The organism is Actinomadura nitritigenes, from assembly GCF_017573545.1.
GTDB classification, from domain to species: domain Bacteria; phylum Actinomycetota; class Actinomycetes; order Streptosporangiales; family Streptosporangiaceae; genus Spirillospora; species Spirillospora nitritigenes.
The window spans coordinates 1-41587 of record NZ_JAGEOK010000056.1 but is presented as its reverse complement, the minus strand read 5'-3'; the positions used below and the strand labels follow the sequence as shown (position 1 = coordinate 41587).

Sequence of the window (41587 nt, the reverse complement as noted above, 5' to 3'; positions counted from 1 at the left end):
CCAGCCGGGTGCGGACGAGCCCGCGGGCGCGGCGGACGGCGGCGGGGTCGGCCGGCAGCGTCCAGGAGACGAACCGGTCCTCGGGGATGCGGCGCAGCCGGGCGATGAGGACGGCGATGTCGTCGCGACGCTGGTGATGTGCAGGCCGTCCGCGAACGCCGCCGGCGCCTGCCGCATGACCTGCGGGCCCGGCGCGGTTCACCTGGCGCCACGCCATCCCGGCGCGCAAGAGCGACCCCGGCCCTGCCGGACGGGTGCCCCGCGGCCGACGAGTGACCCTGCACACCGTCCGCCAGAGGGATCGCCGTCCTGCCGGACAAATGCCGGTTCCGGTCAATGGGCCGGGTTCTCACTGGGCACGTGCAACGGGTCGAGGGCTCCGCCGGTGTTGAATCTTCGCCGGCAGGGGCGGTACGAGCTCACGCGGCCGGTCGTGCGCGGCGCGGGAACGGTGCTGCTCGGGCTCAGCTTGGTCGGGCTCGCGGCGGCGTACGCGGTCGCGTTGTGGCGGATGCCCGAATGGATGCACCAGCACGACCCCGAGGACCGCCACAATGCCCGGCTGCTGGTGGTCTCGGCCGGCGGCGCCGTCGTGGTGGCGGTGTCGCTGCTGTACACCGCCCGCTCCTACCGGCTCAGCCACCACGGGCAGGTCACCGACCGGTTCACCAAAGCTCTGGAACGGCTCAGCTCCTCCGACATCGACCCCCGGCTTGGCGCCATCCACGCCCTGGCCCACGTCGCCAATGACTCCCGCCCGCATCATGACGACGTCGTGGAAGTCTTCCTGCGTCGCCGCTCCTCTCGAGCCCGCCATGACGCGGGGCCAACTCTGGCCGCACGTCCTTCTCTGCCTGAGCGACCTGACTCCGACATTCAGGCCGCGCTTACCGCGCTCGGGAGGCGGCCCAACCGTCCAGAGCGCCGCTCATGGGCAGGTCAACACCTTGCGCGCCGACTCGCCGGGCTCGAAGGCATCGCGGCCCGACCCCTTCACCGGAAGCGGGCCGCCGGTATTCCTGCCAGGTGTGTACGCCGGACTGGTGGGGCGGTTTGGAGCTGGTGGTCACCCGCAGGCCAAACACCGACCCCGACCGCACCGGCGAACTCGCCCGCCGCTGGCCGGCCGAGGTCACCGCTGAGCGGCCCGGCCTGGAACGCCGCGCCGTCACCGCCACCCGCCTCGCCGGTGTCCGAATCGATCACGGCGAGAAAACCTCAATAGACTGACCTGCTGAACCGCCCTCCAGCGGATTGAGTGGTGGAACGACTGATACGAGCTGAGTCCAACACCCCTCATCGAGAAAGGAAGACGCAGATGCGACTACGCAAAGCAGCCGTGAGTGCCGGGCTCACCATCCTGGCGGTCAGCGGACTGAGCACAACCGCCCAGGCGGCCGCCCCGCAGATCGGCGGCTCATCGAAATTTGGGCCGGGTCCAGGGTGGACGCTGGTCGATAACTATGCGAGCCGTTTCGAGTGCGTGGATGCGGGCCAGCAGTACGAACGTGAGGGCTGGAAATACATCTGCTGGGACCAGGCCTTTACTACACAACTCTGGATCAAATAGCTCAGGCACCGAGCGCTGTGAACGGATCACACACGTAATGAATGTCCCGGTCCGACGGATTAGCCTTCGGCTACAAACCCGTCTCGGCCGCACGAGCGAAGGGCGAGGCCCCGCGGCCTCGCCCTTCACTCGTGCGGACCCGGGTGCTCACCCGCGAGGTCCTGCCGCAGAGCGTTGTTGGGGATGAGGGTCTCGCAGCGTGTTCCTCACCTTGGTGAACATTTTGCGCCGGTCAGTGAGCCATTCGACGTCTCAGCCCGTCCCCTGCGGACGTCCTGGCGGCCGCGCTCGCCTCCTCGCTGACGACACGCGCCGTTTACCGCCCGCCTGAGCGGCGCCGGCGGCGGGTGGTGCGCCGCGGCCATCCAGGTGAGAGGCGGCCTTATCCGGCAGTCCACTCCATCGACACGAACCAAGGGCGACTGACGCTGCAGCGTCCCCGCCGACGAATATGATCTTATTCGTTTCGTTGAGCACCTCCATCCTTACGAGGAGCCGCAGGGGAGCCAATTGGGGAGCCACCGTTGGTGGACACCCCCGGACCCGCCGCGACTCCCCCAGGGTGTTTCTGCAGGTGAGGGGCTCCCCGATCGACTTCCTTCGACCTTGATCGATTGGTCTGCTGTGCCTGTGTTCCCCGATCCCGCCGGTCGGTCTTACTAGATGCCCATCCTGACCGCCGGCGGTGTGGTCGGGACGAGGCGGGTGGGTGGGTGGGTGGCGACGCCTGCCTTCCCCGAGAGCGAGGCCAACCAGTTCAACAGGGCCCGAAGCGTGCGGGTGCGAACCGTCCCCGCGCAGGGGTGGCCCCGCCATGATCGTCAAGACCTGGCCGCGCTCGGTGTGACGAGGTCGTATTGGTCGCGGCGGCGAAGCGGCTCAATCCCGGCAGCCGTGTATGGATCCACGACCGGCTACCGCGCCGGAACCGGTCACAGAAGCCCCGACGCTGACAGAGCCTGGAACACCCTAACTTGTCAGCGGAACTCCCCATCTGGCCGACACCGCCCGTCGGCGACATGCGGCTCTCGCGGTTCGGTGCCGCCGTGAACGTGCGACCCCGAGCTCGGTGTGCCCGAGCGGTGGGCACGGCGGACGCCGACATTTTCGCCCGCCTCACTGACAATAGCTGCCAGCAGGTATTATCGTGTTCCATGCGATAATGAGGATCGAAAGCGCCCTCGCCGCCGATCAAGAGACTAGGAACGCGATGCCCCGCCCTCCAGGCCATGGCCCGGGATATGAGATCAAACGCCAGGAGATCATTGACCGGGCGGCCGAACTGTTCGCCCGCCAGGGATATGCGGCCACCGGAATCAACGAGATCGGCGGTGCGGTCGAACTGACTAAGGGCGCTCTCTACTACTACATCGGCTCCAAGGAGAACCTGCTGGTCGAGATCCAGTCCCGGGTCATGCGGCCGCTGCTGCGCACCGCACGGCGGATCGCCCGCCTAGAGGCGGACGCGGTGCTGCGGCTCAGGCTGCTGTCGGAGGCGCTGCTGTCCATCATCCTGCGTCGCCTCGACCATATCTGGGTCTACGAGCACGATTATCGAATGCTGGGTGGGGACAACCGGACGCGGTTGTTGCGGCAGCGTGGCGAATTCGAGGGAATCATTTCCAACCTACTGGCGGAAGCCATGGACTCCGGAGAATTCCGGGAGATGGATCCGCGGTTGGCGATGCTTCAGTTCCTCAATATGCACAACCACACCTACCAGTGGGTCAAGGCCGGCGGCGACTGGGATGCGGGGTATCTGTCGCGCGAGTATTGCGCCACCTTGTTCACCGGTTTCCGGGCGGTGCCGGGACCGGCGGACGATCTGGAGGAGCGGGTGCTGAAGTTCCGTGAGCGGCACCCCGAGATCGTCCTGGACCCGGTCGAGGCCGAGGAGGCCGGGTCGTGACGGTTCAGACCGCCGCGACCCGGCGGACGGTGTCGGCGATGGCGCCGGCGTCCGGCAGCCAGAGCCGTTCGAGGGACGGCGCGTAGGGCGCGGGCATCGGCGGCGGCGCCACCCGCACGATCGGCGCGTCCAGGTGCCAGAAGCCGTCGTCGGCCGCCATCGCCACCAGTTCCGCGCCGACGCCGAAGTCCCGGACGGCCTCGTGCGCGATCACCAGGCGGTTGGTCTTGGCGAGCGAGGCCAGCACCGTCTCGCGGTCGAGGGGCGCAATGGTGCGCAGGTCGATGACCTCGACGTCGATGCCCTCGGCGGCGACGGTGTCGGCGGCGGCGAGGCAGTCGTGCACCATCCGCGAGTAGGAGACCAGGGTGAGGTCGCGTCCCTCCCGTACCACCTTCGCCTTCCCGATCGGGACCAGGTGGTCGGCGGGCGGGCGCGGCCCCTTGCTCCCGTACTGCAGCCGGTTCTCCACGAAGACGACGGGATTGGGGTCGCGGATCGCGGCGCGGAGCAGGCCGTAGGTGTCGGCGGGCGTCGACGGCATGACGACGGTGAGGCCCGGCACATGTGCGAGGAGGGCCTCCAGGCTCTGCGAGTGCTGGCTGCCGGAGGAGCGTCCGGCGCCGAACTGGGTGCGGACGACGAGCGGCAGGCTCGCCCTGCCGCCGGTCATGAACCGCAGCTTGGCGGCCTGGTTGAGCAACTGGTCGAAGCAGACGCCGATGAAGTCCATGTACATGATCTCGACGATCGGCCGCATGCCGGCCATCGCGGCGCCGACCGCCGTCCCGACGATGGCGGTCTCGGAGATCGGCATGTCGCGCACGCGGCCGGGGAAGCGGTCGGCGAGCCCGCGCGTCAGCCCGAAGACGTTGCCGCCCGCGCCGACGTCGATGCCGGCCACGAAGACGTCGGGGTCGGCGGCCAGCTCGTGTTCGAGCGCCGTCCTGACCGCGTCCATCGTGCGGAATTTCTCGCCGGTCGCCGGCGCCGGTTCGGGCAGGCTCGGGCGGGGCGCCGAGACGTGGTCGAACAGGCTGGACGGGGCGGGGGCGGACGCCTGCCGGGCGGCCTCGACGGCGGATTCGATCTCCGCCTCGATCTCGACCTCGACCGCGTCGACCGCCTCGTCCCGCACCCCAGCGGCGGTGAGGCGGCGGCGGGACACCAGCAGCGGGTCGCGCTTCTTCCAGTCCGCCAGCTCGCCCGGCGAACGATAGCGCTCTGGATCGCCCTCGTAGTGGCCGTGCCACCGGTAGGTCTCGGCCTCCACCAGGACGGGCCCGGAGCCCGCGCGCAGCCGTTCCACGACCGACGCCACGAGGTCGGTCACGGCGACGACGTCGTTGCCGTCCACGTGCTCGTAGCCGATGCCGTACCCGGCGGCGCGGGCGGACAGGGGCGCACGGTGCTGGTCGGCGGCGCTGGAGAACTCGGCGTAGTGGTTGTTCTCGCACATGAACAGGACCGGCAGGTCCTGGACGGCGGCGAGGTTCACCGCCTCGTGGAACATCCCCTGCGCGACGGCGCCGTCGCCGAAGAAGGCGACGACGACACCTCCAGTGCGGCGCAGCGTCGCGGCGGTGGCGGCGCCGACCGCGATCGGCAGTCCTGCACCGACGATGCCGTTGGCGCCGAAGACGCCGCGCCCGGGGTCGGCGATGTGCATCGAGCCGCCGCGGCCGTGGCAGGTGCCGGTGTCGCGGCCCATCAGCTCGGCGAACATCGATCCGGTGTCCAGGCCCCGCGCCAGGCAGTGGCCGTGCCCGCGGTGCGTGGAGGTGATGACGTCGCGCTCGTCGAGCGGCGCGCAGGCGCCCACGGCGCTCGCCTCCTGCCCGATCGACAGGTGGACGAAGCCGGGCACCTCGGACTGCCTGTACAGCTCGGCGGCGCGCTCCTCGAAACGCCTGATCCGCCGCATCCTGCGGTGCAGTTCGAGAAGGTCGGGGCGGGAGCCGGTCATGGCGTCCTTCCGTTGGTCGGTGGTCACCGGGCGGTCCAGCCGCCGTCGACGGTCACGGTCGTGCCGGTCATGTAGCGGGCGGCGTCGCCGACGAGGAACACGGCCGCCCCGGCGAGCTCGCTCGCCTCACCGACGCGGCCCATCGGGACGGCGCCGGTGATGCGCTCGCCCCAGCGGCTGTCGAGCAGGCCGGCGCTCAGTTCGGTGCGGAAGTAGCCGGGGGCGAGCGCGTTCACGCGGACGCCCCGGTCGGCCCACTCGACGGCGAGCGTGCGGGTGAGCGCCTCGATGCCGCCCTTGCTGGCGGCGTAGGCGGCGATGCGCTCGAAGCCGGTGGTGGCGTGGACGGAGCTGACGTTGACGATGGAGCCGGCGCCGCGGTCGAGCATGATCCGGCCCGCCGCGCGGCAGCAGTGGAAGGTGCCGGTCAGGTTGACGTCGAGGACGTGCCGCCACGTCCCGTTCTGGACGCGTTCGCTCCGGGTGAAGTCGGGGCTGATGCCGGCGCAGTTGACCAGCGCGTCGAGCCGGCCCGTCCGCCGGACGATCTCGGCGGCGACCGCGTCGACCGCGGCGGAGTCGTCCACGGCGGCGGGCAGGACCTCGGCCGGCCCGGCGACCTGCGCGGCCAGCTCTTCCAGGTCCGCCGAGGTCCGCGAGGTGACGGCCAGGTGCGCGCCGGCGTCGGCGAGCACGGCCGCGATCGCCCGGCCGAGGCCGCGCCCCGCGCCGGTCACCCAGACGACCCGCCCGGCCAGCGGCCGCGGCGCGGTCATCGGGCGCCCGCCCCGGGACGCTCGCGGAGCAGCCGCTTGAGCACCTTGCCGGACGGCGTGCGCGGCAGTTCGTCGATGACCTCGACGCGGGCGGGGACCTTGAAACGGGCCAGCCGGGCGCGGCAGAACTCCTGGACGTCCTCTTCGGTCACGGTCTCGCCGGGGCGGGGGACGACGAACGCGCGGGGCACCTCGCCCCAGCGCTCGTGGGGCAGGCCGACGACCGCGGCCTCCAGCACGGCGGGGTGCTCGTAGAGGACGCGCTCGACCTCGGGGGTGGCGATGTTCTCCCCACCCGAGACGATCATGTCCTTCTTGCGGTCCTCGACGTAGAGGAAGCCGTCCTCGTCGAGCCGGCCGATGTCGCCGGTGTGGAACCAGCCGTCTCGGAAGGCGCGGTCGGTGGCGGCGTCGTCCCGCCAGTACCCGGCGAACACCTTGGGGCCGCGCAGGACGATCTCACCGAGGGTCCCGGCGGGCGCGTCGCGGCCGTCCTCCCCAACCACACGCACACGAACGTGCGGGATGGGGCGGCCGACGGAGCCGAGTTTGGTGAGGGCGTGCTCGCGGTCCAGGAACGTGTCGCCGGACACGGTCTCGGTGAGGCCGTAGGCGTCGGCGAACCAGGCGTTGGGGAACGCCTGGTGGATGCGCCGCACCAGGGCTTCGGGCATCTTCTCCCCGCCGCCCACGATGAACCGCACGGACGAGGTGTCGCGCCGGTCGAGCTCCGGCGACTCCAGCACCGCGTTCATCATGGCGGGGGCGAGCCAGACGTTGGTGGTCCGCTCGCGCTCGATCGCGCGCAGCACCTCGCCGGCGTCGAACCTGCGCTGCACGATGAGGCTCCCGCCGGCGTGCCACGTGGCGAGCGCGGGCAGGTCGAGCGCACCGACGTGGTACATCGGGCCGCAGACGAGCGTGATGTCGGCGTGGGTGAGGCCGAGCTGGACGATCTGCCCGAGGTTCTTGTAGTTCACGTTGCCGTTCGTGATCTTGACGCCCTTGGGCCGCGAGGTCGTGCCCGAGGTGTACATGAGCCGCTGCAGGTCGTCCTCGGCCAGGTCGGCCAGCGGGACGCGTCGGCCGAGATTCGCCTCGACGAGTTCGGGAAGGCGGGTCCAGGACGTGCCGGTCCCCTCGTCGAGGGTGATGCGGTGGCGCAGTTCGGGCAGCGCGAGGCCCTCGACGACGGGGGCGAACTCGCTCTCGGTGATGATCGCTCGGGCGCCCGCGTGGCCGAGGATGTACTCCCATTCGGCTGGGGCGAGCCGGTAGTTGAGCGGGAGGAAGACCGCGCCGATCCGGCCGGCAGCCAGGAGGGCCTCCAGGAACTCGGCGTGGTTGTAGAGCAGCAGCCCGATCACGTCGCCCCGGCCGAGCCCTAGGTCGAGCAGGCCGTGCGCCAGCGCCTCGACGCGGGACAGCAGGTCCCGGTTGGTGAGCCGGCGGTCGCCGTCCACGATGACGGTCTTGCCGGGCCGCCGCTCGGCGTGCTGGTCGAGAACGCTCGCGAGGCTGTACATCGGCGGGCCGCACCTCCGTAGTCGTCCACACGGCCGGCCCGTTATTCGTCCGACCGGTATATAAAACAGCGTGAGGTGCACCCTAGACGCTCCGAGCGGCCCCTGACAACCCGCTGGAGCGACATCTCGCACCCCCGTCGACTGGCCGCGTTCTCCGCCCTGGCCTTGACAGATGATCGCGCCCGAGAGTTTCATTAACCGACTGGTATATGAAACTAGGCCGGGAGGTGCGATGAAGGCTCTGCGCTGGCACGGACCGCGCGACCTGAGGCTGGAGGACGTGCCGGAGCCCGGACCGCCCGGCCCCGGCGAGGCGCTGATCGAGGTCGCCTACTGCGGCGTCTGCGGCACCGACGTGCACGAGTACGCCTCTGGCCCGCACATGATCCGACCCGGCCCGCACCCGCTGACCGGCCATCGGCCGCCGCTCGCGCTCGGCCACGAGATGAGCGGGACGGTGCTGGCCCTCGACGCGCCCGTCCCCGGCATCGCGGTCGGCGACCGGGTCGCCGTAGACCCATGCTGGCGGTGCGGCGAGTGCCGCTGGTGCCGGCGCGGCGAGTACCACATCTGCCCCAAGGGCGGATCGGTCGGACTGGCGTCCCCGGGCGGCTTCGCCGAGCGCGCCCTCGTCCCCGCCGCGGGGCTCGTCCGGCTGCCGGACGGCGTCCCCGACGACCTGGCCGCGCTCGCCGAGCCCCTCGCCGTGGGCCTGCACGCGGTGCGGCGCGGCGGCGTCGGCCCCGGCGACCACGTGCTGGTGCTGGGCGCCGGTCCGATCGGCATGGCCGCCGTGCTGGCCGCGAAGACCGCCGGCGCAGCCGGAATCTACGTCAGCGAACCGGTCGCCGCCCGCCGGGAGGCGATCACCGACCTCGTGACCGAGGCGTACGACCCGGGCGCCGCCGACGTGCGCCGCGAGGTCTACCTGCGTACCGGCAGGGTCGGCCCCGACGTGGTCCTGGAAGCCACCGGGATCCCAGAACTGGCGGTGGCGGCGGTGAACTCGGCCCGCCGCGGCGGGCGGATCGTCCTCGCCGGCATCGGCGACCGCCCCGCGCAGCTGAACCTGACCGCCCTGACCTTCTATGAGCGCACCCTCGCCGGAAGCCTCGGTTACGCCTTCGACGTCGGCCGGATCGTCGACCTGATGTCCGGCGGCGCCCTCGACCCGTCCCGCATGATCACCGGCCGTTTCCCGCTGTCCGAGGGCCCCGGACTGTTCGCCGATCTGGCCGACGGCCGCGGCGGCCACCTCAAGGCGCTCCTGACCACGAAGGCATCGTGACCCCCATGAACTTCGACCTGCCTCCCGAGATCGTCGACCTGCAGCGCACGGTCCGCGACTTCGCCGCCAAGGAGATCGCGCCGAACGCGGCGCGCTGGTCCGAGGACGAGCACTTCCCGTCCCCGGTGTTCGGCCGGCTCGCCGACCTCGGGCTGATGGGAATGCTGGTGCCCGAGGAGTACGGCGGCACGGACGCCGGGATGGTGGCCTACGTCGCCGTCATGGAGGAGCTGGGCGCCGCCGACCAGTCGGTCGCCGCCGCGTGGAACGCGCACTCCACCATCGCGAGCCTGCCGCTCGCCGCGTTCGGCGCGCCGGAGCAGAAGGAGCGCTGGCTGCGTCCGCTGGCGTCCGGCGAGCGGCTCGGCGCGTTCGGGCTGACCGAGCCGTCCGCCGGGTCGGACGCCGCGGGCATCACCACCCGCGCCGAGCGCCGCGACGGCGGCTGGGTCATCAACGGCACGAAGATGTTCATCAGCAACGCCGGCACCGACATCAGCCTCGGCGTCACCGTGCTCGCCGTGACCGGGACGGGCGGGAACGGCCGCAAGCGCTACGCGACGTTCTTCGTCCCGGAGGGCACCGCCGGCTACACCAAGGGGAACCGGCTGAAGAAGCTCGGCTGGCACGCCCTGGACACCCGCGAGCTGGTCTTCACCGACTGCTTCGTGCCCGACGACCATCTCGTCGGCGAGGAGGGCAACGGGCTCCGGCAGTTCCTGTCCGTCCTGGAGAAGGGCCGGATCAGCGTCGCCGCGCTCGGCCTGTCGCTCACGGCGGCGGCACTGCGGCTCGGCGTCCGGCACGCCAGGACCCGCCACCAGTTCGGCCGCCCGCTGTCCGACTTCCAGGCCGTCGCACACAAGCTCGCCGACATCGCCACCGAGTACGAGGCGGCGCGCGGCTTGGTCTACAAGGCGGCCTGGCTCGCCGACCAGGGCCGCCCGCACTCCACCGAGGCGGCGATGGCCAAACTGTACGCGTCGGAGGTGGCCAACCGGGCGGCCTCGCAGAGCGTGCAGGTCCACGGCGGGTACGGCTACATCCGCGAGTCCGACATCTCCCGCTTCTACGCCGACGCCAAGATCCTCGAGATCGGCGAAGGAACCAGCGAGGTGCAACGGAATGTCATCGCCCGCGCCCTCACCCGATAGGAGTCCGATGAACGACGACCGCAGCGGGCTCGCCCGCGTCCTCGCGCCGCGCAGCGTCGCGGTGGTGGGCGCGTCCCCCACGCGGAAGGGGCCGGCCACGACCGTGCTCGCGAACCTGCGCGCCGCCGCCGCCCCGCCGGCCACGTACGCCGTCAACCACCGGTACGCCGATCACGACGGGTTCCATGCGAGCGTCGCGAGCCTGCCTGAGGTCCCGGACGTGGTGGTCGTCGCCGTCCCGGCCGTCGCGGTGGCGGAGGTGGTGCGCGAGGCCGCCGACCGCGGGACGCGCAGCTTCCTCGTCCTCAGCTCGGGCTTCGCCGAGGCGGGCGAGGAGGGGCGCGCCAGGGAGGCGGAGCTGAAGGCGCTGGCCGTCGAACGGGACCTGACCGTCCTCGGCCCGAACTCGCTGGGCGTGTTCAACTTCGCGACGGGCGTGCACCTGACATTCGGCACCGTCATCGGCGGCCACGACCCGGCCGGGGCGGAGGTCGGCCGGGCGGCGCTCATCGTGCAGAGCGGCGCCATCGGCTCCTACCTGACCGGTATGGCCAAGCCGCGCACGCCGTTCCGCTACATGTTCAGCACGGGCAACGAGCTGGTCCTGACGGCCGGCGACCTCGTCGCGCAGCTGGCGCACGACCCGGAGATCGACGTCATCGCCCTCTACATCGAGGGCACCGCCGACGGCCGCGCGCTGCTGGAGGCGGTCTCGCTCGCGGACTCGCTGGGCAAGCGGGTCGTCCTGCTGCCCGCCGGGGAGAGCGCCGCCAGCTCGCGCGCCGCGGCCTCGCACACCGCGGCGATGGCGTCGTCGAACGTGCTGACCCGGATGCTCGCGGCGAACGCCGGCGCGTTCACCGTCGACACGCCGGAGGAGCTGCTCGGCACGGTCGCCGTGCTACTCGACCACGGGGAGCCGCGGGTCCCGGGCGTCGGGATCGTCAGCGTCTCCGGCGGCGCGGGCGTGATCGCGGCCGACCGGCTGGCGGAGGCCGGACTGGAGATCCCCGAGCCGACGGCCGAGACGGTCGAACGGCTGCGTGCCGCGCTGCCCGGCTTCGTCGTCCCCGGCAACCCGACCGACACCACCGCCAGCGCCATCTACGACCCGTCGATCATGGTCGGCGCGTTGGACGCCCTCGCCACCGATCCGGGCGTGGGCCAGCTGATCACGCTTATGGGAGCGGGCGGCGAGCACGCCCCCGCCATCGCCGAGGCGCTCATCGAGGCGGCGCCGAAGTCGGCGAAGCCGAACCAGCTCGTCTGGCAGGCATGCCCCGAGGCGGTGCGCCCCGTCCTGGCGGCGGGCCCCCTGCCGGTGAGCCCGACGCTGGCGAACGCGGTCGGGGTGGCGAAGGCGCTGCTGCGGTCCGGACCCGTTCCGGTGCGGGACGTCCCCGGGGATGGGACGCTGCCTGACCTCGCCGGCCTCGCTCCCGACGACACCGGCTTCCTCAGCGAGTCGCAGTCCCGCGAGCTGCTGCGGTCGGCGGGCCTGCCGATCGCCTCCGCCGCCTTCCTCGGCCTGGACGCCGAGGACGGCTTCGCCCTGGATCCCGCGGTGGTATTCCCCGTCGCGGTGAAGCTCCAGGCCGCCGGGGTCCGGCACAAGACCGAGATCGGCGGCGTCGTCCTCGACGTCCGGGACGAGGGCGAGCTGCGCAACGCCGTCCGCGCGACGGCGGCGACCGCCCGCGAACGCGTCCCGGGGATCGTCATCGAAGGCTGGACGGTCGAGCAGATGGCGCCGCGCGGCGTCGAGGTCCTGCTGTCCGCCCGGCACGACCCCGCGTACGGGCCGGTCGTGGTGGCCGGCTCCGGCGGGGTGCAGGCGGAGCTGATCGGCGACGTGTGGGCGATGGCCGGGCCGGTCGGCCGCGCCGCCGCCCGCGAACTGCTCGCCCGGACGAAGGTCGGGCGCGTCCTGTCGGGGTACCGGGGACGCGACACCGACCTCGGGCCGCTGTGCGAGGTGATCGCGCGGCTGAGCGGGCTTGTGGCCCGCCTGCCGCGCATCCGCGAGATCGAGTGCAACCCGGTCATCGTGGCGGGCGACGGCACGGCGACGATCGCCGACAGCCTGGTCAAGCTCGCCGAATCCGCATCTTGAGAGAGGTGGTCTCCGGCATGGTGATGCCGTATCTGACGGACGAGGAACTGGCGCTGCGCTCGGCCGTGCGCGACTTCGTCCGCCGCGAGTGCCCGCCCGGCGCCTGGGACGAGCTGGACCAGGCCCACACCTACCCGGCCGACCTGATGAAGCGGCTCGGCGCGACGGGCTGGATGGGCATCGCGTTCCCCGACGAGGAGACCGGCGAGCGCGATCCCCGCTGGGGCACCCTGCTCGGGCTCGTCACCGAGGAGCTCGGCAAGGTGTCGTACTCGCTGGCCAGCAACTACTTCAAGGTGCCCGGCTACGGCGAGACGATCCTGAAGTACGGCAGCAAGGAGCAGCGCGAGACGATCGTGCCGGGCCTCGCGGCCGGGGAGCTGCTGCTGGCGATCGCCCTGTCGGAGCCGGGCGCGGGCAGCGACGCCGCGGCCGTGTCGACGCGCGCGGAGCGGGACGGGGACCACTTCGTCCTCACCGGGACCAAGCACTTCAGCACCTGCTCGGCCATCGCGGACCGCATCATCCTCGTGGCGCGCACCGGCGAGCACAAGCACAGGGGCATCTCCGTCTTCCTGGTCGACCCGAAGACGGAGGGGATCACCTTCTCCGAGATGAAGAAGCTCGGCATCTGGACGAACCCGACCTTCAACATCTCCCTCGACCACGCCCGCGTCCCGGCGAGCTGCCTGCTCGGCGAGGTCGGGCAGGGCTGGGAGGTGATCACGCACTCCCTCGACGTGGAGCGCTTCACCCTCGCCGCAGCATACGTGGGTGCGGCGCAGGACGCGTTCGACTACGCCGCCGCCTACGCCAAGGAGCGCGAGCAGTTCGGCCGGACGATCTCGTCCTTCCAGGTGATCCGGCACAAGCTCGTCGACATGCACATCGCCATCGACCACGCCCGCCTCGCCACCTACCGGGTCGGGGAGGCGCTGAACGAGGGGCTGGAGTGCCGCCAGGACGCGTCGCTGGCCAAGCTCGTCGCGTCGGAGGCGTACATGAAGGCCGCGCACGACGGCCTGCAGATCCTCGGCGGGCTCGGCTACACGATGGAGACGCCGATGCAGCGGCACTTCCGGGACGCCAAGCTCGGCGAGATCGGCGGCGGGTCGTCGGAGATCCAGCGGAACCTGCTCGCGAAGAGCCTGGGACTGTGACGGGCCCGGCCCCGCGCCCGCCCCGGACGGCGGTGGTCAGCGGCGTCGGTGAGACGGAGTTCTCGAAGGCCAGCGGGCGGAGCACCACCCGGCTGGCCTTCGAGGCCGTTTCGGCCGCCGCCGCGGACGCGGGCATCGACCCGGCGCGCATCGACGGCGTCGTCCCCTACCCGATGGGGCCGACGGCCGAGGACGTGATCTCGGTGTTCGGGCTCCCGGACGTGGCCTTCACCGCCGTCCCGCACCTCGGCGGGGCGAGCGCGATCGCCGGGCTGCGGCTCGCGGCGATGGCCGTGGAGTCGGGGCAGGCCGAGCACGTGGCGGTGTTCGTCGCCCGCAACGGGCGGTCCGGGACGCGCGTGGACAAGCGGGTCGTCCACCTGGCGGGGCGGCACTTCCGCGAGGAGCTGGAGGAGGTCCACGGGCTGAGCACGCCCGCTCAGTGGTACTCGCTGATCTGCCGCCGGCACATGCACGAGTTCGGCACGAGCCGGGACGCGCTGGCCGAGGTCGCGCTGACGATGCGGGCGAACGCGCAGCTCAACGAGGCGGCGCAGATGCACGGCCGGCCGATGGCCCGCGAGGACTACCTCTCCTCGCGGGTCATCGCCGACCCCTACCTGCTGCTGGACTGCTGCCTGGAGACCGACGGCGCCGCCGCGGTGATCGTCTCCGCCGCCGGCGCGGTGACCGACAGGCGGGACGAGGCGCCCCCGGTGTCGATCCTGGCGGCGGCCGAGGGCCATCCGGACTCGCCCGACGACCTGTGCGGCCGGGCCGACCTCTTCGACACCGGCCTGACCAGGGCCGCGCCGCGCGCCTTCCGCGCCGCCGGGCTGACCCCAGGGGACGTGGACGTGGCCCTCATCTACGACTGCTTCACCTTCGAGGTGATTCAGCAGCTCGAGGAGGCGGGCTTCTGCCCGCGCGGCGAGGGCGGCCCGTTCGTCCTGGCCGGCACCATCGCGCTGACCGGCGCGCTGCCGGTGAACCCGCACGGAGGGCTGCTGTCGCACGCCCACACGGCCGGGATGAGCCACGTCGTCGAGGCGGTGCGCCAGTTGCGCGGCGCCTGCGGCGCGCGGCAGGTCGACGGCGCCCGCGTGGCGGCCGTCACCGGATGGGGCGACCTGGGCGACGGCGCCCTCGCCCTGCTGTCGGCCGGTTGATCCGACAACGAGAAGGGAGCCGAGGTGACCGAGGGACACCCCGACCTCGCCGGATACCGCGAGGGCCTCGCGGCCGGGGAACTGCGCGCCCAGCGCTGCGAGGGCTGCGCGAGGACCTTCTGGCCGCCGCGCCCGGCCTGCCCGCGCTGCGGCTGCCCCGACACGGCCTGGGTCCGGCTGCCGGACACCGGTGAGCTGTTCACCTGGACGGTCGTCGCGCACACCCGCCTCGAGGGCTTCCAGGAAGAGGTCCCCTACCCGGTCGGCATGATCAGCGTGCCCGAGGCCGGGATCAGGATGATCGGACGGATCGGCGCGCCGGCCGCCGACCTGGAGATCGGCATGCCGGTGCGCTGGGGTCTCGCCGAGTCCCCGGCGGGCGGACGGCAGCCCGTCTGGACGCCCGTCCCGGCCGCACGGAGGGACCGATGACCAGCCTGCTCGTCGAGGAGACGATGTCGTGGGTGGGGCGGACCGTGACCGCTCCCCCGTACCCGGTCGCGCGGACCGACATCGCCAAGTTCGCGCTCGCCGTCGGTGCCCGCGACCCGATCCACTTCGACGCCGGGGCAGCGCGGGCCGCGGGCCACCCGGACGTGGTGGCGCCGCTCGGCTTCTACGTCGCCGTCCGGCTCCAGTCGCAGAACCTCGTCCCGCTGGACGAGCTGAACGCCGACGGGGTCTCGCCGGGGCTGACGCCGCCGAGCCGCGCCGCCAAGATCATGGCCGGGGACACCAGGGCGCGGTTCCACCGGCGCATCCACGCCGGCGACGTCATCACCCTGACCACCACGATCAGCGGCATCCAGGAGAAGCGGGGCCGGTCCGGGCCGCTCATCCTGGTGTCGTACTCGCTCGACTACACCGACCAAGGCGGGGAGGCCGTCGTGTCCGAGACGTATGCGCGGGTGCTGCGATGACCGGCGCGCCGATCAAGGGGTTCAGGGTCACGCCTGGGCCGGTCCAGCTGTTCGCGTTCTCCGCCGCCACGTGGAACCCGCACCGCGTCCACTACGACGCCGACTACTGCCGGGACGTCGAGGAGTACGCCGGCGTCGTGGTGCCCGGCCCACTCCAGGGCTCCTGGCTGCTGGAACTCGCCGAATCCTGGGCCCGGGAGGCGGGCCTGCGGGTCGAGTCGATCGAGTACCGCAACGTGCGGCCCGCCTTCAGCGGCGCCGAACTCGTCATCGGCGGCCGGGTCGTCCAAGGGCCGCCCGAGGCGTCTCTCGAGCTGTGGGTCGCGTCGCTGGACGACGAGCGGCACTGTGTCGCCACGGCCCGTGCCGTCCCACCGCACTGATCCGCCGCTCTCGCGCGTCGGCCCCTCCCGTGGATCTCGCAGGAGGGGCCGACGCGCGTCCGGGCCGGGTCAGCCCGCGGGCTCGATCTTGTAGGCGTTCGCGGTGGCGGACGCGCGGAAGTCCTCCTCGGTCCCGAGGCCGGCCAGCGCCGCCGGGTCGATCTTCTGCACCTGGCTCTGCCGGGTCGTCGGCTGCGCCGGGTCGGAGAGGTCCTGCGGCGGCAGCAGACCCGGCATCTCGAAGTCCTTGACCTTGCTCCGCGCCTTGACCAGGGCGGACCGGCTCAGGTCGTCGCAGGCCCCCGAGATGATCTTCGTGTAGAGATGGGTCAGCGTGTAGGCGTGCACCACTGCGTAGTCGGACTCGGGCCGGGTCGCGCCGTACTTGGCCTTCCACGCGGCGGCCAGCTTGCGGTTGGCCTCCGCCGTCCCGCCGAGCGACCCCATCGGACTCATCCGCTGGTAGTTACCGATCATCGCCGACTTCGCCGAGGTCGACAGGATGCTCGTCCCCCAGGACGACACGTTGCCCATGATCGGCACGTTCAGCCCGCTCGCCTTCATCACCGAGGCCGCCGAGGCCGTCTGCTTGGAGGTGGCGTCGATCAGGACCGCCTTGACCCCGGCCGCCTTTAGCGCGTTGACCTGGCTGGTCAAATCGCTATCGGTGGGCTTGATCTGCTGCCCGATCAGGGTGAGCCCGAGCTGCTTCGCCGCGAACGTGCTGCCCTTGTAGCTGTTGCCCCCAAAGTCGCCCTGTAGGTAGATGTGCCCGACTTTGTCACCCTTCTTGACCTTGTTGTGGCGGACCAGCCAGTCCACCCCGTTGATCATCTGGATGTCGTAGGTCGAGCCCATCACGATCAGGTGCTCGTCGCCCAGCAGCGCTGAGGAGAAGCTGGTCAGCCCGGACAGCACCCCCTTCTGGTCGATCTTGTCGCGAAGGGCGGCGATGACCGCGGAGCCGTAGATGTTGAGGAAGCCGACGACCTGGGGCTCGACTTCGTCGTAGGCGGTGACGGCCTTCTGCGGGTCGTAGCCGTCGTCGCGGACGACCAGTTCGAGCCTGCGCCCGCACACGCCGCCGGCCTTGTTGATCTCCTCGACGGCCATCTGGTGGGCCTGCAGGACGGTCTTGCCGCTGCCGGCCAGCGGGCCCGACAGGTCGACTAGGACGCCCAGCTTGATGGTGCTCTTGTCGACGCCCGCCGCGGCGTCGCCGCCGCCGCGGGTCGAGCAGTTCGTCAGTGACAGGGCCAGCGCGACCGCGGCGGCTGCGCTCGCCGCGACCCTGCTTCGGTGGCTCATGGACATGGCTGTTCTCCTCGGAACACAGGGGGATCACGAACGGTTCGTGGGTGGGGTGATCGGTTTCCGCGGGCGGTCGTTCGGCGGCCGCGGCCCTCAGGCCGGGGCCGGTTCGGAGGCCGCCGCCCGCCTGCGCAGCGGGCGGAGCGACCGCAGCGAGCGGCCGTGTCTCAGCACGACGACGGCGACGAGCGCCCCGTAGGCGAACTTCGCGGCGAGGGAGGCGTCCAGGCCTCCGTTCTGCCCGCTGGCCACCACGAGCGGCAGCGCGTCGGCGTACTTGCTCAGGACCAGCGGCAGCCCGGTGACGAAAGTCGCCCCCGCGATGGCGCCGCCGACCGAGCCGAGGCCGCCCAGGACGACCATGACCAGCACGTCGATGGACAGGTTCAGGTCGAAGTAGTCGGGGATCGCCCGCTGGAAGGCCAGCGCGGTCATGACCCCGCCGAGGCCGGCGTACATCGAGGACAGCACGAACGCCGCGGCCTTGGCGCGCTGCACGTCCACCCCCATGGACGCCGCCGCGATCTCGCTGTCGCGCATGAGCCGGAAGGCCCTTCCGGGCCGGCCCTTCAGCACGTTCCGCGCCACCAGTACCGCGCCCGCGATCAGCAGGAGGAACAGGTACCACAGGTGCTCGACGGCGCCGAAGGGGACTCCGGCGATCACCAGCCCGGACGCGTCGGAGAACTCGTACCCGGCGATCGAGAACGGCGCCACCGACCGGCCGTCGTAACCGCCGGTCACCGACGGCAGGTTCAGCAGCAGGTGGTGCCCGAGAAAGACCAGCCCGAGCGAGGCGATCCCCAGGTACACACCGCGCAGCCGGCTCGCCACCGGGCTGAACAGCAGCCCCGCGACGCCCGCGAGCAGCACCGCCAGCACCGCCGAGAGCAGGGGCGGCAGGCCCAGCCCGTGGACCTTGCCACGGTCGTCGCCCGACAGGAACGCGTAGCCGTAGGTGCCGAGCGCGATGAAGAAGGCGTGGCCGAGCGACAGCTGGCCCGCTGCGCCGAACAGCAGCGTGAGGCCGATGGCGCCCATCGCTGCGGCCATCGCGAAAAGCCCGACGCGCAGCCAGAACCCGCCGACGTACAGGGGCAGTACGAGCAGGACGACCGCCGCGACGGCGGTGCCGACCGCTGCCCGGCGCCGGATGATCTTCTCAAACACGGCCGACCTCCTTGGTGCCGAACAGCCCGGACGGCCGCCAGAGCAGGATCACGAGCATGACCACGTAGGCGCCGACGTCCCCGAGGCCGAGGCCGAGGAAGGACAACTCGTCCTGGTAGCCCGCCGCCAGCACCTGGACCATGCCGACGATCAGGCCGCCCGCGACGGCGCCGCCGAGCGAGTCCAGGCCGCCGATGATCGCGGCGGGGAAGGCGGTGAGGGCGACGGTCTCCATGCTGAGGCTGACGCCGGGGTTGGGGAAGGAGGCGAGGCCGATGCCCGCGACCGTCGCCAGCACGCCCGACACCGCCCACGCGCCCGCCGACACGCGCCGCAGCCGCACCCCGATCAGGGTCGCGCCCTCGGCGTCCTGCACGGACGCCCGGACGGCCAGGCCGAGGCCGGTCAGGCGCAGGACCAGCGCCATCCCGACGATCAGTACGGGGATGAGGATCACGGTGATGATGACGGTCAGCGGGAGGGTGAGCGGCCCGAGATGCACCACGTGCCCGTCCCAGGGTGCGCCGAGCGGCAGGACGCGCTCGTGCAGCCGGCGGCTGATCTCCGCCAGGACGACGATGTTGACGCCGATCGTGAGGATGGCCATGCCGTGGTGGTCGCCGCCCTTGACGCGCGACACCAGAAGCCGTTCCGCCACCAGCGCCAGCACCGCCGTGGCGGCCAGCCCGAGCACCGCGGCGGGGACGAACCCCATCTTCGGGGAGGCCACGGCTACCAGATAGACCCCGGTCAGCATGAACGCGGGGTAGGCGAAGTTCACCACGCGCGTCGCCTTGTACACCACGACGAAACCGAGCGTGATCATGGAGTAGAGAAGCCCGAGCGAGACACCGTTCGCCACCAGCTCCAGCAGGTTGGTCATGAGGAAGGCCCCTCCGTGAGCCTGTCGGCCACCAGTTCCGAGGCGGGCGCGGACTCCCCGCCCGCGAGGCCGGCGGGCCGGGCGGGGTCACCGCCGAGGTAGGCGCCGATCACCTCCGGGTCGCGCCGCACCTGCTCGGGCGTCCCGTCCGCGATCACCCGGCCGAAGTTCAGCACCGTGACGCGGTCGGCGATCGACATGACGACGCCCATGTCGTGCTCCACGAACACGATGGTCAGGTCCAGGGCGTCGCGCGCGGCGGAGACGAGTTCCCCGAGCCGGGCGCTCTCCGCCTCGTTCATGCCGGCGACGGGCTCGTCCAGGATCAGCAGGCGCGGCTCCAGGCACAGCGCCCGCGCGAACTCCAACCGTTTGAGGTCGCCGTAGGACAGCCGCGACGCGGGGGCGTCCAGCTTGCCCGACAGGCCGGCGAACGCGGCGATCTCCCGCACCCGTTCGCGCTGCGCGCGCTCCTCGCGCCGCCCCAGCCCGAAGGCCGCGCCGATGACGCCGGTACGGGTCAGCCGGTGCCGTCCCACCATGAGGTTGTCGAACACCGACTCGCCCTGTGACACGACGATGTTCTGGAAGGTCCTGGCGATCCCCAGGCCCGCGACGCGATCGGGCCGCAGCCCGGTGACCTCCCGGTCGCCGAAGAGGATGCGGCCGAACGTCACAGGATAGATCGCGCACAAGGTGTTGAGCAGCGATGACTTCCCGGCGCCGTTCGGCCCGATCACGGCGTGCACGGTGCCCGGCTCCACCGTGAACGACACGTCGTCCAGGGCGCGCAACCCGCTGAACAGCACACTCACGCCCTCGATGCGCAACCGCGCGGTCATCCGTCCCACCTGCTCAGTGCGGGCACGGGCACGGCCTCTCGGACGGTCCCGCCCGCGGACTCCCCGAGGTACAGGCGCCGGACCTCGTCGCTGGCGGCCAGTTCGTCCGCAGCGCCCTGCAGCACCACCTGCCCGAGTTCCAGCACGTAGGCCGACTTCGCCAGGGAGAGCGCCATGGCCGCGTTCTGCTCGACCAGCAGGACGGGAACGCCCTCGCGGCTGATGTTCCGGACGGTCTCGGCGATGACCTCGACGAGCCGCGGCGCGAGCCCGAGCGAGGGCTCGTCCAGCAGGAGCAGCTTCGGCCTCGACATCAGCGCCCGCCCGATGGCGAGCATCTGCTGCTCGCCTCCGGAGAGGGTGCCCGCGGGCTGCTTCAGCCGCTCCGCGAGGCGCGGGAACAACTCGAGCACATGCTTACCCGCCTTCTCGCGCTCCGTCCGCGACCTGACCGGCAGCGCCCCGGCGGCCAGGTTGTCGGCCACGCTCAGCGCCCCGAAGACGTGCCTGCCCTCGGGGACCTGGACGAGGCCGCTGCGGACGATCGCCGCCGGGCTCGACTTCTCGACAGGTCGGTCGAGAAAACGGATGGATCCGCCGCGCACCGCCCCGCCGTACAGCGGCAGCGTTCCGGAGATCGCACGCATCAGCGTGGTCTTCCCCGCACCGTTACTTCCCAGCAGCGCGACCACTCCGGCGTCGCCGACCTGCAGAGACACCTCTCTGATCACGGGTTCACGGGCCCCGTAAGCGACGAGAAGCCGGTCGATATCCAGCATCAGGACCTCCGATTCCGCCCGGGCCGAGCCTCCGCCGGACGAGCGAAAGGAAGGCGAGGCGACCGCACCGACACCGCCTGACCTCCTGTTTCTGCGGCAGAAGTTTTACATACCACTCGGTCTATAAAACCGTAGATGGCACTGTACGACCCACTTCACCGCCACGACAAGGGCCTGCGCCGCACTCTTCCGACCAGGGCCACCGGCGTGGATGGTCTCGGTGCCCCTCCATGCGGTGGCCTCGAGACCATCCACGCCCGGCAGGCCGCGGCGTCGAGCGGAAGCCGGCGCCACCGGGCGCCCGGAGGGAATCAGACGGGGACGCCTGCGGCGGCGCCGGTGGCACGCTTGGCGCGCCACCGGTCGAGGGGACACCGCCTCAACGGCGCGTCGTAGCCCCAATCCCCGTCGGGGACGCGCCAGATGATTTCGATGCTGATGCCGTCGGGATCGACGGTGTAGAGGAAAGGTGCATGCCCTGGTCGGTGGTGGAATCGAACGCACCGGTCGCCTCGGGGCGGTCCTGGACGACATAGGTGTATGAGGCCTGGAGGTTGGTGACGCCTGCGTGGAGGCGTGCGGCTGGTGGCCTATTCCCGGCGGCAGTGTGAGGCCGATGGTACTTGTAGTGCACGTTCCACACGTGCAGCGCCTCGCTCCTTTGTTGCTCGGAGGTCCAGATACGGGCGTAGAGGAATTCCTCGGCCAGGATGCGGTTGTAGCGCTCCACCTTGCCGTTGTGGCGGGGGGTGTAGGGGCTGATGCGCTGGTGCCGGGCCCCGTGCAGCACGGTGGCGAAGTCGCCAGCGCGGTAGCACGAGCCGTTGTCAGTGACGATCCGCTGGATGTGGATGATGCCGTGCGCGGCAAAGAACGCCCTGACCCGGTGCATGAACGCGATCGCGGTGGCAGCCTTCTCGTCCGGCAGGGCCTCGGTGTAAGCCAGGCGGGAGAAGCCGTCCACGGCCGAGTGCAGGTAGACTTACCCGGCACGGGCACCGGAGTGCTTGGCCTGCGAGTTCTTGGCGCGGGCCGCGGCTTTGGCCGCGGTCGAGCCTCGGCCGTGGACCCGCCAGCCGCCGCCGTCGGGGATCCGCCCGACCTTCTTGACGTCGACGTGGACCATGTGGCCCGGCCATCGGGCCACGATCGGGCGCGGGACGCGGTTGGAGGCTCCGGTCGGGTCGATGAACCGGCGCCGGTTCAGGCCCAGGTGAGCCAGGTGTCGGCTGATCGTGCGGCGGCTGATCGACACGCCCAGGCCCCGCAACTCGAAGGCGATGCGGGCCGCCGGCCACTTGTGCTTGCGGCGCATCGTCTCGACCCGGGCCACCACCTGCGCCGGGGTCGCGGTCGGCTGGCGGTGCGGCGTCGATGGGCGGTCGTGCAGCCCCAGCTCGCCGTGCTCGCGGTAGCGGTTGACCCACTTGGAGGCCCACTGCCGGGAGATGCCCATCTCCGCGGCGACGTGGGCGATCGGACGATCCTGGCAACGCTGGACGAGCCGACGGCGGCCCTCCACGGACAGCGGCGCGTTACGGTGGACCACAGACGGGCCTTTCTTGCCGGCGGACGGGGTACTTGGTCGTTTCTCATCCTGCCGCCCAGGAAGGCCCGTTCCTCATCCCGCCACGCTCACCCCCGTGTCACCAACCTCATGACCCGCAACAACTAGGGACCGTGGCTGCAGCGCTGAGGATGGCCGAACTGCTCGAACCGCTGACCGCAGAGCCCGGCCGACAGTTCATCCGCGTCCAGGTCGGAGCAGACCCTCGTCAGACACCTGCCGAATTGCTGCTGCCGATCTTGCTCGACCCGGACTTCGATCGCGGAGAGTACGTCACTCCCGAGACCCCCACGACCGTGCCTCAACTGACCAGGGCGCTGACTGAACTGTCGGTCACGGCGGCGCAGATCGTTCCGTTCCTCGTGCACACCTGCACCACCGACCTCGCTCACGGCGGCACGAGAGGCCCCTGGAGCATCGAGACCGCACAGACGGCCCTTCAGTGCGTTGTTGACACCTTGGGTACAAAGACCCGCTGGTGGACCAACGTCGCCTATTCCGCCTGGTGCTGGGGGCACGGCGACTTCTCGGCCGATTTCATGTCGAACCCGGTGACCGGGCACGACTTCGACCGGGCGGTCGTCGGGATCGGTAACAGCGCCACCGTGACTCTGCTGGCTTTCGCCGACTCGTGACCTGCGGGCTCCGGCCACTGGCGCCACTACCGGCCGGGACCGAGCGGGCCGACAACGGCTGCGTCGATCCCTCTCCCCTAGCCGGGGCCGACCACCCCCTACCTGCTAGACCACGCACCCGCAGGGCCGGAGCACCTGCAGGTCGTTGCCCGCCCGCGTCACCTGCCTGACCAGCTCACCGCACAGCGGACAAGGCTGACCGGTAAGGCGGACGAGATCGGGAACGGGCGACTGGCCGGCATCGACAACGGGCGAAACGAGGTGTTCGGCTGTCAGATCCACGGCGCGCCATCCTACGACCGCCCCCTGAAGAACGCCGCACCGACAGACCGACCCTGCCCACAGCAGCCGTTCATAGGCACAACCCGGGGCCCACTGAAGGCCGAGGCGAATCCACTCAGGTGCGGATCAATGCCCCTCCCCGGCGTTTCCACCAGTGAGCACTTTCCAAGTGAAGACTACCGGCCGCAAGGTCAAGATCGTGGTGTCCGGGCACGGTGCGGGGATCGTCTCCCAGGCGGGTGGCCTGCTGCTGATCGAGGCGCTGCGGGTGACGGGCCCGGACCAGGGCCTGTCACCGGCGCTGTCGCGGTGGCGGGCGGTGCACGATCCGAGGAAGATCGTGACGGACCTGGCGGTGACGCTGGCGCTGGGCGGAGACTGCCGGGCCGACGTAGCGGTGCTGCGGTCCTTGCCGGAGTTGTTCGACCGGTGGCCTCCGATCCGACGGTGTCGCGGCTGGTCAAGACCCTGTCCCAGGCCGGGCCGGTGGCATTGCGGGCGATCCGCGCAGCGCGGGCCCAGGCACGCCGGCGGGCCTGGGCCCTGGTCGGTGGGCGCGCTGCGAAGACCGCATCCGCAGCGCCAAGGACACTTGGCCTGCGCAACCTGCCCCTGCACGACGCCGCCAACCAGATCCGGCTCGCACTCGTGGCGCCGGCCACCGACCTGACTGTCTGGGCCCAGATGCTCGCCCTGACCGGCCACCCGGCCGGCACCTGGGAACCCAAACGCCTGCGGCTGCGGATCTTCTCCGCCGCCGGGCGCCTGGCCCGCGGCGGCAGCTGGCTCCGGCTCCGGCTGAGTAACCGCTGGCTCTGGGCCGACCTCATCACCACCGCGATCACCCGGCTGCAGATGCTCCCGAGCACAAACCGTCCCGTCAACACCAGGAAGGAGAACCCCGGGCCCGTGGAACCCCGCCCACCCGACGCGACAGTCGGGCCCGACAAATGACCCGTCACCGAAGACGAAGACTCGGTTGGGTCGCTCCGGGACCCAACCGGCCTCACGAAAGATCGAGGCTAACCGACATAAGTGTCGAACAATGTGGACGGCGGAAGCGGTCCAGTGCGGGGCGAGCCGTCCCGCCGGGTGCTCGCGGTTCGCCCCGCGCGGCGCTCTGGGCGGGCAGGTCATTTGCCGGTCGTGGGGCCGCTATGCAGTCTCCTTGACCTCGACGAAGTCGTCGTCGCGCCAGGAGAAGCGCGTGGCAAAGTCCAGTCGGTGGGTGATGGATTCCACGTATTCGGCGATCTCCTGGCCGCCGTTGCGTCGGCGTCGCGGGGTCGGCCGGCCGCGCTCATCGATCCAGCAGGGGATGAACCCGGCGGTGATCGCGCCATCCTCGGAAAAGTGCACCGACGCGATCATCGTGTTGCGGCTTTCCGGATGAAATGGATAGAAGGGCGTGCTGGGGTCGGGGGTGAAGCCGAAAAGCTGCTTGCGCTTGCGCGCCCAGGCTTCACGTTCCGGGTTGTCGCCGTCGGCCGGGGTGAGCGCGCGCGTCACCGTGACGAAGTTGCCGAGTCCATGAAAGATCGGGCGACCGCGGTGCATCTCGATGCCGCGAAGAATGTGGGCGTGCTGGCCGATGACGGCGTCCGCGCCCGCGTCGATCGCGGCGCGCGCCAGCGGCCCCTCGTACATCGCCAGGGCGGCCGGCGTGTGCACGATTCCCTTGTGGAAGGACACGATGACGACATCCGCGTTCTCCCGGGCCGCCGCGATATCCGCGGCCAGCCAGCTCAGATGGTCCGGTTCCGCGAAGGTGTAGACCCGTGGTGGTCCGCCGGGGTTGGCGCCTTCGAGTTCATAATGGGTGAGGACGTGGATGTAGGCGCAGCCGGGCTTGGCCGAGGTCGCCCAGGACTCGCGTGGCCCGACGCAGTTGTAGCTCAGGATCGCGACGCGCATTCCGCCGGCTTCGCAGATCGCCGGGGTCCGTGCCTCGGCCAGGGTCGCTCCGGCGCCCGAGGTGCGAAGGCCGGCGGACCGGGCGTGATCGACGGTATCGCGCAGCCCTTGCGGCCCGGCGTCGCAGATGTGGTTGCCGGCGAGGGTCACGGCACCGAAACCGGCATCGGCGAGCGCGCCGAGCGCCGCCGGGTCGGCGGGCGGAGCCGGCACGTCGGTACTCGTCTGTGTCGTCGTCGTGGAGTGCGGCACCTCCACGTGCCCGATCACCAGATCGCCCGTATGGAGCAGCGCACGACTCGGGTCGAAGAACGAGCCCGGGTCCGGTTCGTCGAGGATGAGGTCCCCGACGGCGAGAATGTTCACCATCACGATCCCATCAGGTCAGGAGGTCAGCTCGTCGAGATACACGGCGACCTCGGCGGCCAGCCGTTCTGGACGCTCACGCGCGACGAAGTGCCCCTCGTCCTCGAACAGCACGGCCTTCGCGCGCGGAACGCTGCGGGCGGCCCGTAGCGCCGACTCGGGCGAGATGACGCCATCGCGCATCCCGGCAAGAATGAGCACGGGAACGTCGATGGTCCGCAGGATCGCACTGAGTTCTTCGTTGGTCTTGGCCTCGGGAAACGGCATGCCCTGGTTGATCTGGGCCTCCTCGGCGCTGTACTCCAGGTGGTGCCGCACGAGCGAGGCGATGGTCTCCTCCCGGAGCGCGGCCCGTTCCGGCGTGTCCGTGGAGCCCCCGAGGATGCGGAACTGCTTCTCGATGACGTCCCTGTTCCTCCGGTTCTCGACAATGGCGCGGCGGCCCGCCGAGGAGGACGTGTCACCATCGCGGTCGTGCGGGGTGCCCACCACCGAGATGAGCGCTTTCAGCCGCTGCGGATGACGCCGAGCCAGATGCCAGCCGATGCCGCCGCCGTGCGAGACACCGGTGTAGACGAACCGTGACACGCCCAGATGGTCGGCGAAGGCGATCACGTCATCGGCCCATTGGTCGAGCCATCCCCGCTCCGGCGCCGCCCGCAGATGGGTGGAACGGCCGAACCCGCGAGCCTGGATGGTGAACACGTGGCAATTCGTCGGCCCGTTCGCGAGCACAGCCGGGTACCCGTCGAACCCGGAGGCACTGGACAGGACGACTTCGTCACCGTTCCCGTATTCGTCGTACCAGAGTTGCACGTCGTCCGTTTCGAAAATGGGCATGAGAACCTCCGTAGTAGCCCGAATTCAGCATTCGGGGAACAGGGTCAGCGCGCGCTGCTCGGCCGCGACCAGCAGCGGCTCCACCTCCGGCCAGAGCAGGAAGCCCTGAGCAAGCAAGGCCAGGCAGCTTTCCCGGTAGCGGTTGAGGTAGTTCTCTGCGATCGGGTACCTGGCATCCAGCGACTCGGCGGAGAACGGCGTCATGTTCCCGGCCAGCCAGGTCATCGCCGCCGGCTCGACCGTCGGCATCCACGGTGAGGGCCGGCATGCCCCGGGCACCGGTGTGCTGTGCGGGTGGTATCGCGCGACCGGTGTGGCGATCCACGGGGTGCGGATACCTCCCAGGACGTTGCCGTGTTCGTCTCGTGCGAGGGACACCGCGTCCCCGTGACGTTCCCCGTCGAACACGAAGCGGTCCGCGTGCGGCGGCGCCTGGCCTTCGGCGACCCACCGGTCCAGAAGGGAGAAGACGGCGCGGGCGACGAAATCCAGCCGGGCGTCACTGCTCATCTCCACGATCCGCCGACTCGGGACCGGCAATCCGCGGCGGCGGTACTGCTCCTGGTTGGTGGTGACCTGATCCGGGCCAGTGCTGTCGTGCGAGGTACCCGCCACCTGATAGAGCCGGTACCGGTCGGCCGGATCGTCGCCGTCCGGGCGCAGGACCGGGCCATGGGTTTCGGACTCGACCTCACTGAGTAGTTCGATCACGGGCGCGTCGTGCCCGCCGATGGTGCGCCGGCGGTCCCCCATACCGGGCTGGTCGGTGTCGTCCGACAGACCGGGGTAGCCCGCACCCGCCGCTCCTCCCGAGGAGATGCCGACGACGTAACCGTCGAAGACGGCCGCACCGCCCGGCAGCCGCCGGCGTTCGTGAAAGCCCTCGCCGAGAAATACCCGGCAGAAGCTGCCGGTCATCGACCAGCCCGAGAGGTAGGCGCGGGCGATGTCCGGTCCCTCGTCCCACAATCCGGCGGCGCGTGTGCGCAGCGCGGTGACGATGTCCGCGACGATGTCGTAGCGCAGGCTGGACGTGGGGATCGAGAGCTCGCCGTACCGGACCGGGTCGAACTCCGCCCGCATGGATTCGGCGATGCGCGGCTCCTGAGTGATGCCCACCCAGGCCGCGCCGGTGCGCATGATCCACGGGTGCAGCACGCGCCAGGTGTTGGCCGTGTCGTACTCGGGATGCAGCGGTTCGGCCTGCACCACGCCGTTGAACCGCGCCGGTTCCGCGGGTCGGCGGATGAGAACCCGGGTCGTGTAGCGGACGTCGGTATCGGCCGGCACCGCGCGCAGGTCGGCGTCATAGGTCCACGCGGTCGCGCTGCCTGTGACCAGGTACTCGTCTTCGCGGTACCCGGCGGAGGCGAGGTCGACGCCGAAGCCGGTTCCGGGGATCCGGGCGGCTCCGAGCGGCAACGAGCCGGCGGATGTCTCGAGCGGACGGGCGCGGAGGACTGTCATTTCGATCCTCCGGTCGCCGTTGACCGCGGTTCGCGGGGGATATTGCCCTCGGCGTCCGGCGGGAGTTCGCCATAGCGGTGGCACGCGACGGCGCTATCGCCGCCGGTCGGTTGTAGCACCGGTCGTTCCTGGAAGCACCGGTCCACGGCGAACCGGCAGCGGTGCGCGAACGGGCACGAGTCCCCGAGGGGCGCCGCGCCTCTGGGCTCGATCCGGTAGCTCGCACGCAGTTCACGCCGTTGTCGTTGCCGCAGCGGGTCGTGCACGGGAGCGGCGGCCAGCAGAACCCGCGTGTAGGGGTGCTGGGGCGACTGGACCACGGATGCGGCGCTGCCGGTCTCCATGACGCGTCCCCGGTAGAGGACCAGGACGCGGTCGGAGACGTGCTCGATGACGCTCAGGTCGTGGGAGATGAACAGATAGCTCACCCCCAGTTCGCGCTGGACATCGGTGAGGAGGTTGAGGATCTGTGCCTGGACGGATAGATCCAGGGCGCTGACGGCCTCGTCGCAGACGACGAGCCGGGGACGAACGATGAACGCCCGCGCGATCGCGATCCGTTGCCGCTGACCGCCGGAGAACTGTGCGGGATAGCGGGAAGCGGCGTTCTCCGGCAGTCCGACCCGGTCGAGCATTTCCGCCACCTGCCGGCGTACGTCTCGCGTCTCGCCGCCCTCCCGCCGTAGCCTGGCCACGAGCGGCTCGGCGACGGTATAGCCCACCGTCTTGGTCGGGTCCAGTGAGCTGACCGGGTCCTGGAAGACGACCTGTATGTCGGTGATCGGCTTGCGTCGCCGTACGCGACGCGGATCCAGTTCGCTGCCCTCGAAGCGTATGGTGCCGGCCGTGACGGGAGCGATCCCGAGGATCGCCTTGGCGATCGTGGACTTTCCGGAGCCCGACTCACCGACCACGCCCAGCGTTTCGCCGGGGGCGACGGTCAGATCGACGGAGTCGACGGCACGGAAGCGCTGGCGCCGCCTGCCCGGATAGTCGACGCACAGCCGCTCGACCTGAAGTAGCGGGTCCGTCTTCATCGGCGCGCCTCCCCGGTGAGCAGGGTGTCCACCCTGAGGCAGCGGGAGAGCCGCCCTTCGGATATGTCCTTGACGGGTATCGCTCCTTCTGTACATCCCGGCTGTGCGAGGTCGCACCGGCTCGCGAAGCGGCAGCCGGCCGGCCAGCGCTGTGGCGTGGGAACGGAACCGGGAATGGCCTGGAGCCGCTCGCCGACGTGGGTGTTCTCCGGGCTGGACAGCAGCAGGGCCCGCGTGTAGGGATGTGCCGGCCGGTCGAAGACCTCGCCGATCGGCGAGGTCTCGACCACCTGGCCGGCGTACATGACCACGACTTTCGTGCAGACGTCGGCGACGACACCCCAGTCGTGCGTGACCAGCAGGATCGCCATGTTGTTCTGCTGCTGCAGCGAGCGCAGCAGGTCGAGGATCTCCGCCTGCACGGTCACGTCGAGAGCCGTTGTGGGCTCATCGGCGATGAGCAGTTCGGGACGACCGGCGATCGCCATCGCGATCGCGACCCGCTGGGCCATCCCGCCCGAGATCTGGTGCGGGAATCGGCGGGCGACGGCCTCGGGGTCGGGGATTTCGACCATGCGCAGCAGTTCGATCACGCGGGCGTGCGCCGCCTTGCCCTTGATCCCGTCGACTGCCCGGACGACCTCCGCGACCAGCGACCCGACGCGGAAGGAGGGGTCGAGCGCGGCCATCGGTTCCTGCGAGATCATGGCGATCCGGCGGCCGCGCAGCTTACGGAACGCGCGCTGGTCCAGATCCTGCACCGGGCTGCCGTCGAAGACGACCCGTCCCGAGGTGATCTGGCAGTTGCCGGGGAGCAGCCCCATCACCGCGCGCGCCGTCATCGTCTTGCCGCTGCCCGACTCGCCGACCAGGCCGACGGTCTCCCCCGCCGCGATGTCGAAGCCGACGGCGTCGAGCAGGTTGAGTGGACGCTCACCATCGGTCGCCACCGACAGGTCGCGCACCGAGAGCAGCATGTCCGTGGCGGGTTCGGGCCGCCCCGCCGTCTCGGGCGTGCCGGTTCGCCGTTTGCGGCGTGAGGCGGGTGCGGCGGCGTACTTCTCCGCGCTGACGTCGCGGACGACGTCGCCCAGCAGGCCGAAGGCCAGCACCGTGAGCGCGATGGTCACCCCGGGCGGTACGAGCATCCACGCGTCCTGGTTGAACACGGATGCGGCGTCGGCGACCATCCCTCCCCAGGTCGCCGCGGGCGGAGGAGGCCCCAGCGACAGGAACGTCAGACCGGTCTGCACCCCGAGGGTGACGGCCGCGAACAACGATGCCTGGATGATGATCGCGCCCCGGCACCGGGGAAGCACGTGCCGCACGACGACCTGCAGCCGGGACAGGCCCATCAGTTCCGCCGCGGTCACGTAGAGCTCCTCGCGGGCGGTGAGCGCCACCCCGCGGATCACCCGCATCAGGCCGGACGAGCCCAGCACTCCGAACGCGATCATGGCCGAGGTCATGCTGTGCTTGAAGATCGACAGCACCGCGAGCAGGATGATGATGACCGGCACCGACATGACCACCTCGGCGACGCGCATGGTGATCCGGTCGAAGGTGCCGCCGAGGTACCCGGCCAGCAGACCCGTCGGCAGCGCGACGATCAACAGCGTGACCACTGCCTCCAGTACGCCGAGCAGTGAGCTGCGCCCACCGTGCAGCAACCGGCTGAGCAGATCGCGTCCCAGGCTGTCGGTGCCCAGCCAGTAGCTGCCCGATGGCCCGGACCGGACCGCGGACAGGTGTTGGGCCAGCGGGTCGTACGGCGCGATGAGCGGCGCCAGCGCGCAGGCGAGGATGAGTACGACGAGGAACGCGACGACGATCGCGCCCCTGGGCGACCTCAGCACCGACCGCACCAGGCCCGTGTTCGCCGCGTTCGCCGCCGGGCGGGGCGCCGGTTCGGGCAGCGTTGTCAAGATGCCCTCACTTTCGGGTTCAGCATTCCGTATGCGAGGTCGACGAGCAGGTTGAGGATGATGACCACGACGGTGAAGTAGACGCCGATGCCGAGGATCACCGGCAGATCGTGGTCCGTGGTCGCCTGCGTGGCCAGGCTGCCGAGACCGGGGAGCACGAACACGCCCTCGACGAACACCGTGCCGCTGAGCATGGACACGGCGACCACGCCCAGCACCGTGACCACCGGGATGGCGGCATTGCGCAGCATGTGCTTGAGCACGATCCGCGACTCGGCGACACCGTTGCCGCGCAGGACCCGGATGTAGTCGGTGTCCTGCACCTCCAGCGTCGCGTCACGGGCCTGCTTGGCCACCGCCGTGACTCCGAACAGGCTGAGCGCGATCACCGGCAGGACCAGTGAACGTACCCAGTGACCCGGCGACTCGGCGAGCGGGACGTAGCCGGTCGCCGGGAACAGGCGGATCTTCACGGCGAACAACGCCACAAGGACGATCGCCACCCAGAAGTTCGGCAGCGCGAGCCCGGTCAGCGACAGCACGTCGACCACGCGCGCCGCCGGCCCGCCGCGGATCGCGCTGAACATCCCGAGGGCGGTGCCGGCCACGGCGCTGACCAGCACGCAGCACAGCACCAGCGACACCGTGACCCCGAGCCGGGCGTTCAACTCCGAGGTGACAGCGTCACCGGTGAACAGGGAGGCCCCGAGATCACCATGGAGCAGCCCGGAGAGCCAGTGCCAATAGCGCTCGAGCCACGGCTGGTCCAGACCCATCTGCTGATGCAGGGCGGCGATGCCTTCCGGCGTCGCGTTCTCCCCCAGGATGGTGCGCGCCGGGTCGCCCGGCACGAACGATTCGAGGGCGAACACCACCACCGATACCAGCAACACCAGCGGAATCGACAGGGCGACCCGGTGGGCCAGCAGCTTCAGCATGTCAGTCGTCCTCCTTCCGGCGTGGACGATTCCCCGTCGCCTACTTGCTCTTCCAGGCGAGATCGGCCGTGGGAGCCACCGGCATCGGGTTGGGGTTCAGCACCGAAGTCTTGACATTGGTCAGCTTCGGGCTGGCGTACAGCAGGTTCTGGGTGGAGAACACCGGGACGTACCAGGCGAGGTCGTGATAGCGCTGGGAGACCTGCTGGTAGAGGCGCGTGCGGTCGGCGCCGTCGGAAGCGAATGCCTTCGCCAGCGTTGACTCCAGTTGCCGGTCCTTGTTGCCGAACGGGTTGAACAACCCATTGGAGATCTGGTTGTGCGCCTGGAACATGTCGGTCCCCGCGCTGGGGAAGATGATCGCGGGGTACTTCTTGCTCAGCGCGTCACCGCTGAACTGCCCGATACCGGTCGACTCCACGTGCAGCGTGGCCTTGATCCCGATGTCCCCGAGCGCGTGCACGATGGCCTGCGAGTAGGTGGTGTTCCGGTCGAGGAGGGATTCGGTGAGGACGGTCATCGAGAAACCGTTCGCGTAACCCGCCTCGGCCATCAGGCTCTTCGCCTTGGCCAGGTCGTAGTCGTATCCGGCCTGCGGCAGGTACCCGTCGGTTCCGGGTAGCAGCACCTGTGTGCTGGCAGCGGCGTACTGTCCGCCGAGGGCGTTCGCCAGGCCTTTGCGGTCGAGCGCGAAGGCGATCGCCTGCCGGACCCGAGCGTCGCCCAGTGGCTTACTGATCTTCCCGGCCGAGTCGGCCAGGATCAGCGTCCAGTTGAAGAACGGTGCGGACAACACATTCAGCTTGGCTTGTTTCGCCGCCTCGGCCGTCGAGGCGGCACCGCCGGCGAACTGCACCTGCCCGGTCTGTGCCGCGGACAGCACGGCCTGCGCGTCGCCGATGACGCGGATGGTCACCCCGCTGAACATCTGGGCGGAGGGGTTGAAATAGCTGGGGTTCTTGTCGTAGGTGTAGCGACTGTTGGTGACCGACGCCTTACCGTTGTAGACGTACTGCCCGGTTCCGTCGCTGGCCGTCAGCAGAGACTGCGGATTCGCCAGGCCCTTCGGTCCGATGATCGTCCCGATCCCGTGGTACTGCGTCATGGTCATGGCGGCGTCGGGGTTCGGGGACTTGTAAGTGACGCGCACCTTGTCCGGCCCAACGGCGGAGATCGAGTCGACCGGGCCGGCGTCGCCGACCAGGCCACCGCCGGCCTTGCGGAAGTAGTTCATCGACGCGACCGCCGCGTCGGCCGTCAGCGGGCTGCCGTCAGTGAACTTGACGCCCTGGCGCAGGGTCATCTCGAAGACCTTGTTGTCCTGGCCGACGTAGTTCCAGGAGGTGGCCAGGTCCGGTACGAGCTTGCCATCGCCACTGAGATGGATCAGCGAGTCGTAGGCCAGCGCGGTGAACGCCGACGAGAGCCCATTGCCGCCCAGCGCCGGGTTGAGGCTGATCGGCGGCCCCGCGAACTGCAACGTGAGTTTCGATGACGAGGCACCGCCCGGAGACCCGCCGCTGGACGACGAACACGCCGCCGCGCCAAGCAGCGGCAGGGTGATCGCGACAGCGCTCATCGCCCCCGCCATCACGGGTGAGCGCCGTCCGCCTCGTGAAGGTCTGCGCATTGTTTCCTCCTCAACTCCGGGGAGCGGCTGACCGCCTCACGCCAGCGCGGCAGTGCCGACCGTGATCGGGCAACGACGGCCGTTGCGGTGGCGCCGCTCAGCCCGGGACCACCGGATCGCCGTTGCGCGAGTGTGGGCTGGATCATATGTACTGAATCTGCCAGGCGTCAACGCTTGTGTCGCACGTTCTGCCCGGCGTACTGTTTGCGGGCGGCTGGGCAGGTGGATAAACGGTGCAGCTAGTAGGCCTCCCGTGAACAAAAGGATGTAGCTTGTTGCCATCGGTTGCGAGCTTGTGTCGTGTTATCCGGTCCACTGGTGGGCTCGCGATAACGGAATGGGGTGAGTGAACATGGATGCGCTCGGCCAACTCGAGGCGCTGTACGAGGCACGTACCGGTCCGGTGCCCGCCGCCCTGGACGGTCGGCCGACGGTGGCGTATGTGGGCGCGGACGTTCCCGCGGAGGTGCTCTCCGCCGCCGGATTCGCTCCGTTCCGCTTTTCCGGCCGGCCCGGCGCGTACGAGTCGGCCTCGCGCTACTGCGGCCCGGGCATCGACGGGGCCGCCGTCTCCCAGCTCGCGCGGTTGCTGGATGGGGACGCGGCCGCCTCGGGCGGCCTGGCGCTGTCCGCCGACTGCGAGGGCACCGTGCGATTGTTCATGTACCTGCGCGAGATCCAGCGCCTGGAACGACATCCGGGCATACCGCGGCTCGCCTTCTTCGACCTGCTGCACCTGCCGCAACGCACGTCGGCCGTCTACAACCGGACTCAGCTGGACGCCTTCATCGCCGAGATGAGCGAGTGGGCGCACCGCCCGATCACCGACGCGGACCTGCGGGACGCCGCGGCCGAGCACGACCGGGTCCGCACGCTGATCCGTGCGGTGGGAACCGAACTCCGCACCGCGCCGGACGGACCACGGCTGACCGGGGTCCAGGCGCTCGCGGTGATCGGCGCGGCCTTCGTCAGCTCACCGCGGGTATGGTGCGCACTGGCCGGGCAGCTGCTGGCCGACGCCGGCGACCTGCCGCGCCGACAGGGGATCCGGGTGTTCCTCACCGGCTGCGGCCACGACAGCCCGTCGGCCTACCAGTTGATCGAATCGTTCGGAGCGGTCATCGTCGGTGAGGACCACGACTGGGGCGCCCTTGCCGGCGAACGGGATATCGGACCCTCGCAGCACATCCGCAGCGCGCTCGTGCGATCCCGCGCGCTGGCCGCACCCGGATCCGCCGGGCATGCCGCGGCACTACGCGCCGAGCAGACGGCACGGATGGCCGCCGCCTGCGGCGCGGACCTGGTCGTCGCCTGGACTCGGCAGTACGACGACGCGCCGGCGTGGGATGTGCCGGTGCAACGCAAGTCCCTCGAGCGCGTGGGCATTCCGCTGGCGGCCGTTCCAGCACAGCCGTATGGCGCGGCAAGGCACGACGACGCCGCCGATCTGCTGATGAGCGCACTGCACGAGCGGACCGCGGAGATGTCGCGATGAGCGAATTCACCCGAGGCCGTCGCAACGACGCCAGCCTGCCCTCGGCAAGAGCGGCCACCACCTACCAGCGGCAGTGGTTCGCCCGTCTGAAGGAGCGCGCCGCCGCCGGTGATCCGGTTGCGCTCGTCAACGCCGACGCGCCGCAGGAGATCCTGCGGGCACTGGACATCCCCTATGTGGTCAACCAGTGGTGGGCATCGGTGTGCGCGGCGAAACAGCGGTCCGGCCCTTACCTCCGGCTGCTCGCCGAGCGCGGCTATCCGGCGGACCAGGAGCAGTACAACAGCCTGGCGCTGGCGTCCACGTTCGACGACGATCCCCCGTGGGGCGGGCTTCCCCCGATCAGCTTCGTCCTCGCCGAAATGACGGGGGACGCGCTGCGAAAGGTGTTCGAGGCCTGGCAACGCGAACGGGGCGCCACCTTCCTCGGCTTCGAGCGGACTGTTCCGCGTGAGGTGGACCCGTACTGGTGGAACCGCATCGAGGACGATTGGGAAGCACTGGTCGGCAAGCAGCGGATAGACCTGATGACCACAGAACTGACCGGCGTCATCGGCCATCTCGAAGTCACCACCGGCCGGATCTTCGACGAAGAACGCTTCCGTACGGTGATGGACCTGGTCAACGAGCAACAGCTCTACAACCGGGCGACCCGTGACCTGATCGCCCGCACGAGCCCCGCCCCGATCACCATCGCCGACAGCATTCCCAGCGTCATGATTCCCCAATGGCATCGGGGAACCGAATGGGCCCGCGATGCGGCGCGCACCTTCTACGAAGAGGTGCGCGAACGCGCCGACAACGGCGAGTCGCCGTGCCCCGACGAACAGATCCGCCTGATGTGGGTCGGTACGGGCCTGTGGTTTGACATGGGCTTCTACAGCTGGTTCCAGGAAAAATATGGCGCGATGTTCGTCTGGTCGATGTATCTCGGCTTGGCGGCCGACGGATACATCCGACACGGCGAGGATCCTCTGCGCACTCTCGCCGGCCGCTTCGCCGCGTTCCCCGACATGATCAACGCACCGCCCTGGGCCAGCGAATGGTACGCCAAGGAAGCCGTACACAACCGCATCGACGGCGCCGTACACATGGCGACCACGGACCGGAGGGGCAACTACTTCGTCAACCGCGCCATCGAGGCGGCCGGTGTGCCGGTCCTGCAGATCGTCGGCGACAGCGGCGATGCGCGCAGTTGGGACCAGGAGGCCGTACAAGCACAGGTCGCCGAGTTCATCGAGAAGCGGGTCGCACCAGTGGCCGCGCAGCGGCGAGCCCGCGAGGAGCGCCGCCGATGAGTGCCCGGCAGGACGCGCCCCCACCTTCGAACCACCAAGGAACCTCCCATGACTGAGCCCACTGCCGAGATCCCCCGCCCGTTGGAGGGCGTCACCGTCGTCGACCTGACCATCGCGCTGGCCGGTCCGTACGCGACTCTTCTACTCAGTGGTCTCGGCGCCCGCGTCATCAAGGTGGAGAACCCGGACGGGGGCGACCGGGTGCGCAACAACGCGCCCTACTTCGGCCGCGAGGGGCTGTCGATGCGGCGGCAACACGACGACGATATGTCGCTCGGCATGCTCGAACGGACCCGCGGCAAGGAAAGCGTGACGCTCAACCTCAAAGACCCGGCGGCCGCCGAGGTCTTCGCCGACCTCGTCCGCCATGCGGACATCGTGGTGGAGAACTACAGCCGTGGCACAGCCGATCGGCTCGGTGTCGGTTATGCGGCGGCACAGGCCGCCAATCCACGCATCGTCTACTGCTCGATCTCCGGATTCGGGGCGGTAGGCGTCCCGGGCGCGGGCAAGGCCATGGACGCGATCATCCAGGCGCTCTCCGGCACGATGATGACCTCCGGCGGGGACGGTGATCCGCCGGTGCGTGTCGGCATCCCGGTAGGGGACCTGTCCGCGCCCTTGTTCGCTGTGATCGGCATTCTCGGTGCGCTACGCCAAGCGGAGGCCACTGGAATCGGGCAGCATGTGGATGTGTCCATGCTCGGTTCCCTCACGGCCTTGGTGGCCGGCGAACAGTCCCATCTGCTCGAGCCGCTCGGCCGGTCCGGTCGCACCGGTCGCTTCATGCCGCGGCTTGCGCCGTTCGGGGTGTTTCGCACCAAAGACGGATGGGTCGCGATCTGCGCCCCGGAAACGAAGTTCGCCGAAGGCGTCCTTGCCGCACTCGGGCGACCCGAGTTGTGCCACGACGAGCGGTTCGCCAGCCGAGACGGCCGGGTGGAGCACGCCGACGAACTGCACGAGCTCATCGAGGAGTGGACGAGAACACGCACCACAGAAGACGTCGTCGCGACTCTAGAGGCACGCGGCGTACCGTGTGCGCCGGTGCGCCGGCCGGCTGAAGCGGTGGGCGATGAGCTGTTGCTGTCCCGGGGTGACACGATGCCACTACGACACCCGACCTACGGGACCGCCGAGGGACTGATCGGCAGCGGCCTGCCAGTGCACTTGTCGCGTTCCCGGACCGGTTACCGTTCGTCGGTGCCGGCCCTCGGCGAGGACAACGAGCGGGTGTACCACGATCTCCTCGGATATTCCGGTGGCCGGATCGACGAGCTCGCCAGGCGGGGAGTGATCGGATGAGTCCGACGCCGTCCCTGGACCTGCCGAGATCACAAGCAGGCTCGTCGTCGCAGCACCTGCTGACCACGTTGCTCGGTGACTACTGGGTAGGGCGCACCGAGCACCTGCCTTCCGCCGCGCTCGTCGCCCTGCTCGGTGAATTCGACATCGGCCCCACAGCGGCCCGCGCCGCGCTCAACCGGCTGGCCCGGCGAGGAGTCGTGGTCCCCTCGAAAGTGGGCCGCAACTCCTACTACGGCTTGGCGCCCGGGGCCTCGGACATGCTCATGGCCGGCGGCTACCGGTTCGTTTCGTTCGGTCAGGAGAACGGGTCCTGGGACGGGCAGTGGACCGTTGTGATGTTCACCCTGTCCGAGCGCGAGCGCGAACTGCGCTACTCGATCTACTCGCGGCTGCGCTGGCTGGGGTTCGCGCCGCTCTACGACGGTACCTGGGTCTCGGCCAGGCCGGTCGCGGAGCAAGCCCACCAGGAGTTCGACGAGCTGGGTCTGGGAGAGGTCACCATCTTCCGCGCGGTCGAGCACACGCCGTCGACACGGCGGCCGATCGATGCCTGGGACCTGGACGAGATCGCGGCACGCTACACCGAGTTCGTCACCGCCTACGAACCTCTCCGCACACAGGTCCGCAACGGTCACGTCGGCGCGCGCCAGGCCCTGCTGTCCCGCACGCACATCATGGACAGTTGGCGGAGCTTCCCGGGTATCGACCCGGACCTGCCGTCGAACCTCCTGCCCAGCAGGTGGCCGCGCCGCGAATCGTACGAACTGTTCGTCGAGGTCTACGACGCGCTTGGTTCTCTCGCCGCGATCCGGGTGCAGCAGATCGTCGGACAGTACTCACCCGACCTCGCCGAACTGATCAAGTACAACACGACCGACGATCTTCTCGAACTCGGCCGCCAAGCTCTCGAACGGCGCCGCGTGCCTCATCAGGTGAAGACCGCCGGCAAAGCGCCCGGCCTGAACGCCACAGCCTGAATTCTTGGCCGGCGGGCGCGAGTGCAAGCTGGTCACCGGCATCGACGACCACTCCCGCTCCGTAGTGATCGCGTAGGTGGTGGCCAAGCCGTCCGGGCGGGCGGGCGGTCTGTCAGCATTCATCGACGCGATGGCCGACACGGCGTCCCATCGGAGGTGCTGACGGACAATGGCAAGCAGTTCACCGGGCTGTTCACCAAGCCGTTCCCGGCCGAGGTGATGTTCGAGCGGGTCTGCCGGGAGAACGGCATCACCGCGCGACTGACCAAGCCGCGGTCACCGACGACGACCGGGAAGCGACCACGTAGAACCCCTCGGCGGCGGTAATCGTCTCACCTTTGTGGGCCTTCGCGGTGATCTGGCGGCGGCCATCCATCGCCGGATACACAACCGCCAGCACCTTCGGCGAGATCAATGTCGCGTCATCGATGAACAGGCACCAGCCCTCGGTCATCGCCGTGACCAGCGGCCCGAACACGAACTCATACCCGCCGCCGGGCGCCTGGGTGTACTCGCCGACGAAATCGGCGACAGCGGTGTCAGCGTCCCCGACGACCGTGATCAAATCCGGGAACGCCGCCTCCACCAGGGACGTCTTCCCGGTGCCGGGCGGCCCGTACAGCAGCGCCGCGATCGATGCCTCACGCAACCGCCGCAACGCCGCAACGTCCGGCAGATCTGCCAGCGCACGCGGGTGGTAGGCCTGACCGTTCGGGCGCACGACCGGCCCGCGCCCGTACTGCGGCGCCGTCTTCCCACCCGCCGCCGCTGCCGTGCCGGTAGCGGCAGCGGCGGTGGGGGTGGGGGTGGTGGTGCTGGACGAGGGGGCGGCGGACGCAGGCGGTGGCGTGCGGCGCGCCGCCCGAGCGCTCGTGGTGGTGGCCTTGACGGCGTCGGGAGTGGTGGCGGTGGCGCGGTAGCGGCGCGGCCGCCCCGCCACCCGTTCGGCCTGCCCCCGGTCGGTGAGCGTGTCCAGGGCGTTGGCGACTGCCCCCGCCGACCGGCCCAGGTGCCTGGCGATCTCACCTGGGGTGAACAGGTTCTGCGGCTGGTCGGCTAGTACGGCGGCGACCCGGCGTCGCAACTCCCCCTGCCCGAGCCGCCCGCCCGGCTGCGGCGTGGGCACGGCACCCGACGCTGCGGCGGGGCGAGTGCTGGTCGGTGCGGCGGCGGTGTGGTGCCGCTGGTCGGTGCGACGGCAGCGGTCGGGGAAGCGGGAGCGGTGGTCATGGCATGCCTCCAAGCGGTGGTGTCGGTGATCGGTGCGCCGGGGGCGGGCGGTACAGCGCCCGCCCCGATTGCGGCGGTAGATGCAGCGGTCAGCGCGCAGCAGGCACGGTCGGCGCGGTCGCCTTGCGATCGGCGGTGCGGTGGGTGGTGGTGGCGTTCGCACACCAACTCGGCGTCACCGGCCTCGGCGAGCCGGTCCAGGGCGTTGGACACCGCGCCCGCCGAATGACCGATCACCTTCGCCACCTCGTGCGGCGTGAACGCCGCGCCCGGATGCGCGGTCAGGTGCGCGGCGACCTTCGCGCGCATCACACCCGGCGCCGTCCGCACCCGCCCCGACGCCGTCCGCACCGGCCCCCGCGCCGCCGACCGCACCAGCCGCCGCACCAACCCCGACCCGCTGTAAGCGCCCTCGACCGCCGACAGCGCCCCGTCACCGTCACCGTCGTCCAACGCCGCCAGCGCGACCGTGATCCCGTCACGCAACGCCGTCAGCGCGTCCCGCGCCTCGGCCACCGCCGCTGGATCCAACCCCGGCTCCCCGTCCCCGTCCGCCTGGGTGCCCGTGTCAGCCGTGCCCGTGCTGGTTGGGGCTGCCGGGCCGGACCCTGCATCACCGCCCGCGTCCGGGGCGGGGCGAGTCGGTGCCGTGACGGTCTCACCGGCGCCCGTGTCGGCGGTGCCGGTGTCGGCGGTGCCGCCGGTTGTGGTGTCGGTGGCATGCCAGGTGTCGGGCTGGCTCTTGCCGCCGTCCCGGCTGTCGCGCGTGCGGACCGCGTGCCCGTCCGTCTCCAGGGTGGTCAGGACGCGCCCCACGCTCGCGCGGCTGACACCCGCCGCCGCCGCGATCCCCGCCACCGTGCCGCCCGGGTTGCCCCTCAGCGCGTCCCACACCGCCCGAGCCGCCCCCGCCGGACGTACCCCGCCCGGCATACCAGCCGCACCGTCGCCCGCCCCGTGCGCACCGTCAGCGCCGTTCCTGTTAGCGGCGGTCGCGGTCGTGTTCTTCGTGGCCATTTCGACTCCCATTGCATTTGTTGCGGCAACCCCGATTCGGTGCCGTTCCCGTTCACCGGGAGCTCGACCATTTCTCGATACCACACCCATGAGCAAGCACCTGCGGCCACAATTTTTAATCACCTCAACGACTGAACGATGTCACCATTCACACCCGGACGCCCCTAAACCCAAGCGATCGCAAACAGCGATTTCATGATGCGGAATCGGATCGGGGCGGCGGGAGACGCGGGAATCTCGACGTCTTTCCGTCAGGAATCTCACCGAAGGTGCTGGAACGGTGTGGGGACTCGACACCTCACCTCGTCAGGCACCTCGCCTTCAGCGCCCGCGAGCCGACCTCGAGTGCGCGAGCCGCCACCACCAGCGGCGCCGTGGGGCGCCGGCAGCACCCGGTGGGCGTACACCGCTTGGAGGTGGAAGAGGTGAGGGGACTGGGCCAACACAGGACCCGCAGGGGACCGCACCAGAGCATGGACCACACACACGCGCGGACTATTACCAGGAGTCGTCCTGGTGACGAGTCGGGCCCACGAACAGAAGATGCAGAAGCACCATGACCTGCAAGAACACCCCCGGCGAGGGCTTCTGGTCATAGCCAGAACCCCGAGAAGAACACTGAGCCTTTTTCAGCGTGCTGCGGTTTCGCGGAGTTGCAGGGTATGGATGGCCTTGGCGATGCGGCCGGCGCGGTGGGGGCAGCAGCGCAGCTTCCGTAGGATTCGCCATGACTTGAGCTGGG

Annotated in this window: 35 protein-coding genes and 4 pseudogenes; 18 read left to right on the top strand and 21 right to left on the bottom strand. The window is 70.3% G+C overall.

Annotated elements, in window-relative coordinates:
* Positions 1–217, bottom strand: a 217-nt coding sequence (locus J4557_RS46420; RefSeq protein WP_208273891.1) for a hypothetical protein, incomplete at its 3' end; no start/stop codon positions are given.
* Between the two features lie 116 nt (positions 218–333).
* A complete protein-coding gene (locus J4557_RS46415) occupies positions 334–618 on the bottom strand; it encodes a hypothetical protein (protein WP_208273889.1) in 285 nt (94 codons plus the stop codon).
* A gap of 435 nt (positions 619–1053) precedes the next feature.
* Between J4557_RS46415 and J4557_RS46410 the strand changes: the two genes are divergently transcribed.
* The 3 genes from J4557_RS46410 (at position 1054) to J4557_RS46400 (ending at position 3479) form a co-directional block, all read left to right on the top strand.
* Positions 1054–1230 carry a hypothetical protein gene (locus J4557_RS46410; RefSeq protein ID WP_208273887.1) on the top strand — a complete coding sequence of 59 codons (177 nt, stop codon included), beginning with the start codon at positions 1054–1056 and terminating at the stop codon, positions 1228–1230.
* Positions 1231–1318: 88 nt separating this feature from the next.
* Positions 1319–1570: a hypothetical protein gene (locus J4557_RS46405; protein ID WP_208273886.1), complete on the top strand. Its 252-nt coding sequence runs from the start codon at positions 1319–1321 to the stop codon at positions 1568–1570.
* A gap of 1162 nt (positions 1571–2732) precedes the next feature.
* On the top strand, positions 2733–3479 hold the full coding sequence (locus J4557_RS46400; RefSeq protein ID WP_208273885.1) for a TetR-type transcription factor C-terminal domain-containing protein: 747 nt from the start codon (positions 2733–2735) through the stop codon (positions 3477–3479).
* Between the two features lie 4 nt (positions 3480–3483).
* Here J4557_RS46400 and J4557_RS46395 read toward each other — a convergent pair whose 3' ends face one another.
* The 3 genes from J4557_RS46395 to J4557_RS46385 are packed head-to-tail and all read right to left on the bottom strand — an operon-like array spanning position 3484 to position 7747.
* Positions 3484–5472, bottom strand: a complete 1989-nt coding sequence (locus J4557_RS46395) for an alpha-ketoacid dehydrogenase subunit alpha/beta (protein ID WP_208273884.1) — start codon at positions 5470–5472, stop codon at positions 3484–3486.
* Positions 5469–6221, bottom strand: coding sequence for an SDR family NAD(P)-dependent oxidoreductase (locus J4557_RS46390; RefSeq protein ID WP_208273883.1), 753 nt, complete (start codon positions 6219–6221; stop codon positions 5469–5471). The genes J4557_RS46395 and J4557_RS46390 overlap by 4 nt, the downstream gene beginning before the upstream one ends.
* Complete coding sequence (locus J4557_RS46385) at positions 6218–7747, bottom strand: acyl-CoA synthetase (RefSeq protein WP_208273882.1); 1530 nt, start codon at positions 7745–7747, stop codon at positions 6218–6220. Before J4557_RS46385 ends, J4557_RS46390 begins: the two co-directional genes overlap by 4 nt.
* A 232-nt stretch (positions 7748–7979) precedes the next feature.
* On the opposite strand from J4557_RS46385, the gene J4557_RS46380 reads away from it, so the two are divergent.
* The 8 genes from J4557_RS46380 to J4557_RS46345 are packed head-to-tail and all read left to right on the top strand — an operon-like array spanning position 7980 to position 15934.
* Positions 7980–9035, top strand: a complete 1056-nt coding sequence (locus tag J4557_RS46380) for an alcohol dehydrogenase catalytic domain-containing protein (RefSeq protein ID WP_208273881.1) — start codon at positions 7980–7982, stop codon at positions 9033–9035.
* Positions 9036–9040: 5 nt separating this feature from the next.
* The gene (locus J4557_RS46375; RefSeq protein WP_208273879.1) at positions 9041–10189 is read left to right on the top strand and encodes an acyl-CoA dehydrogenase family protein; all 1149 of its coding nucleotides are present in this window, start codon (positions 9041–9043) and stop codon (positions 10187–10189) included.
* 7 nt (positions 10190–10196) lie between these two features.
* The gene (locus J4557_RS46370; RefSeq protein WP_208273877.1) at positions 10197–12302 is read left to right on the top strand and encodes an acetate--CoA ligase family protein; all 2106 of its coding nucleotides are present in this window, start codon (positions 10197–10199) and stop codon (positions 12300–12302) included.
* A gap of 17 nt (positions 12303–12319) precedes the next feature.
* Positions 12320–13462, top strand: a complete 1143-nt coding sequence (locus J4557_RS46365; RefSeq protein WP_208273875.1) for an acyl-CoA dehydrogenase family protein — start codon at positions 12320–12322, stop codon at positions 13460–13462.
* Positions 13459–14631, top strand: coding sequence for a thiolase C-terminal domain-containing protein (locus tag J4557_RS46360; protein WP_208273871.1), 1173 nt, complete (start codon positions 13459–13461; stop codon positions 14629–14631). Before J4557_RS46365 ends, J4557_RS46360 begins: the two co-directional genes overlap by 4 nt.
* A gap of 24 nt (positions 14632–14655) precedes the next feature.
* On the top strand, positions 14656–15063 hold the full coding sequence (locus J4557_RS52045) for a Zn-ribbon domain-containing OB-fold protein (protein ID WP_208273870.1): 408 nt from the start codon (positions 14656–14658) through the stop codon (positions 15061–15063).
* On the top strand, positions 15060–15551 hold the full coding sequence (locus tag J4557_RS46350) for an FAS1-like dehydratase domain-containing protein (protein ID WP_208273869.1): 492 nt from the start codon (positions 15060–15062) through the stop codon (positions 15549–15551). The genes J4557_RS52045 and J4557_RS46350 overlap by 4 nt, the downstream gene beginning before the upstream one ends.
* Entirely contained in the window at positions 15548–15934 is a 387-nt protein-coding gene (locus tag J4557_RS46345) for an HTD2 family dehydratase (protein WP_208273867.1), read from the top strand. Before J4557_RS46350 ends, J4557_RS46345 begins: the two co-directional genes overlap by 4 nt.
* A gap of 69 nt (positions 15935–16003) precedes the next feature.
* Here J4557_RS46345 and J4557_RS46340 read toward each other — a convergent pair whose 3' ends face one another.
* The 6 genes and pseudogenes from J4557_RS46340 to J4557_RS46315 form a co-directional block, all read right to left on the bottom strand.
* Positions 16004–17248 carry an ABC transporter substrate-binding protein gene (locus J4557_RS46340; protein ID WP_208273860.1) on the bottom strand — a complete coding sequence of 415 codons (1245 nt, stop codon included), beginning with the start codon at positions 17246–17248 and terminating at the stop codon, positions 16004–16006.
* 90 nt (positions 17249–17338) lie between these two features.
* Positions 17339–18415 carry a branched-chain amino acid ABC transporter permease gene (locus tag J4557_RS46335; RefSeq protein ID WP_208273857.1) on the bottom strand — a complete coding sequence of 359 codons (1077 nt, stop codon included), beginning with the start codon at positions 18413–18415 and terminating at the stop codon, positions 17339–17341.
* Positions 18408–19298, bottom strand: a complete 891-nt coding sequence (locus tag J4557_RS46330) for a branched-chain amino acid ABC transporter permease (RefSeq protein ID WP_208273855.1) — start codon at positions 19296–19298, stop codon at positions 18408–18410. The genes J4557_RS46335 and J4557_RS46330 overlap by 8 nt, the downstream gene beginning before the upstream one ends.
* Positions 19295–20140: an ABC transporter ATP-binding protein gene (locus tag J4557_RS46325; protein WP_208273853.1), complete on the bottom strand. Its 846-nt coding sequence runs from the start codon at positions 20138–20140 to the stop codon at positions 19295–19297. Before J4557_RS46325 ends, J4557_RS46330 begins: the two co-directional genes overlap by 4 nt.
* Positions 20137–20859, bottom strand: coding sequence for an ABC transporter ATP-binding protein (locus J4557_RS46320; RefSeq protein WP_307800599.1), 723 nt, complete (start codon positions 20857–20859; stop codon positions 20137–20139). The genes J4557_RS46325 and J4557_RS46320 overlap by 4 nt, the downstream gene beginning before the upstream one ends.
* A 595-nt stretch (positions 20860–21454) precedes the next feature.
* Positions 21455–22468: pseudogene (locus J4557_RS46315) on the bottom strand (IS481 family transposase); the annotation flags it as partial.
* A gap of 149 nt (positions 22469–22617) precedes the next feature.
* Between J4557_RS46315 and J4557_RS46310 the strand changes: the two are divergent.
* The gene (locus tag J4557_RS46310) at positions 22618–23121 is read left to right on the top strand and encodes a hypothetical protein (protein WP_208273849.1); all 504 of its coding nucleotides are present in this window, start codon (positions 22618–22620) and stop codon (positions 23119–23121) included.
* Positions 23122–23557: 436 nt separating this feature from the next.
* A pseudogene (locus J4557_RS46305) lies at positions 23558–24270 on the top strand (transposase); the annotation flags it as partial.
* Between the two features lie 288 nt (positions 24271–24558).
* Here the strand turns inward: J4557_RS46305 and J4557_RS46300 are convergent.
* From J4557_RS46300 to J4557_RS46270, 7 genes are read right to left on the bottom strand one after another with little or no spacing between them, the layout of a single operon-like run.
* Positions 24559–25686 (bottom strand): CapA family protein, encoded by a 1128-nt coding sequence (locus J4557_RS46300; RefSeq protein WP_243777433.1) that lies wholly within the window; start codon positions 25684–25686, stop codon positions 24559–24561.
* 15 nt (positions 25687–25701) lie between these two features.
* Positions 25702–26523, bottom strand: coding sequence for an alpha/beta fold hydrolase (locus tag J4557_RS46295; protein WP_208273846.1), 822 nt, complete (start codon positions 26521–26523; stop codon positions 25702–25704).
* A gap of 24 nt (positions 26524–26547) precedes the next feature.
* Positions 26548–27990, bottom strand: coding sequence for an alpha/beta hydrolase domain-containing protein (locus J4557_RS46290; protein ID WP_208273844.1), 1443 nt, complete (start codon positions 27988–27990; stop codon positions 26548–26550).
* The gene (locus J4557_RS46285) at positions 27987–29027 is read right to left on the bottom strand and encodes an oligopeptide/dipeptide ABC transporter ATP-binding protein (RefSeq protein WP_208273843.1); all 1041 of its coding nucleotides are present in this window, start codon (positions 29025–29027) and stop codon (positions 27987–27989) included. Before J4557_RS46285 ends, J4557_RS46290 begins: the two co-directional genes overlap by 4 nt.
* Positions 29024–30952 (bottom strand): dipeptide/oligopeptide/nickel ABC transporter permease/ATP-binding protein, encoded by a 1929-nt coding sequence (locus tag J4557_RS46280; protein WP_208273842.1) that lies wholly within the window; start codon positions 30950–30952, stop codon positions 29024–29026. The genes J4557_RS46285 and J4557_RS46280 overlap by 4 nt, the downstream gene beginning before the upstream one ends.
* Positions 30949–31890, bottom strand: a complete 942-nt coding sequence (locus J4557_RS46275) for an ABC transporter permease (protein WP_208273841.1) — start codon at positions 31888–31890, stop codon at positions 30949–30951. The genes J4557_RS46280 and J4557_RS46275 overlap by 4 nt, the downstream gene beginning before the upstream one ends.
* Before the next feature lie 40 nt (positions 31891–31930).
* Positions 31931–33469, bottom strand: a complete 1539-nt coding sequence (locus J4557_RS46270) for an ABC transporter substrate-binding protein (RefSeq protein WP_208273840.1) — start codon at positions 33467–33469, stop codon at positions 31931–31933.
* Positions 33470–33872: 403 nt separating this feature from the next.
* On the opposite strand from J4557_RS46270, the gene J4557_RS46265 reads away from it, so the two are divergent.
* The 5 genes and pseudogenes from J4557_RS46265 to J4557_RS46245 all read left to right on the top strand — a co-directional run.
* On the top strand, positions 33873–35015 hold the full coding sequence (locus tag J4557_RS46265; protein ID WP_208273839.1) for a 2-hydroxyacyl-CoA dehydratase: 1143 nt from the start codon (positions 33873–33875) through the stop codon (positions 35013–35015).
* A complete protein-coding gene (locus J4557_RS46260; RefSeq protein ID WP_208273838.1) occupies positions 35012–36313 on the top strand; it encodes a 2-hydroxyacyl-CoA dehydratase in 1302 nt (433 codons plus the stop codon). Before J4557_RS46265 ends, J4557_RS46260 begins: the two co-directional genes overlap by 4 nt.
* A 48-nt stretch (positions 36314–36361) precedes the next feature.
* Positions 36362–37618 (top strand): CaiB/BaiF CoA transferase family protein, encoded by a 1257-nt coding sequence (locus tag J4557_RS46255; RefSeq protein WP_208273837.1) that lies wholly within the window; start codon positions 36362–36364, stop codon positions 37616–37618.
* Positions 37615–38598 (top strand): PaaX family transcriptional regulator, encoded by a 984-nt coding sequence (locus J4557_RS46250; RefSeq protein WP_208273836.1) that lies wholly within the window; start codon positions 37615–37617, stop codon positions 38596–38598. The genes J4557_RS46255 and J4557_RS46250 overlap by 4 nt, the downstream gene beginning before the upstream one ends.
* A 1-nt stretch (position 38599) precedes the next feature.
* Positions 38600–38919, top strand: a pseudogene (locus J4557_RS46245) (IS481-like element ISMva2 family transposase); the annotation flags it as partial.
* On the opposite strand, the gene J4557_RS50495 reads toward J4557_RS46245, so the two are convergent.
* The 3 genes and pseudogenes from J4557_RS50495 to J4557_RS46230 all read right to left on the bottom strand — a co-directional run.
* Positions 38849–39319 (bottom strand): AAA family ATPase, encoded by a 471-nt coding sequence (locus tag J4557_RS50495; protein ID WP_307800600.1) that lies wholly within the window; start codon positions 39317–39319, stop codon positions 38849–38851. The pseudogene J4557_RS46245 and the gene J4557_RS50495 sit on opposite strands and share 71 nt — an antisense overlap.
* Before the next feature lie 335 nt (positions 39320–39654).
* Positions 39655–40722 (bottom strand): helix-turn-helix domain-containing protein, encoded by a 1068-nt coding sequence (locus J4557_RS46235; RefSeq protein WP_208273833.1) that lies wholly within the window; start codon positions 40720–40722, stop codon positions 39655–39657.
* Between the two features lie 752 nt (positions 40723–41474).
* Positions 41475–41587, bottom strand: a pseudogene (locus J4557_RS46230) (IS5/IS1182 family transposase); the annotation flags it as partial.

Excerpts from the sequence above, each read along its gene's own strand:
- J4557_RS46405 (WP_208273886.1), top strand. The coding sequence starts at position 1,319 with ATGCGACTACGCAAAGCAGCCGTGAGTGCCGGGCTCACCATCCTGGCG.
- J4557_RS46400 (WP_208273885.1), top strand. The coding sequence starts at position 2,733 with ATGAGGATCGAAAGCGCCCTCGCCGCCGATCAAGAGACTAGGAACGCG.
- J4557_RS46390 (WP_208273883.1), bottom strand. The coding sequence starts at position 6,221 with ATGACCGCGCCGCGGCCGCTGGCCGGGCGGGTCGTCTGGGTGACCGGC.
- J4557_RS46385 (WP_208273882.1), bottom strand. The coding sequence starts at position 7,747 with ATGTACAGCCTCGCGAGCGTTCTCGACCAGCACGCCGAGCGGCGGCCC.
- J4557_RS46380 (WP_208273881.1), top strand. The coding sequence starts at position 7,980 with ATGAAGGCTCTGCGCTGGCACGGACCGCGCGACCTGAGGCTGGAGGAC.
- J4557_RS46375 (WP_208273879.1), top strand. The coding sequence starts at position 9,041 with ATGAACTTCGACCTGCCTCCCGAGATCGTCGACCTGCAGCGCACGGTC.
- J4557_RS46370 (WP_208273877.1), top strand. The coding sequence starts at position 10,197 with ATGAACGACGACCGCAGCGGGCTCGCCCGCGTCCTCGCGCCGCGCAGC.
- J4557_RS46365 (WP_208273875.1), top strand. The coding sequence starts at position 12,320 with ATGGTGATGCCGTATCTGACGGACGAGGAACTGGCGCTGCGCTCGGCC.
- J4557_RS46350 (WP_208273869.1), top strand. The coding sequence starts at position 15,060 with ATGACCAGCCTGCTCGTCGAGGAGACGATGTCGTGGGTGGGGCGGACC.
- J4557_RS46345 (WP_208273867.1), top strand. The coding sequence starts at position 15,548 with ATGACCGGCGCGCCGATCAAGGGGTTCAGGGTCACGCCTGGGCCGGTC.
- J4557_RS46340 (WP_208273860.1), bottom strand. The coding sequence starts at position 17,248 with ATGTCCATGAGCCACCGAAGCAGGGTCGCGGCGAGCGCAGCCGCCGCG.
- J4557_RS46330 (WP_208273855.1), bottom strand. The coding sequence starts at position 19,298 with ATGACCAACCTGCTGGAGCTGGTGGCGAACGGTGTCTCGCTCGGGCTT.
- J4557_RS46325 (WP_208273853.1), bottom strand. The coding sequence starts at position 20,140 with ATGACCGCGCGGTTGCGCATCGAGGGCGTGAGTGTGCTGTTCAGCGGG.
- J4557_RS46310 (WP_208273849.1), top strand. The coding sequence starts at position 22,618 with ATGGCCGAACTGCTCGAACCGCTGACCGCAGAGCCCGGCCGACAGTTC.
- J4557_RS46300 (WP_243777433.1), bottom strand. The coding sequence starts at position 25,686 with ATGGTGAACATTCTCGCCGTCGGGGACCTCATCCTCGACGAACCGGAC.
- J4557_RS46295 (WP_208273846.1), bottom strand. The coding sequence starts at position 26,523 with ATGCCCATTTTCGAAACGGACGACGTGCAACTCTGGTACGACGAATAC.
- J4557_RS46290 (WP_208273844.1), bottom strand. The coding sequence starts at position 27,990 with ATGACAGTCCTCCGCGCCCGTCCGCTCGAGACATCCGCCGGCTCGTTG.
- J4557_RS46285 (WP_208273843.1), bottom strand. The coding sequence starts at position 29,027 with ATGAAGACGGACCCGCTACTTCAGGTCGAGCGGCTGTGCGTCGACTAT.
- J4557_RS46275 (WP_208273841.1), bottom strand. The coding sequence starts at position 31,890 with ATGCTGAAGCTGCTGGCCCACCGGGTCGCCCTGTCGATTCCGCTGGTG.
- J4557_RS46270 (WP_208273840.1), bottom strand. The coding sequence starts at position 33,469 with ATGAGCGCTGTCGCGATCACCCTGCCGCTGCTTGGCGCGGCGGCGTGT.
- J4557_RS46265 (WP_208273839.1), top strand. The coding sequence starts at position 33,873 with ATGGATGCGCTCGGCCAACTCGAGGCGCTGTACGAGGCACGTACCGGT.
- J4557_RS46260 (WP_208273838.1), top strand. The coding sequence starts at position 35,012 with ATGAGCGAATTCACCCGAGGCCGTCGCAACGACGCCAGCCTGCCCTCG.
- J4557_RS46255 (WP_208273837.1), top strand. The coding sequence starts at position 36,362 with ATGACTGAGCCCACTGCCGAGATCCCCCGCCCGTTGGAGGGCGTCACC.
- J4557_RS46250 (WP_208273836.1), top strand. The coding sequence starts at position 37,615 with ATGAGTCCGACGCCGTCCCTGGACCTGCCGAGATCACAAGCAGGCTCG.